The organism is Melioribacter sp., from assembly GCF_049325435.1.
Classification (GTDB): domain Bacteria; phylum Bacteroidota; class Ignavibacteria; order Ignavibacteriales; family Melioribacteraceae; genus Melioribacter; species Melioribacter roseus.
Genome location: NZ_JBMOLD010000007.1, coordinates 1 through 57671 on the forward strand (window position 1 = coordinate 1; position 57671 = coordinate 57671).

Consider the following 57671-nt stretch of genomic DNA (forward strand, 5'->3'; position numbering starts at 1 on the left):
CACTGTTTTCCTGAGGAAACTTAAGAAAACTTATTCAACATGTCAAAGAACTATATGGCTCTAAATCAAAATTGACATAACAATAGGTCAATTTTCTCTGTTGACTTTTAACGGAATAACTTAGCGGGCAATTACTGGTGGAATCAAAATGTCGTTCACGCTATAGTAGACAATAAAATCTATAACTCGTTCAACGAAAACGATCATAAAATGTATCTGTTCGGGCTCGGACTGCGCAGAGAAATGGATACGGTCAAAACAGTCTCGTTTTTCCTCGAAATGGAAATGGGCGTTTCTTATATAACTTATAACAAATACGAGAACGAAATACTCGCTTTCGAAGGTTATCCGGTATACGTCGCCGCCATTAATGGCAGAGAGGTTACGGAATATACTTTTCTGACGGGGTTCGGCGCCGGGATAGTTCAACACATGAAAGGAAATCTGGCTTTAATTGTAGAGTTCAAACTAAATGTGTTCAGATTAAACGGCGAAGCAATTACAAATTACATGATAATGTCCGGATTCAGCTTCGATCTCTAATCATCCTTAAAATACACCCGGAAACAGGCGGCACAATAATATTGCCCGATGCCTCGCCCAATTTTTTAACGCCCGCCTGTTTGTCGTTAGCCAATATTTCCCAATTGCCGGGCGGGAGAGGGAATTCAAGATTTACTTCCTGCTCGGCGTTGAATAATACTGTAAAATGTTCTTCTCCGTATTTGAGCAGGTATGCCAGTCCGAATTCGCTTTTGACGTGGTCGAAAAACGCAATGTCGTTGTAATTTGCTCTTCTGAATGCTTCGTATTTATTGCGTATCTCTATCAAACCTTTGTAATAATCGAGCAGTTCTTTATTTGTTTCGGCTTGAGCATAATTTATGTAATTTGTCTTATTGTCCTTGTTGTAAGAATCGTTGTCCATTGTGCCTTTTCGCGGATCGGGCGCTTTGATATTATAAGGAATCACTTTCGAACGCGCGAATTCCTGACCTTCGTGTATCATTATCATCCCTTGAGATGTAAGAAGGAAGAGAGCCGCAAGTTTGTTCAGTTTTAGCTGGCGGGGGGAAAGCCTGACGAATTCGTCGACGTTTTTGATTATTTTATGGGCGTCAACTTCGCCGGAGGCAATTCTTATAAAATCCCCGAGCGTATAATTGTCGTGCGATTCGATATAATTAACGGAGTGCTCTTTTTTGTTGTAAATTCCGTATTCGTCGCGCCTCAATGTCCCGTTGACATAACTTTTAATTCTTTTGGGAGAATTGTTGCCGTACCATTTGCCGAAAATCCAGCCTTTGCCGTTAAAGGGATTTTCTCCTTTTATTCCGTTTCGAATCTGATCGTTCCAGGCAGCCCAGCCTCTGTCGGAAAACCCTCCGGGATTATAAGCGCCTCCGCCCCACGGCTCGGCTATTAGAATAACGTCAGGGTTGATTTTTCTGGCTTCGTTTGTAAAACGTTCGATTGTTTCCCAATCGATTAACGTCGCAATGTCGAATCTGAAACCGTCGATATGATATTCTGTCATCCAGTAAAGCAGGCTTTCGATAATTAACCTTCTGACCATCGGGCGTTCTGTTTTTAAGTCGTTGCCGCACCAGCTTCTCGATTCGAAATTGCCGTTTTCGTCGAGCCTGAAATAATATTCTTTGTCGATTTGTTTCAGATTGCCGAGTTCGTATTCGGAAAAATGATTGTATACCACGTCGAGAATGACGGCAATGTTTTCTTTATGAAAGGCTTTGACCATTTCCTTGAAATCTTCAATCTGCCTTCCGCTCTTGCCGATCCATCTGTTCCATCGGAAGGAGGGCGAATTTTCGGAATAGTATGCGGCGGGCGCAAAATATGCGGCGGTCATATAACCCCAGTGATTCCTTTCGTAAGGATTGATGTTGTTAATAACGCCGTTTTTGATTGTGCCGTAGGGTAGTTCGCAGTAGCCGTATTCGTGAACGGGCAAAAGTTCTACTGCGTTAACGCCCAACGATTTGATATAATTCAATCCGCCCTTAATGTCCCGCTCGACCATCCCTTTATAAGTGCCGGGACTTTTTGCTCCGGAAGTTTTATCGATCGTCATATCGCGGACGTGGCATTCGTAGATTATCAAGTCTCTCCAATCGCGATGAACGTATTCCGTTCCTTCCCAGTCGAAATCTTTCTGCTTTACTACAATTGAGCGTCGGGGGTTTTGATAAGTAGTAAAAGTCGCTACCGCTTTCGAATAAGGATCGGTGCATATCGGCTTGTTGGGATTTGATATGTCTTCGCCTTCATGATAAACTTTATAACCGTAAAATTTTCCGGTCAGATCTTCGTCGATCAGAATTTCCCAAACGCCGTCGTCGTCGCGTTCCATAAAATATTCGCGGCAGAAAGAATCCTCGGGTTTTTCGAAAACGCAGAGTCTAACCTGAACCGGCGAAGGGGCAAACAATCTGAATATGGTTGCGCCTTCTTTAACTACGGAGCCTAATTCTTTTTCGGAGTAATAGCGGTCTAATTCCCGATATCTGATTTGAAATTCGGATAGCTTTTTTTCTTTTACCTCAGGCTTGTTGTCTATAACAAACATTTAATAATCCTTTCTTAACGGAACGATAACGTGTCGTGATTAATTATCGAATAAAAAATATAATTCTTGAACACGATTAGTTTATTTATAATAAATGATTTTTTATTGCAATATTAAAGGAAAGCGGAAAACAGATCTCCGCTTTTCAATCGTCAAAGATAGAAATCGAAGGTGAGAAAAAGAAGTAAATAATTATCCCACGAAGAACGACAACATAATACCAGCTGCAACAGCCGAGCCGATAACTCCCGCCACATTGGGCGCCATGGCATGCATTAAAAGATGGTTGGTCGGATCGTATTGTAATCCCACCATTTGGGAAACGCGGGCGCTGTCCGGAACTGCGGATACTCCCGCATTGCCAATAAGAGGATTGATTTTATTCTTATCGCTCAAAAATAAATTGAGAAATTTAACGAAAAGAATTCCGCCCGTCGTTGCAATAATAAACGAAACCGCGCCGAGTACGAAGATGCCGACCGATTTAGCGGTCAGAAAAGTAGTTGCCTGGGTTGAAGCTCCGACAGTCAGACCGATTAGAATTGTAACAATATCGATCAATGCTCCTCTCGCCGTTTCAGCCAATCTTTTCGTAACTCCGCTCTCCTTCAATAAATTGCCGAAAAACAACATTCCCAAAAGCGGAATTGCTGAAGGGGTTATTGAACACGTAAGCAGGAGTCCTATAATCGGAAAAAGTACTTTTTCCAATTTCGAAACCTGGCGCGGCGGTTTCATTCTGATTGTGCGTTCTTTCGGCGTGGTAAGAAGTTTCATAATCGGCGGTTGAATTACCGGCACAAGCGCCATATATGAATATGCGGAAATTGCAATTGCGCCTGTTAATTCGGGGGCAAGTTTTGCCGAAAGGAATATTGCCGTTGGACCGTCGGCGCCTCCGATAATGCCTATTGCCGCCGCCTGTTGAGGAAGATATCCCAAGGCCAGCGCAATAGTATAAGCTCCGAAAATTCCAATTTGCGCCGCGGCGCCGAGTATGATTAACTTGGGATTCGACAACAAAGTCGAAAAGTCCGTCATTGCGCCGATACCCAGAAAAATTAACGGAGGATAAATGCCGTGTGTTACCCCGTAATACAAATAACTGAGAACGCTGCCTTCTTCATAAATTCCGACTTTTAGATTTGCCGCTTCTGCAAACGGTATATTGCCGATTAAAATTCCGAATCCGATCGGAACCAGAAGCAAGGGCTCGTATTCTTTCGTGATAGCAAGATAAATGAATATCAAACCAACCGTAATCATTATCAAATGTCCGACAGTTACATTTGCGAACGCCGTATACTGCATGAAAATATCGAAACCGTGACCGATAAATTTGAAAAACTCCATCATAGTTTAGCTCCCTATCTCCACTAAAATATCGCCTTCCAGTACTGAATCACCGGGTTTTACTTTTACGGCAGTAATTTTACCTTCTTTATCTGCGTTTACGTTGTTTTCCATTTTCATCGCTTCGAGAGTAAGAAGTTTATCGCCTATTTTGACAGTGTCGCCTTCTTTAACGTAGACGTACAAAATAACGCCCGGCAAAGGCGATTTAATCAATCCCGCGCCTTTTCTTTCCGCCGGTTTGCTCGTTTTTTTAGTGGCAATGTCGATGTCTGTGCTCGGAGCCGCTACGCTTCGTACGAGTTTGGGCGTTTTGGGCGTCTGTACTTTCTTTTCGAGTTCCACCCTGTAGCGGGTTCCGTTTACTTCCAGTTCGGCGATGTTGTCTTCGAAACTCAAAATTTCGACCTCGTAATTATTGCCGTTAATTGTAAACTTAAAATTTCTCATATTAACCTCTCGAACGTGGATATTGCCGCAAGCCGTAAATTTTTGAGCTCCAAGGCGAATAAACGCGCGCAACGCGGTTAATCGTCAACACCATGTTTTCTTTGTCGTGAAGTTCGTTCAGGTAAAGAAAAATCGCCGTCGAAATAGCGGCGTTTACTTCTCCCGTTAATTCGGCGTTTTCCGATTTAGATTCGCTCTGCGTTTGTTTCTTCTTTATTCGGTTGTTTATTGCTTTGGTCAGGTTATAAAACACGATGTAGAGCAGCAGGAGGGACGAAAAGACGACCGCCATACCGATGAAAGTCAGCCCGATTCCGTATGCGTCGAGTTGACTGAATTTTTCAGCGTTCTGTTCTATTCTGCCGCGCGTTAATGTATCTATTGCCGACTGCTGAAAAGCAAACAAAAACATGATTCACCTATAATGGAATATTCGAATGTTTCTTTGGCGGATTTGTGTCTTTTTTGGTCGATAACGACTGGAGAGCCCTGATTATTCTGAACCGCGTATTCCGGGGCTCGATAACGTCGTCGATATAGCCGTATTTAGCCGCAACGTACGGATTTGCAAATTTATCTTTATATTCTTTTTCTTTTTGAAGAATGAACTGAGACCTTTCGGCGTCGTCTTCGATTTTTGAAATTTCTTTGTTGTGCAAAACTTCGATTGCGCCGCGAGGACCCATGACGGCAATTTCGGCAATCGGCCAGGCGTAATTAATATCGCCTCTCAAATGTTTCGAACCCATCACGTCGTAAGCTCCGCCGTATGCCTTTCTAAGAATGATCGTAATCTTGGGAACGGTGGCTTCGCCGTATGCAAAAAGGAGCTTTGCGCCGTGAAGAATAATTCCGCCGTATTCCTGAGCCGTGCCCGGTAAAAATCCGGGCACATCCACAAGCGTTACAACCGGAATATTAAAAGCGTCGCAAAAGCGGACGAATCGGCCGGCTTTTCTCGAAGCGTTTATGTCGAGTACTCCTGCCAGGTAATTCGGTTGATTGGCTACGATTCCTACAGGCATTCCGTTGAAACGCGCAAAGCCGATTACAATGTTCGGAGCGTAGTATCTCTGGACTTCCAGAAATTCGTTGTTGTCCACAATCGAATGGATTATGTCTTTTACGTCGTACGGTTTATTCGGATTTTCGGGAATAACTTCATTCAGAAAATCGTCCACGCGGTCGATCGGGTCGTCGCATTGAATTACCGGCGGATCTTCCAGATTGTTCTGCGGCAGATAGCTGAGCAGTTTTCTGATTAGCATTATTCCTTCTTCTTCGTTTTCCGCAACGAAATGCGTAACGCCCGATTTGGAGGCATGAATCATCGCTCCGCCGAGTTCTTCTTCGGTTACAACCTCGCCTGTTACGGTTTTAACCACTTTCGGCCCTGTAACGAACATATAGCTGGAGCCTTTCGACATTATTGTGAAATCTGTCAATGCAGGCGAATAGACCGCTCCGCCTGCGCAGGGACCGAATATTGCCGAAATCTGAGGTATTACGCCGGATGCAAGAATGTTTTTCTGGAATATATCGGCATAGCCTGCAAGACTGCGAACGCCTTCCTGAATTCTCGCACCGCCACTGTCGTTAATTCCGATTACGGGCGCTCCCATCTTGAGAGCTTTATCCATTATTTTGCAAATTTTCTGTGCGTATGTTTCCGAGAGCGAGCCGCCGAATACGGTAAAATCCTGCGAAAATACGTAGACCAGTCTGCCGTCGATTGTGCCGTAACCCGTTACAACTCCGTCTGAGAGATACGATTTTTTGTCCAGTCCGAAATCGGTAGTTCTATGAGTTACAAACATGTCGAATTCTTCGAAGCTGCCGTCGTCGAGAAGGAGTTCGATTCTCTCGCGGGCTGTCAGTTTGCCTTTGCTGTGTTGAGCTTCGATACGGGATTTGCCGCCGCCGAGCCGGGCTTCTTCCCGCTTTTCCATCAATTCTTTTATTTTTTCGCTTATCGGCATTCTATTAAACCAATTTATTTATTTTCATTTTCGGGATGTTCGCACAATTCGGTCAAAACGCCCCGTGTGGATTTTGGATGAAGGAAGGCAATCTTCAATCCTTCGGCTCCAAGTTTCGGTTCTTCGTCAATCAGAGTTATTCCTTTTTCGGAGGCTTCTTTCAAAGCTTCAGGCAAATTTTTAACGGCAAATGCAATATGATGGATGCCTTCGCCTTTGGCTTCGATAAATCTGCCGATAGGACCGTACGGCTCCGTCGATTCGAGCAGTTCGATTTTCGTTTGTCCTACCATAAAAAAGGCCGTGCGAGTTTTTTGCGTTCTTATTTCTTCTATCGAATAACATTTCAGACCGAGCACCTCTTCGTAGTATTTAATAGCCTGTTCGAGGTTTTTAACGGCAATGCCGATATGTTCGATATGAGTAATTTCCATTTTTGCCTCCAGTTAGATTATTACTTGTTCTTTGTATTCTCCGAAGACTGATCGGAGCGTGTTGCAAATTTCCCCTATACTCGAATACGCTTTAACAGCATCGATAATATAAGGCATTAAATTGGAATCGGTTTCGGCTGCCGTTTTTAATTCTTTTAATTTTTGTTCTACCAGAACGTTGTCGCGTTCCGACTTGATTTTTCTCAGAAAATCAATCTGTTCTTGCTGAACGCGTTCGTCTATTTTCAGTAACTTGCCTTTATGTTCTTCCCGCTCGGCAAATTTATTTACTCCGATAATAATACGTTCCCCTTTTTCAACTTCCTGCTGGTATTTGTAAGCGGATTTTTGAATCTCAGTTTGGACGTAACCGAGCTCAATTGCGGAAACCATTCCGCCCAAAGAATCGATTTTCTTGATATATTCTTCGGCTTCTTTTTCGATTTGATTTGTTAGAGACTCCACGTAGTACGAGCCGGCAAGCGGATCGATTGTATTTGTAACTCCGCTTTCGTAAGCGATAATCTGCTGAGTTCGCAGCGCAATTTTAACCGATTCTTCGGTTGGAAGAGCGAGGGCTTCGTCCCGCGAATTCGTATGGAGACTCTGAGCGCCGCCGAGCGTTGCCGCTAGGGTTTGAACCGCAACGCGTATGATGTTGTTGTCGACCTGCTGAGCTGTCAAAGCCGAACCGGCGGTTTGAGCGTGAAATCTGAGCATCATCGATTTCGGTTTTACCGCTTTGAAACGGTTTTTCATTATTTTAGCCCAGAGTCGTCTGGCGGCTCTGAACTTAGCCACTTCTTCCAGCAGGTCGTTGTGAGAATTGAAAAAGAATGAAAGTTGACCGGCAAAATCGTCAACATTCAAACCGGAATTGATTGCAGCTTCGACGTATGCAATTCCGTCGGAAAGAGTGAATCCTACTTCCTGAGCTGCAGTCGAGCCCGCCTCCCTTATATGGTAGCCCGATATCGAGATTGTGTTCCACTTCGGGATTTCCGCAGAGCAATATTTGAATATGTCTGTTATGAGACGCATCGAAGGTTTCGGCGGGAAGATATAAGTCCCACGCGCGACGTATTCTTTCAAAATGTCGTTTTGGATTGTTCCGCTCAGTTTGTCTTTGGATACCCCTTGCTTTTCTGCCACAGCAATATACATTGCAAGCAAAACCGACGCGGGCGCATTTATAGTCATCGAAGTCGAGACTTTATCGAGCGGAATTTGATCTAACAGAATTTCCATATCGGCAAGAGTGTCGATTGCAACGCCGACTTTTCCCACTTCGCCGAGCGCCATCGGATCGTCGCTGTCGTATCCTATCTGCGTTGGCAAGTCGAAGGCTACAGATAATCCCATCTGTCCCTGCGACAACAAATAGCGGTATCTTTCGTTAGATTCGCGAGCCGTGCCGAAACCGGCGTATTGGCGCATTGTCCAGAGTCTGCCTCTGTACATTGTAGGCTGGACGCCGCGTGTAAACGGGTATCTGCCCGGATATCCGATTTCTTCGACGTAATTCTCGGGCGAATAGTCGTCAGGAGTATAGAGAGGTTTTATTTTTGTAAAAGAAGGCGTTGTGAATTCAGGCTGCCTTTCCGGGAATCGTTCCACGGTTTTTTTGTAGTAATTTTCTTCCCAGTCTGCATAGGTTTCTTCGATTTTCTTTTTCAGTTCTGCCAGATCCATTTTTTACTCCTTAAAAAGAATAAACTTTGCATCAATAAGCGTGCCGTATTTTTATTGACTGGAACGGGACTCGATAAGCGGTCAAAAAAAGACAATAACGTCACTAATTAGAGATAAACTTCTCATATTTTAGAAAGATAAAGTCAATTAATGGAAAATACCAGATATTTTTTTCATATTTATACTTGACAAAAGTCAGAATAAACTCTATTTTTTGACTCGATTTTTTTACTTGTTCTTAAAAAAATTCCGCGTTAGCTCAATGGTAGAGCATGCGGCTGTTAACCGCAGGGTTGCAGGTTCGAGTCCTGCACGCGGAGCCAAGATAAAATAGAGCCCCTTAATTCAACAGGGGCTTTTTTATTTATGTATACAGTGTATGTATTATATTCCCGTCGATTTAACAAAATCTACATAGGACAAACTGAAAATCTCGAGAGAAGATTATCGGAACATAACAACGGAATTTCAACTTACACGAGAAGATATATGCCCTGGGAAGTAATTTATACAGAAGAATATTCCACTCGTCTGGAAGCTCTAAAACGGGAGAGGCAATTGAAGAGTCAAAAGGGCAGGGAGTTTATATGGAATTACATAAACCGCAGGGTTACAGGTTCGATCCGTTAGCTAACGGACTGCACGCGGAGCCAAGATAAAATAGAGCCCCTTAATTCAACAGGGGCTTTTTTTATTTGATGGTGAGGCTTATTATAATGTCATCCTTCCGGGATTATTTCTTTTGTGTTAAGGCTGTATTACAATAATATTACGCCTTCGGTGTTTTGTTCTCAATTGAATTTTGTATTAAAATTATTTCACGTTCTCAGCGTTTGTTGATTATGTTTTTTTTGATTCGGTATCAATTATATGAAAATACGCCAAACCCGGAGGGTTGGCATTTTTATAGACTGATGATAAAGATTGGGAATATTAAACCCGGGACGGGTGACATAATTAATGCGCAATTCTTATTTCACATCGCGGAGGTTTTTTATCATAATATTCAACGTAATAATTATGTCACTCCATCGGAATTTTTTCTTCTTTGTTAAAGCTGTTTTATAATAATATCGCGCCTTAGAAGTTTGTATGTCCTTGTAATCTTTCCGTTATCAAGTCGGCACATTGGTTAGATTTTGGGATTAACTATTTTATAGCGGTTTCTACGGATTAAAGAATTAATTACGCCGAATTAATGTTATCTTAATATTGATATCTTATATTGCGTTTATAAATTTCAGGTGATCAAATGACTAAAAACATAATACGCTTTCTCATTCTTATTCTTCTCCTGATTTTGCCGCAAACTTACGGCTACGGAAAAGACGAGGCGCCCGTCAAAGTTAAACTTGTAGTTCAAATTGTCGTTGACCAGTTGCGAGCCGACCAGCTCGATAAATATTCGGCAAATTTATCCGAAGGAGGATTCAACTATTTGAAAAAGAATGGACGTTATTTCGGCAATACAAAAATTTCATACGCCCGCAGCGCAACCGGACCGGGACACGCGTCGATTGCAACAGGTTCCGTCCCGGCATATCACGGAATTGTAAACAACGATTGGTACGACAGGATTTCAAAAAAGAAAGTTTACTGCGCCGAATACGGCGGGGTTATATCGCCTCTTAATCTTATCGGCTCTACTCTTTCGGATGAAATTTATATTTCGCAAGCGGGCAATGCAAAAATTTTCGGCGTATCTCAAAAGGACAGGGGAGCGGTTTTCCTTGCCGGGCATTTCGGCAAAGCCTTCTGGATGGATGACGATTCGATAAAATTTATTACGAGCGCATATTATTACGATAAAGCCCCCGATTTTCTAAATAAATTTAACGACGAGATTAAGTTCGATAATTTTTCCGGTTATTCATGGAAACCTCTCTACGATCCGGAGAAATACGTTAATTATGCGGATAAAAGACAGACGGAGAAATTCGGTCTGGCGCGTTTTGAAAAACAGTCCGAACCGTCGGCAATTCTGAATTCTCCGCTTGGTGATTCGCTCACTTTTGAATTGGCTAAGTTTATTATAATGGAAAACCGCCTTGGCAAAGGCGGACATACAGACTACATTTCGATTTCATTTTCGTCAACGGATAAAATAGGACATTACTTCGGCAATTCTTCGATCGAATTTGAAGACCAGATATACAGGCTCGACAAACTGATTGCCGGCTTAATCGACTTCCTCGATAAATACGCGGGAATGAATAACGTACTTATTACCTTGACCGCAGACCACGGAGCAAAAGATTCATTCGTCCCTTCGAACGGAAATAAAAACTCGACACCGGAACGGAGACGCTCCGGAAATTTGAAGTCGTTATGCAACGATTATGTTAAAGATAAGTTGAACGTTGATTTCGACGCCGTAGAAGAAATTATTATGCCGAATATTTATTTGAATGAAGACGCTATTAAAAATAACGGTCTGAAAGTAGAAGACGTTGAAATACTTCTTAAAGAATATCTGAGAAATAAGAACGGAATTTACGACGTATATACATCGTCCGAGATAGAGCGGAATAATCTTCTTTTGAATATGATTTCCTCAAGGGTAATAAACTCGTATTGTCACAAGAGGTCGGGCAATCTGTACATAGTTTTCGAGCCGGAAATTCCCGGCGGCGGCAATTTCTACAACCGTTCCGAGCACGGCACGCCATGGAATTACGACGTTTCGATTCCTCTCTTTTTCTGCGGACCTGGAATCGTCAGCGGCGGATACGACGGCGAAGTTTATATAGAAGATATTGCTGTTACTTTGGCAAACTATCTCGGTCTGAAATTGCCTTCCGCAGCCTCCGGAAAAGTAATTAAATTTGCTCGATAGCTTCCATCGTTTTTTTTCGGATTGTTATGCGGCCGTTTTAATTAGCACCAGGTTGCAAGATCGATTCTTCTTTTATTACCATGACATTATTACGCCATTTGATTTTCGAATTAAAAAAAGGCATAAGCCAGATTGCGAAAATAAGCAGGTCTTTTAAGGGAATGAGTAGATAAGCGTAAAATTTATGATCGTTGTTTGTCCGACGGGCAATAAAGTAATCCAGGAGCGTTTTAATAAATACAGACGATATAAAATAAAATAAAACTCCGTTGAAGAACGGAAGGAGGACTAATCCCAAAGCGACGGGATTTGTTAACGGCTCTAGCAAATAATAGAAAGGAGCTATTCTGAATCTCATTTTTGACCAGCGACTGTGACGATTGATGAATTTTTCCGGCGGAATTTTTTCGTTTATGTTGTCGATTGTAACGGGCGAGGTCATTACGCGGAATCCGGTTTCTTTAACCTTTTTGCCCATCATAAAATCTTCCGCGAGATAGTTGGCAAAAGCTTTGAATCCTCCTACGGCGTTTAACGCCTCTTTGCGAATAAGAATTGCTTTGCCTATTGTAATTTGAATGTCGGCCAGCGCCGAAGCGGCGAAAATGCTCGGGGCTACGAATGCGTTCAGATGGATATTCTCCATCGCCGATACAATGTTGTTTTCGCCGTAACCGCGTATTGTCGCTGTCAGCAAACCGAGTTCTTTATCTTCGAAATGAGGGGTTAAATAGGCAAGAAAATCTTTATCGCATTTCGTATTGCTGTCGCTTATGAGAATCAAATCTCCGTTTGCGTAAGGATGCATGTTAATAAGATTATTAACTTTCGGATTGAGTCCCGAATTACGACCGTCTATTACGAGACGCGAGTTTATGTGATCGTATTTTTTCATCACTCTTTCGATAATTGAAACGGCCGGATCGTCTTCGGAATCGACGCCGAATATTATTTCGTAATCCGGATAATCAAGCTCGAAAAACGAGCTTAAATTATCTTCCAGATTGTCGTCGATTCCTTTGACAGGCTTCAATATAGTTACGGATGGCAGATCTCCTTTTTTTAAAAGTGAAACGGGTCTGCTCTTTTGAGCGCTTTTGATGAAATAGAGTGAAGCCAAACCGTAGAGCAAACCGGGAAGCAATACAAGTAAATATATAACTGAATCCATTTCAGGCTCCTGTCGATTTTTTTTCGTTGATTTTTCCGCGCTTGCGGTCGTGGAAAAATTTTTCGATTAAGCCGGCGTAATAATGCCCGCTCGGTCGGATTGTCCGCTTATAATTGTTCTCGTAATCGACCTCGACCAATCCGAATCTTTTTGATTTGCCGTGGAGCCATTCATAATTGTCCATCAGACTCCAGTAGAAGTAGCCTTTGATTTTATATCCTTTTTCCAGCTGCTTTCTTACGATTTTTACGTGTTTTTTAATAAACTTTTTCCTGACGAGGTCGTTCCCTGTGGCAATCCCGTTTTCTGTAATAATTATTTCTTTATTGTAACGCGAAACCAGTTTTATTATTTTCTTTAAACCTTTCGGATATATTTCCCAGCCCGTATCGGTAGCGGGATCCTTAACATAGAGTAAGAAGGGATTCTTAAGATTCAGTTTGAATTTGGTATGGAGCCGGTAATAATAATTAATGCCCCAGAAATCGATTTTGTTGTTAAGGTTTATCGGCTTGTCGAATTTGAGCAGAGGAGGAAAATTGACAGTAATTCGATTGGTAATAAAAGCGTCGAGAAGCATAAAGTTGAAAAAGTTGTCGATTCTCCGGGCTATACTCTTGTCGGGATAAAACCATTCACGCGCCTCTTTGAAAATAATAAAATGCTTTGCTATTCCGACATAACTTTCGGAATTGTAAGATTTCAGAATTTCGTAGGCTCCGGCGTGCGCCTTCATCATATTAAAGAGCGCTTTCATCGTCAAATTCAGATCGCTTAAAGCGGGAGGAAACTTGGCGTCGGCATAAGCAGCCAGCGACCAAACAACCGGCTCGTTGAACGTTATCCAGTATTTTACCCGGTCTGCCAGGCGGCTGAAAATTAAATCGGAATAATCGAGAAATCTTTTAACAGAATCGCCTGTATGCCATGGAGAAACGTCGTGAAACCAATATGGATGCGCGAAATGGTGGAGCGTTATCATCGGTTCGATGCCTTTTTCTAGCAGACGGTCGACTGTTGCGTCGTATCTGTTAAGCGCTTCCAGAGATACTGTGTTTGGCTCGGGCTGGAGTCGCGACCACTCTATTGAAAATCTGTATGCGTTCTGATTCAATTGTCTTATCATATCGATATCATCTTTCCACATTTTCCAGTGATTGGAACCTTCTTCGTACGGCGGATATCCGAGCTTCTGTTCGTAATCCGTAAAGTCGTTTTTTATATTCCCTTCAATTTGAAAAGAAGATGTCGCGCTTCCCCATAAAAACATCAGAATTCCGTATTGAGTTAATGTCGTAATATGCCGCCTTATTCGGAACGGCTTTTTATCCGCCACAAAATAGCATTCGGTTATTAAGGGATTATTAAGGCAGTATTAAAAAAATATTAAGAAGCTTGACTCGATAAAGATATATCGATATATTTGTATCGATAAAAAAATATCGATAGGTGTCTTATGGTATTGGAAAAAGAAACAATTACAATTCCCGAACCGACGCTCAAAAGGCTGCCGAGGTATATCGACATCCTTAGAAATTTAACGGGAAAGGGGGAAGAGTACGTGTCGAGCAGTTTTATAGCCTCCGCGCTCGACCTCGACCCGATTCAGGTGCGTAAGGATTTGAGTATTACGGGAATTGTCGGAAAGCCCAAACTCGGGTTCGAAGTTAAGGAATTGTTACAGTCGCTATTAAATGCATTGAACTGGAACAACAAAAACGAAGCGTTCCTTGTCGGTGCGGGAAGTCTCGGCAGCGCTCTGCTGGGCTATAAAGGTTTTAAGGAATACGGCCTCGAAATCGTAGCGGCATTCGACAACGACCCGAAGAAAATCGGAAAAAGAATCGACGGAATCAAAATTCTCCCCGTCGGCAAACTGACCGAGATGGCTGAGAGAATGCATATTCATCTGGGAATTATTACCGCTCCCGCAGAAGCAGCTCAGGAAATTGCCGATATGCTGATTGAAGGAGGGGTAATAGGCATCTGGAACTTTGCTCCGGTGCATCTGAAAGTGCCGGCAAACATAATCGTGGAAAACGCTCAATTATCGCAGTCTCTAGCGGTATTGACTCACAAACTCTCGAAAGCATCCATTATATGAGGAGTGTGCCATGTTCGAATTGACCAACACTAACGCGGAAAAATTCAATAAAGTCTGTAAAATACTCGAAGAAAATCAATACGACCCTCACAGACTTATTCCGATTTTACAAGCCGTTCAAAACGAATACAGATATTTGCCCGAAGAAATTCTGCGATTTATAGCCTCTTCTCTGGGAATATCGCCCGCGAAAGTTTACGGCGTGACGACTTTCTATTCGCATTTTACGCTCGAGCCGAAAGGGAAATACGTTATCAAAGTGTGCGACGGTACGGCGTGCCACGTCAAAAAATCGGAATCGATAATTCAAACAATCGAAAAGAAACTGGGACTAACACAATCCCAAAAAACTACCGAAGATATGCTCTTTACGCTCGAAACCGTCTCGTGTCTGGGCGCCTGCGGCTTGGCTCCGGTTGTTGTGGTTAACGAGGAAGTCCATTCCTTGATGACTCCCGAAAAAACAGAACGGTTGATTGAAAATATCAAAAAGGAGGAGACTTATGCGGAAACGGTTTGCTGATCTGGAAGAAATCTCCCTTTCTTATAAAGAATCGGGAAGGTTGATTAAAAGGCGCGTTACAATTTGCGCGGGCACCGGATGCGTTGCAAACGGCTCGCTCGAAGTATATAACGAATTTCTGAAACAACTGGAATCAAGCGGTATTGAGCATCTTATAAAAATCGAACTAAAGAAAGAAAGTTCGGATGCCGTTCTTGTAAGCAGCAGCGGATGCCAAGGCTTCTGCCAGATGGGGCCTCTTGTTACAATAGAGCCCGACGGCATTATGTACGTACAAGTAGGAAAAGACGACGTAAAGAATGTCGTCGAACGGACGTTGATGGGAAACGAGGTTATAGAAGAATTGCTCTATACCGATTTGTCTTCCGGAAAAAAGTGTAAAGGAACGGAAGATATTAATTTTTATAAACGCCAGAAAAGATTTGTCCTCGGCAATTGCGGCAGGATCAATCCGGAAGACATTTACGAATATATTGCCTCAGACGGCTACAAAGCGGCTCGAAGAGCGATACTCGAAATGACCGACGCTCAAATTTGCCAGGAAATTTTAAGATCGGGATTGCGCGGTAGAGGCGGCGGCGGATTTCCAACTGGTAAAAAATGGGAGCTTACGAGACAATCAGTATCGGACATTAAATATGTCATCTGCAACGGAGACGAAGGCGATCCCGGCGCTTTTATGGACAGGAGCATAATGGAGGGGAATCCGCATTCGGTAATTGAAGGGATGATGATTGCGGCAAAAGCAATTGGAGCCTCTAAAGGATATGTTTACGTAAGAATGGAATATCCCCTTGCGGTCAAACGACTCAGGATCGCGGTTCAACAGGCAAGGGAATTAGGTCTGCTCGGACTGAATATTTTCGACAGCGGATTCGATTTCGATATCGAAATTATGGAAGGAGCGGGAGCATTCGTATGCGGCGAAGAAACAGCATTGATGGCTTCTATCGAAGGCAACAGAGGAATGCCCAATCCCAAACCTCCGTTTCCCGCCGAATCCGGTCTATTCGGCAAACCCACGCTGATTAATAACGTCGAGACTTTGAGCAGCGTCCCGAAAATCATTTTGAACGGACCGGATTATTTTTCTTCTATCGGAACCGACAATTCCCCTGGCACAAAAACATTCGCTTTGACGGGGAACGTCGTCAATACCGGACTTATCGAAGTGCCCTTCGGAACAACGCTACGTGAAATCATATTCGAAATAGGCGGCGGAGTTGTGAACGACAACGGGGAAATAGATCCGGACGCTTTTAAGGCAGTCCAGATCGGAGGACCTTCGGGCGGTTGCCTTGTTGAAGAACATCTCGATTTGCCTCTCGATTTCGATTCGCTCGGAAAAGTGGGAGCCATGGTCGGCTCGGGCGGACTGGTAGTAATGAATAAATCGACCTGTATGGTTCAGATGGCTCGCTTTTTTATGCAGTTTACTCAGAATGAATCGTGCGGCAAATGTGTTCTTTGCCGCGAAGGAACAAAACAAATGTTGGCTCTGCTCGACGATATTATGGAAGGACGCGCAACTTATGAAACAATCTCATTGCTCGAAGAGTTGGCAGGGGCGGTTAATAAAGGCTCGTTATGCGGACTCGGAAAAACCGCGCCCAATCCGGTGCTGTCGACCTTGCATTATTTCAGAGACGAATATTATGCTCACGTCGAACAAAAAAGATGTCCTGCTAAACAGTGCAAAGCTCTGTTGACTCCCGTTATCATTCCGGAATTGTGCAAAGGCTGCGGGGTCTGCTTGAGAAAATGTCCCACGGGCGCAATAACCGGCTCAAAGAAAGAACCGCATGTAATCAACGAGGAATTGTGCATTAAATGTATGGCATGCTTAGAAGTCTGCCGTCTCAACGCAGTCACTATCGGAGGTTAATATGGAAAATAACTTTTTGTATGTAAACGGCGAAAAAGTGGAATTTGGTAACGAACGGAATTTACTCGAAGTCATCAGAAAAACAAATATAGAGATTCCAACGTTTTGTTATCATTCGGAACTGAGCATCTACGGCGCTTGCAGAATGTGCGTAGTGGATATCGATGGAAGAGGAATCGTAACTTCGTGCACGACCAAACCTCAGCCGGGGATGAAAGTTAAAACTCATACGAGCGAAGTTCGTAAAATCAGAAAAATTGCGTTGGAGCTGATCCTCGCAAATCACGATCGTAATTGCACTTCCTGCGTAAAAAGCGATACGTGTAAACTTCAAAAATTGTCGAACGACCTCGGAGTGAATGAAATCCGGTTCAAAGAAAGAGAAATTCGGTTCGATCTCGACAAATCGTCAGACGCTCTGATAAGAGATCCTAATAAGTGTATTTTGTGCGGCGATTGCGTCAGAGCGTGCGGCGAAATACAGGGCATTGGAGTAATTGATTTCGTCAAACGAGGCGAGAAAGCCGCCGTAATGCCGGCATTCGGAAAAGAACTGGCAAATGTAGATTGCGTTGATTGCGGTCAATGCGCGCGCGTTTGTCCGACGGCTTCAATTACGCCGAAGTATGAAGTCGACAAAGTATGGAAGGAAATTGAAAATCCCGATAAAGTAGTTGTTGCGCAAATTGCCCCTGCAGTTAGAGTTGCAATAGGAGAATTATTCGGATTCAAGCCGGGTGCGCTTTTAACTGGACAGATTGTAAACGCGCTTAAAATGATCGGTTTCGACAAAGTGTTCGATACTTCATTTGCAGCCGATCTGACTGTAATAGAAGAAGCTAACGAATTTATTCAGCGCAAACAGGAAGATTATAAACTTCCGCTCTTTACTTCGTGCTGCCCGGGCTGGGTAAAGTTCGTCGAATATTATCACCCGGAATTGATAACTAATCTTTCTTCGTGTAAATCTCCTCAGCAGATGTTCGGTTCGGTAGCAAAGGAAATTTTGCCGGAGTTGTTAAACATAAAGAAGGAAAATCTTGCGGTGGTTTCGATTATGCCGTGCACCGCCAAAAAAGCCGAAGCAAAACGACCCGAATTCAATCACGGGGGAATCAAAGAAGTCGATTATGTTTTGACTACGGTTGAACTGGCGGCTATGATTAAAGAAGCCGGAATTAAATTTGAAAATCTTACTCCCGAGCCCCTCGACATGCCGATGGGTTTTAAATCCGGAGCCGGCGTAATATTCGGCAACAGCGGAGGAGTCAGCGAAGCAGTCGCCCGCTATGCGTACGAAAAACTGACAGGTCAAAAACTTTTCGACTTTGAATTTAAGCAGTTGAGAGGCAGCGACGCTTTGCGTACGGCTGAACTGGAATTGAACGGAACAAAAATAAGAATGGCAATTGTAAGCGGCTTGAAAAACGCCTCAGAACTGATTAAGAAATTAAAAAATAAAGAAGCGGAATACGACATTATTGAAGTGATGGCTTGCCCCGGCGGATGTATTGCCGGAGCCGGTCAACCTTATACTACAGAATCCGATAACAAATGCAAAAGAGCTTCAGCTCTCTATGAATCCGACAAAACTCTGCAGTTGCATAAATCACAGGACAATCCGTACGTCTCGGAACTGTATTCAAGTTTATTGGGAGAACCCAACAGTCGAAAGGCTCATAGTTTACTCCATACTAAATATTACAACAGGCGGCGCATTACTCCCGAGAATTTGATTAAACTTGCGGATAACGATTCTAAAAAACTTACCGTTGAGGTGTGCGTAGGAACGAACTGTTACGTTAAAGGCTCTCAAAAAATAATCTCGGAAGTTCTGAATTATATCGAGAAAAAAGGATTGTCGAATGCAGTGGCTGTCAAAGCGACTTTCTGTATGGAAAAATGCAACGAAGGTCCGAATGTTAAACTTGCGGGTGAAACGATGAATACAACAGATTCAGACGAGATAATCAAACTAATCAAAGAAAAGCTCAATCTTACTCAGGAAATAAATTACTGAAAAGGAAATTCGCTTATATTATGTCCGGAAGAATTATTTACACAATCGAAGCCAGATGCCGGGACTGTTACAGATGTTTGCGCAATTGTCCCGTCAATGCCATCAGCGTTATGAACGGTCAGGCGTCGGTCGACGAGTCGTTATGCATATTGTGCGGAAATTGCTTGAAAGAATGTCCGCAGAATGCAAAACAATACAGAAACGATATTGAAAAAGTTAAACGTCTTGTTTCTCAATTTAATACGGCGGTGTCGATAGCGCCGTCGTATCCGGCATTTTTTGAAGAATGGGAATGCAACAGACTCGCTTCCGTACTGAGAAAACTCGGATTTAAATTTATTGCCGAGACTTCCGTTACGGCGACCGACGTGGCCGTTGAGTCGATCGAATATTACAGAGGCAATGATAAATCTCTCCTTTCCTCCGCATGCCCTTCGCTTGTAAATTATATCGAAAAACATCAGCCGCAGTTGACGGATTTTTTGGCTCCGATTCTTTCGCCGATGACGGCCAGCGCCGTTAAAATAAAGAGCGAACTCGGAATGAATTGGAAAGTTGTTTTTATAGGTCCCTGCGTGGCTAAAAAAGAAGAAGCGGAACGACCCGAATCCGAAGGTCTTGTCGACGCCGTACTTACGTTTGAAGAATTATACGATTGGCTGAAAGAAGAATCGATCGATATCAAAAATTACGAGGAAAGCAACTTCGACCAGCGGTCGGGCGGTTACTCGAGACTCTATCCTTTAACCGGCGGAATGATTAAAACCGCATTGGCAAACGCCGACAATCTGAACGAAGAAATTCATTACGTCTGCGGCTGGGAAGAAATTAAGGATTCTTTGACTGAAATTCCGAAAAAGAAAAGCTTCGTCGAACCTTTGATGTGCAGAATGGGATGTATTAACGGTCCGGGTGTAATAGGCGATGCTGCGATATTTGAAAGGAAGAGAAAAGTAATCGATTCTTTTAAGAAAAAATCAAATGCTCTCAATTGCGACGAAAGGCGTCCTTTTACGGGAAAAATTACAAGGTCGTTTAAGCGTGTCAATAAAGTTGCAATTGAAAAACACGACGTAGAAGAAATAATAAAGATACTGAATCAAAAAGGGATAATGACCGAAGAAGACGAATTGAATTGCGGAGCCTGCGGTTTTGACACATGCCGCGAAAATGCGGAAGCCGTATTGAACAAGAAAATAGAACTAGAATCGTGTATTCCTTACATGAGAAGACTGGCTGAACAAAGAACAGATAAAATTATCGAAACATCGCCCAACGGAATAGTAATACTCGACAGCGAACTGAACGTACTTCACATGAACGAAGCGTTCAAAAAGTTTTTTGTGTGCGGCAACGCTTTGCTGGGCAAAAAAATATCTCATTTAATGGACCCGGAGCCGTTCGTGCGTCTCAAGGACGGAGCCAATCCAATTATCGAACTTACAGAAGAGCACAAAAAATACAACCTGATTTGTCATCAGATACTTTATAAACTGCCGGAAGAAGAACAGTACGTCGGTATATTCGTCGATATTACCAGCACAATTTTAAATGAAGAAAAATTAAATACAATGCGGCGCAAAGTTGTCGAGCAGGCCCGCGAACTGCTGGAACACCAGATGATAATGGCGCAAAATCTTACAAGGTTTTTAGGCGAAAGCACGGCAAAAGGGGAAGAGCTTGTAGAACAATTGCTGCAACTATCGCGCGAGGAGAAAAAACAAAATCCCGCAAAAGGAAACGAGTGGATATGGGAGAATTATTCTGCGAAATAATAGTTGAATCGTCGCCCAAAGGGAATAACCGTTTATGCGGAGACGTTACGGAAAAGATGCGCAACAATATCGGCTCTGTTTTTATATTGGCAGACGGACTCGGTTCGGGACTTAAAGCCCATTTGTCTGCGCAATTCTATCTTTCGCATTTTATGGAACTAATCCGTTCGGGATATTCTCTCAGAAAATCTTTCTCGAGTTTGATTCATACAATCGAAAAAGCAAAAAAAGGCAATAATCCCGTTGCATTTTTATCGGCGGTAAGAATATTGACTGACGGACTGGGAGTCGCTCTTTTATACGACATGCCGCCCGTCATAATAATCTCCGGCGGAAAAGCGACAGTGTTAAACGGGATTACTCATTCTTTTTACGACACGATTGTAAATGAAATCAGTTTTTCTTTGAAAAAAGACGAGGGCTTACTGATTTTTAGCGACGGAATTACCATGTCGGGAATCGGCAGGGAAAATCCCGAAGGTTGGCATATTGATAAAATTGCCAGGTACGTTAATGAACTTCTGTGTAACGGAGTGAAAATCGAAGAACTACCCGGGCTAATATTGAAAGAATCGTATCGCCTGTGGAATTACGAACCGAAAGACGATTTAACCGCTGCTTTGATTAAATGCCGCCGGTCTAAAATTGTAAACATGTTAACGGGCGCCCCGGCCGATAAATCCTCCGATGAAAAAGTCGTCAAAAAATTCGTAAACAAAAAAGGACTTAAAATTATTTGCGGAGCTACAACAGCCAAAATAGCCGCACGCGTTCTCGGCAAAGAACTTTATCTCGACGACAACGACGAAAACGACATTACTCCTCCGGGATATTATCTGGACGGTATCGGATTGGTAACCGAAGGAGCGGTTACTCTCAATCAACTTTATAATATCTGGGGCGAAGATATCGGTAAACTGAATATCAACAACCCCGTGACTCAACTGTACGCCTATTTGAGCATTGCGGATAAAATAAATTTATTCTGGGGCAGAGCCAAAAGTCCGGCTGAAGGCGATATTGTGTTCAAACAAAAAGGGATTCTTGATCGCGATAAAATCATTCCTTTGTTAATAGAAAAATTCCGTTCGGAAGACAAAATCGTCTGCGTGGAAGAATATTAAGTTATTTCTTTTTTTAAGTGACTTTTTCAAATTAACTTTTTATCTTCTTTAAGTTCCTTTCTTCGGTATGTTTTTTAATTAGAGGGTACGACATGAAAAAGTATTTAGCCTTCCTCTTTTTCGTGTGCGTTTCGTTGAACTATTCCCAACTGATTCTCGAAGAAAATTTTGACTATCCGGTTGGAGATTCGTTGTCGTGGCATAACTGGACAATATATAACTCGGGTAACGGAGGAATACTGATTGAAGATTATAACCTAACTTTTCCCGGATATCCATCGGTTTCGGGTAAATCTGTTAAAATTGATACGTCGGGATACGATTATTATAGAAGTTTGGGCTATGAATATGATTCCGGTACATTTTATTTCTCTTTCCTGATTAATATTGAAGAAGCTACAGGCGCGCAAAAAAAAGTTATTGCTGGGCTGGCTTCGAGTGACGCGGATTACATGGCGGGGAGAGTTTATTTGTTAAAAGTAGACGATGCTCATTTTAAGTTCGGACTTAGCAAAACTTCCGACGACCCTCTATTTATCGATACGGTTTTTTCTTATAATAAAACTTACCTTGTTGTGATAAAGTATATTTTAAATAGCGGCAGCGGTAACGACAGGGCGAGTCTTTTTATCTTCGAAAATGAAATACCAGTAATCGAGCCGGAACCCGATATAACCATGGATTCCACTTCCACCCAGGAGCCGACCAATATATCCGTTGTCACTCTACGCCAGGACGTTACAACCAACAAAGCGTATATAGACGGAATTCGGGTATCGACCTCGTGGAATCAGGCGCCGCTGCCGGTGGAAATGGCTTTTTTCAGGGCGGCGTATCTTGAAGAGAAGGTAATTCTGAGCTGGCAAACTATTACGGAGGTAAATAACTACGGCTTCGACGTCGAAAGGTTAGACCTCGGCGGTAATGGCGGCTGGCGGAAAATCGGATTTGTGCAGGGACACGGCAATTCTTTTTCGCCAAAATTTTATTATTTTGAGGACAGTCCCGAAAACGGAATCAGATTCCGGTACCGCCTCAAACAAATCGATTTTGACGGTTCTTTTAAATACTACGAATCGGATGAAGTAGAATTGAAAGGCGGCGGAAAAGAGAAAATAGATGTTTACCCGAATCCGTTTAATTCAGCGGCGCGTATAAAATATTTTATACCGGGAAATGAAAACGAGATAAAATTTGTCAAACTGGCGATCTATTCGCTTAACGGCGAACTAGTAGAAATTTTATCCGAAAAGGAGGTTTATCCCGGATATCATACGGTTCATTTGAGCAGCGCGAACTACAGTTCGGGCGTCTATTTTATAGTTCTTTCTGCAGACGATTATTTTGTTGCGGCGAAATGCGCGATTCTAAAATGAATCGTCTTTCCGCCGAATGCATCTAAATCATACCAACAAAAAGGAGGCAGTATGAAAAAGAACGTAGGAGGCGGCGACAAAACTTTCAGAATTATTCTGGGGCTGGTAATCCTGATTCTCGGCATCATTTATGAAAGCTGGTGGGGTCTAATCGGGTTGGTACCTCTCGGAACGGCGCTGATAGGCTGGTGCCCGTTATATTTGCCTTTCGGCATTTCGACGTGTAAAACAAAAGAACCCGAAGCCAAACAGGAATAAACGGTTCTTTTGCGTTTCTTAAAAGGGTTGCTTCCGGGTGTCTGGTAATTAACCATTTACCATACATTCGTGAAGCAATTTTTTTTTTTTCAGCGTCGCAGCATTCGATTTATTTCATTTCTATTTTTATGGGCTTTTTATATATTTGAACAGGGTTTAATCTGGAAAGGAATGGACGAATTCAGTTTAAATATCGACAGCCGTTATGAATGCGTTCTCGACGCTGCCGAAAAACTGCTTACCGTGTTGGAACAAAATAATATTGAAGAGCATATAAAAAACGCTTTTAATATCTGTTTGACCGAAGCGGCAAATAATGTTATTAAACACGGTTACAAAGAAGAGCCCGGCAATGAAATTACGATAAAGCTCCGCAAAGAGGGCGATTATCTGGTGCTCGAAATTATTGACGAAGGATTACCGCGCCCAAATCTCGACATACCCGATTTGGAGTTCGACCCTGAAGATATCGACAATTTGCCTGAAAGCGGAATGGGGCTCTATATAATCAAACAATTAATGGACGACGTAAATTATTTTTCGATTAACGGCAAGAATTATTTTATTTTGAAGAAATCCGTCTCTTAGATTATGATTAAATATACATTCCTTATTGCCCTTCTCTTTTCGATGTTATTACCCGCGCAAAAGGACACATTGAAAAGCGAGGCATTTAAAAATTCCAGGCCCAAAAAAGTCTCATATTTCCAAGCAAAGTATCCTTCTTATTCGCTTTTAGCCGGATATATACTTGTAAACGAAGCCAACCGGGGCGACCCGTTTGCGCAGCACGAGCTCGGAATAAGATATTTGATCGGCAAGGGCTTTGAACCCGATACGGTTAAGGCGATTTACTGGATAAGAAAAGCCGCCGACCAAAATCTTGCCGCCGCAAAATATAATTACGGAATTCTGCTCTATAACGGTATCGGCGTGCCTTGGAACCCGTTCGAGTCGTTTTACAATTTCAAATCTGCAGCCGAACTCGGCATGCCCGAGGCCCAATTTGCGCTCGGAATTATGTATACCGATAATCTGGTTGTGTCGAGAGACTATTCCAAAGCTTACGCTTATATAAGGAAAGCGGCAAAAGCCGAATATGAACCTGCAAAAGAATTGGAAGAAGAATTCCGAAGCAAAGGACTTGCGCCCGCCGTCGACAGTTCAATTGCCGCCGAACAACAAAAAACCGTAGAACCCGCTCCGGTTATTAATACCGACTGGGATGTGGACTATATCTCTTTGGAAAACGACGCAAGAGTTACCGATGAAGAACGGATTTCCAATTTGTTAAAGAAGAATAAATACGAACTCAGAGATTACCTGGGCATTAACGCCCCGGCTGATTCGTTGAAGGATACAACCGCATACGGAATGATAAAATACGCAGCGGAAAACGGAAGTCCCGAAGCTCTCTTGTTAATAGCCGCCAGTTACGAACAGGGACTATGGCACAAGAAAGACCTGATTCAGGCGGGCATTAATTATCTCAACGCGTACCGGTTCGGTTCCTATAAAGCCGGCGAACGTTTGTTCCGGCTGATACAATCGGAGAGTTTACTTGAGTCGTTAAAGAATAAAATCAAAGCCGGCGACAGCCATGCATATTATTTTATGGCGGGCATTAGAGCGCTTGAAATGACGAACATTATTACTCTTAAAGATGCGGTCGACTATCTCAATAAAGCCGCGGGAAAAAACTATGTGCCCGCTTTAATCGAGCTCGGACTATTATACAGTACCGGCGCCGTGGCGCAAAAAGATATCAATAAGGCGCTGGCGTTTTGGAAAACAGCTCAAAAATTGGGCAGCGTCGAAGCCGAAATACGAATAGCATTTACCACGCTTGTCGATTCGGCTTTAACGACATACGAGAATAATTCTTTTGAAATCCTCAAAAAATATTCCGACGAGGGTTCCGTTCTTGCGCAGACCTATCTAGCTTATTGCTACGAAAAGGGAATTTCGGTAAAAGAAGACAAGGCAACGGCGGTCAAATTGTACCGCATGGCTGCTCGAAGGGGAAATGAAACGGCCTATAATGCTCTCAAAAGAATGTACGACGAATTAAGACCTCCGGACGATACTTTTCTTATTTACTCTGAGCGCTGATCCGTTTCAGTACAACAAAAGTCACGTCGTCGTTTTGAGCGGCTTCTCCGCGGTGATAATTAATTAGTCTAACCAGCGATTTTTTTATATCTTCTGCGCTTTTGTTTGCATTTGTTTCGATTGTTTTCTTAACGCGCTTCTCGCCGAGCATAATTTTATACTTATTCATCGTTTCGGTCAATCCGTCGGTATAAAAAACAATCGTATCGCCTTCTCCCGGCTTAAACGTATATAGTTCGAGAGTTTTTTCGAAAACGCCGTAATCGTTGAATCCGATTCCGATACCGCAGGTATTAATCTCTCTGAATTCATTATTGCTGGCGTCGTAATGAAACGGCGGAGGATGACCCGCTCTTACCAGATTAATCGCGCCGTCTTTTTCGATCGATGCTATTGTGATTGTAAGAAAGAATTCTTTCCGGAGTTTCTGGGAAAAATATTTTTTTAATTTGATGAGTATCTCTTTCACGTCGGAATAATTGTCGAGAAGAAAGTATATTATAGCCTGGACGCGAGTCATATAGAGCGCCGCCGCCATTCCTTTTCCGGAAATATCCCCGATTACGATATAAGTTTTGTCGTGAGCTTCGATAATGTCGAAATAGTCGCCGCCTACTTCTCTTGCTGGTTCATAATGCGACGCCGTTTCGTATTGTCCGATCTCCGCTTTATGTTTCGGTATCAGGTCGAACTGAATTTTTTTTGCAATGTCGAGTTCGTTTTTTGCCAGGAGCTTATCGGCAAGCTCGAATGCCAGAAGTAAATTTAGTATGATAAATCCGCTCCAGATATATAGGGTGTTGTATTCGAGATATCCTATTCCGAAAAAGAAAATCGATATAAGGTAAAAAATTCTCCGCGCCGGCGTTAATTTCATTATGAATGCGTTGAAAAGACTGCGTATGAATATCAAACCCCTTACAAATTTATTCCTCGATTTGTCGGGCTTCGGAATATCGCTTTTGAAAAATTCGTATACTTCGTTCGCTTCTCGTTTTATCAGTCTCTCGATTTCCTGATAACTGAGGTCGCTCGTATACAAATCGAAAATTCGTTTTATCGGATTTTGCTGCTGCAATTTATTCCCCGTATTGTTTGTTTTGTTAGACGCATCTGCCGCTTAAATGTAACAAATTATTTTTCGTCTTTCTTAAAATTAATATTTACAGCCCTATAATTATTAATATTCGGAATCCCGGCGGGCTCATACATTCCTAATTCCTTTGGAATTCAAAGGGCACTTTTATATTTTAGGCTAATAAAACGCAAAAAACTATATTATATCCGGATATATTCTTTTGGTATTAAAATTGAAAGCAAATATAATATGAAAACTTACTGGAAAATAATATTATTTCTGTTGATGACATTTGTGATCGTTGCGGGCGTAACGTTTCCGATAGTTCCGCAACCTTCTCATTGGTACGAGTTCCCTAATATTCCGGGGCTTGAAGAGAAGGCAAAGATTATCTTCTTCCATGTTCCCACAGCCTGGTTGTCCGTTATAGCTTTTCTGATGGCAATGATATACGGAATCCGATACCTGAAGAACAAAAATCTGGACGACGACGCAAGATCAAACGCCGCGCTTCAATTGGGAATGTTGTTCACGATTCTTGCGACTGTAACGGGATCGATCTGGGCTAAATTTACGTGGGGAGCTTTTTGGCATTGGGACCCTCGGGAAACCAGCATATTTATATTGCTTTTAATATACGGCTCGCTTCTAGCGCTCCGCTCGGCTATTGAAAACGAGGAAAAACGCGCCCGTCTTTCGGCGGTCTATTCGATAATTGCTTTTTTGACCGTGCCGTTTTTCATCTTTATTATGCCCAGAATAATGGTCGGACTCCACCCGGGTTCAGCCAACGACGACACATCTGGTCCGGTTGTCGATTTTAAAATGAACGCGAATATGCAGCTGGTTTTCTATCTGTCGCTTACGGCTTTTACAATTTTGTACGCCTGGATGTGGAAACTGCGATACAAAATATTAATTATTTCGGAAAACAATAAAATAGAAAGAGGTTAGCGTGGAAAACGGATTATTAAATTTCTTCGAATCGAACTCGATTTATATCGTAATGTTTATAGTGCTCGTTGTATGGTTCGGCATCTTTTTATTTTTGAACAATACCGATAAAAAACTGAAAGTTTTGGAAAAAGAACTAAAGGAGAAGTACAATGAACAATAAATATATATTCGGCGGAACTATAATAGTCGTGTTCCTCGGCTTGATGATTTATCTTTTTACACAAACCAACGTTCAGTACGAAAGCAGCTTTGCCAAAGTAATGGAATCCGGAAAAACCGTTAAAGCCACCGGAAGCTGGGTCAAAGAAAAAGGTTATCAGATGGACAAACAAAATAAGATGTTCAGTTTTTATATCCAGGACGAAAACGGCAACGAAATGAAGGTTGTCTATAAAGGCGCAATGCCGAACAACTTCGAATCGTCCACAAGCGTTGTCGTAACCGGAAAATATTCCGACGGCGTTTTTTATGCTTCCGATATATTAACTAAATGTCCCTCCAAATATCAGGAACAGCCGGTACAACAAGCCGGAGCATAACTTAAAATAATTTTAAAGGATTATTATTATGATAGGGAATGTAGCTCTGACGCTGGCTTTATTGTCGGCTGTCTTTTCCGTAATTATGTACTTCCTTAATTACCGAGGTTATAAAAACACATTGGGTCCGGCGCGGATTAGTTTCCATATCAGCGCAATTATGGTGCTTGCAGCCAGCGCTCTTTTATTGCAGGCGATACTTACCCATCAATATCAATACCGTTACGTTTATAATTACAGCGGCAGCGGAATGCCTTTGGGATTGCTGATGTCCACGTTCTATGCCGGACAGGAAGGCAGTTTTATGCTCTGGACGCTTTTTACGTCCATTGTAGGTTTAATATTGCTCGACTATACTTCCAAAAGAGGCGACCTCGAGCAGAGAGTGATGATGGTTTACGGCCTCTGTATCGTCTTTTTGCTTGTGATGGTTAATCCCTTGTTGAAATCGCCTTTTGTATATATCTGGAGCCAGCCGGATTTCATCGACCTTAAGCATATCAACAGCGCATATTTGACTCTGCCGGCATTGCAAAATTTCCTGTTTAGCGATCCTCAATCCGGGAAACAGTTTGTGCAGATAGGTCCGGATCTGCTCGCTATCTTGAAAGCTAACAATGTCCCTCTCGATAAATTTATAATCGAAGGCAAGGGATTGAATCCGTTGTTGCAGAACTTCTGGATGCAAATCCATCCGCCGATGTTGTTCGTCGGTTTTTCAATGGCTGCCGTACCCTATTCCTTTGCAATGGCGGCATTGATAAAAAACGAATACAACGAATGGGTAAAACAGTCGTTGCCGTGGTTGTTAAGCGGAACAATGGTTCTCGGACTGGGAATTATGATAGGAGGTTATTGGGCGTACGGCGTACTCGGATGGGGCGGCTATTGGGGATGGGACCCCGTTGAAAACTCGTCGCTGGTTCCGTGGTTGATTGCAGTGGCGGCTATTCATACGATGCTGGTCCAAAAGAAGACGCAGGATAAATCGAGTAAAGAGAAACTCAACGCAGGCAGATTTGTTAAGACGAATTTAATTTTGAGCATTTTCGTCTACGTGCTCGTCCTCTATTCCACGTTCTTAACGCGAAGCGGTATTCTCGGCGACGCTTCCGTGCACTCGTTCGTCGATCCCGGAATGACGGTTTATCTTCTGCTTCTCGGGTTCTTGCTGTTTTTTGCGTTGCTCGGGCTCGGACTCGTATTTTTCAGATGGAATTATCTGGTTGAGAATTTTACCTACGAAGAAAATATCCTGTCGCGTGAGCTTGCGCTCTTCACCGGTTCCGTCGCCTTGATTGCTTCTGCCATTATAGTGTTGGTCGGTACTAGCGCTCCCATTTTCGGTCAAACCGTCGAGCTTAAATTCTATAACGAGCTCAATCTTCCGATTGCAATTATTATCGGATTTCTGAACGGATTGAGTATTATTTTAAAATGGAAAACTACCGACCGAAAAGAATTATTAAACGGAATAAAAGCGCCCATAATTATTTCGATATTGTTGACTGCAATAATATTCGTTATCGGCGGCGTAGAGAATTTCATGCTGGTTATTCTTACTTTCTCTTCGATTTTTGCGCTCGTAGTTAACGGGGAAATTACTTTGAAAATTCTGAGAGGCAAAAAAAGCCACGCCGGAGCTTACGTAGCTCATATCGGAATAGCTCTGTTTATGGTTGGAGTAGCCGCAACGGCGGGATATACTAAAAGCGAGCAGGTAGACCTCGTAAAAGGAGAAAAAGTTGAATTGTGGGGCTATCAGTTGAGCTTTGCGGGTTATCAGCCGATTGAAGGAGGGAAGAAATATGCGTTCAATGTCGAAATCAAAGACGGAGACGATATTAGCGTGGCTGCTCCGGTTATGTATATCGCCGAATTCAATAATAGTTTAATGCGCGAGCCCGATATAATTGTAGGCTTTACGAAGGATTTCTATGTCGCTCCCGTTAGTTACGATGAAGAAACGCCCTCCGACGCAGGAAAGACGGTTAATATGAAAAAAGGCGACGTTGTAGAACATCAGGGAATGAAAATAGAATTTACGAATTTCGTATTGCCGGAAGATATGTCGGCCATGATGAGCGGAGGCAAATTCAGAATCGGCGCTAATCTTAAAGCGACATACAACGGCAAAACATATAATCTGGAGCCGTATATGGAAAGCGCCGGAGGACAACAGGAATTTCATCCGGCGGAACTCAAAGAAGCCGGCCTGAAAATCGCTCTGGCAAACTTGAACGCCACAGGAGGCGAAATTACGATCGTTCTGCAGCCGCTTTCATCAGAAAATATCCCCGTTCAAACTCCGAAAGAAGTTTTAACGGTAGACGTCAGCATAAAACCGTTTATCAGCCTTGTATGGCTCGGAGTGATTGTAATGGTTATCGGATTTGTAATTGCGGCTTTCAGACGCTCGAAGGAATCGCTAGCATAAATTATGAAGAATACGGAGTTATACTAATTCTATCGTAGGGAGCTTTATAATAAAAATAGCTCCCTGCGGTTCATTGTCAAGAATTTCAATCGAGCCGTTAAGCGAGTTTACGATTTCATAGACCAAGCTTAACCCAATTCCGGCGCCCTTAATACCGGCTATCTCAGCCGAAGAAGAACGGTAGAACTTCTCGAATATTTTTTTCTTCTCTTCATTTCTCACGCCAATTCCTCTGTCTGCAACTTTTATTACGCATCGCTTTCCTTCTTTTTTTATGCAAAGATTAACATTATCGTAATTAGAGTACTTGAGAGCGTTGTCGATTAAATTAGTAATCAGTATTTTCATATAATCTTCATGGCACCTGATGTAGACATCGTCTTCGATTTCGGCGTCGATCGGCTCCGAATCGTATGAAGCAATAATTTCGTTTGTCAGTTCCGTAAGATTTACTACGGTATTCGCTCCTGGATTGCCTCTTAATTTTGTCATAATGAGCAAAGATTTGACTATTTCTATAATTCTTTCCGTCTGCTCCTTCAGAATCTCGATAGATTTTATATGGTCCTCGCTCAGGTTGCTTTTGTTGAGTAAATATTCCAGTTCCGAGTTTATTATCGTCAGAGGGTTCATGATTTGGTGCGAGGCGTTATCGGTAAACAGAGTGATGTGTTTTATTTGATCGTTTAGTCTCTGAAATAAATTGTTGAGAGTAGAAGTTAATTTCCCGAGTATATCCTCGTCGTGCATGTGTATGCTAATCTTTTTGTTGAGATTCGAGGCGTTGATATTATTCGCCGTCTCAATAATTTTATTAATAGGCGAATAAATCCTTCGGGTAATCAACAGCCCTGCGGTAAATATTATGACTATAAATAACGGCAGAAGATATAAATTTATCGACATGATGTTACGGATTATATCATAATAGGTATCGTTAAACATTCCTAATTTTAACGTGGCAAAATAAGCGCCGTCTTCCCTGAATAAATTTTGATATCCGACTCTTAACCTCCGATCATTGACGTTCTCGTCTTTGAATAGATATTTATCCGAAAAAAAAGGAGCGTCCAATTTCATGCTGCCGATGTATTTTATATTATCGCTGCTCAGGAGTATTTTACCCCTCTTATCGAAAACTTGCAGGAAAAAAGGCTCGTCGGTAATAGAAGCCAGGTCGGACTCTCTTAATTCTTCCGGACGTATAATTTTTAATGTGTCATTTTCTATCGTGAGAGATAGGTAGATGTGTTCTATTTCATGTCGCAACCGTGTATCCATCAAATTGTCGGCTTCGTGTCGCAGTTCGAAGTATACTATTATATTAAAGATTATCAAAAGCAAGAGCAGCGAACCGCCAATTAACAGAGTGGTGCGAAAGAACGTTCCTGATAGAATATTTTTAAATTTATTTACCAAAAAAAATGTAACCTTCTCCATAAATGGTTTTAATATATTTCTTGGGCGAATGCTCTTCAAGTTTATGCCTTAAATTTTTTACTGTTACCTCGACAATGTTCGACAGAGGAGAGCATTCTATATTCCACACATTTTTACAGATCTCTTCTTTATTAATAATCAATCCTTTATGAGTCAGAAAATATCTGAGCAGTTCGAATTCTTTGTCGGAGAGTTTGATAATACCTTTGGGAGATTCTAAAACGTGGTCGATAAGATTAAGAGTGAAATTATCAAAAGATATCGTTGTCGTAGTCGAATAGTAACGTCGTAAAACGGCGTTAATCCTAGCCATTACTTCTTCGAATGAAAACGGTTTGGTTATATAATCGTCTGCGCCGGCGTTCAATGCTTCCACTTTGTTTGAAATATCGTTCAGGGCAGTCAGAAGAATAATCGGAGTTTGGATGCCGGATTTGCGTAATTCCTTGCACACTTCGAGCCCGTTCTTTTTAGGCATGCGCCAGTCAAGCAAAATTATGTCGAAGACGAATTTTTTTACCGCATTGAGAGTTTCTACGCCGTCGTAAGCGAGATAGACGCTGTGATGCTCTGCATTGAAATTTTTTTTAAGGCTTTCCGCCAGGTGTTTTTCGTCTTCGGCTATTAAAATTTCCATATACCACATTCCCAAATTGCCAGATAAAAAATAGTTAATTATGACGGAAGAATACCAAAAAATGAAAAATTTTTTAAAATCTTTAATTTTACTCGGACAAGCGAATCCGCTATTTTACAAACAAGAATAAAATATATCTTTGTCCTAATTAACTAATTTCATATCCTGTTGGAGGATTTATGAAAAATAAATTACAATCTTGTTTGTCTCTTCTGGTAATCGTCTTTATTGCCGCAAATATCAGCGCGCAAACTTATCAGGGAGATACAAAGTGCAGCACATGTCATTCGGACATATATACCGAATACATGAAGACGGGACACCCTTATAAACTTAATCCGATCGTAAACGGTCAGCCGCCGGTATATCCGGAAGGAACGGCGCCGGAAGTATTGCAAGCGCCTCCGGGCTCAAGTCTCAACGATTTTGTATATGTTGTCGGAGGATACGGCTGGAAAGCCCGTTTCGTAAAACCCGACGGTTATGTCTACACGGGTCCCCAGACTCAATATAACTATCAAACAAAAGAATGGGTGGCTTACAACGACGGGAAACAGACAAAATATAATTATGACTGTTTCAAATGCCACACAACCGGAGCCGACCCGAGCGGCTCATGGACTTCTCAACAGACCGATTGGGGAACATTTGCTCAACCCGGCATCAGATGCGAAGGATGTCACGGACCGGCAGGCGACCATATTAGCGACCCCGTAAATGTTAAACCTTTCAGAACCGGAGAGGATTTAACTTTGAACAGGTGCGGCGATTGCCATCAAAGAGGCGGCACTACGAATAATGTGCCCGCTAAAGGCGGATGGGTACAGCACCACGAGCAATTTAATGAATTGAAAGCTTCGCCTCATGGCGACGGTGTCGGCGTCGATTTAACTTGCGGTACATGCCATGATACGCATACGGCTCTTCATTATAAAAATGTTACGACCAATAAGGCTATTAAAACCGAATGTTCAACATGTCATTCTTCTCAGGAATACACAATCAAACTGAACGGAAAAGACAAAACCATTGATTGTATCGACTGCCATATGGCTTATACCGGCAAATCTGCCGTAGGTTTGCAGACCGGCAACGGATGGAAAGGCGATATCCGTTCGCACGTATTAAAAATCAACACAAAAGCCGAAACAAAAGATTCTATGTTTACCGCTGACGGACTAGCTCTCCGTCTGGATAGCGAAGGACACTCGAAAATTACGCTCGATTTCGCTTGCTTGAGCTGTCATACAAACGAAACGGTCGACTGGGCTGCTTCATATGCAGAAGGAATACATAAAAACGGTATTACGGCAGTTGAAAATATTGCGGCTGTCCCGAACGAATTCAATCTGGAACAAAACTATCCCAACCCGTTCAACCCCAGCACTACCATTAATTTCTCGCTGCCGAAAGCTTCGAACGTTAAGCTGTCTATTTACTCTATGACCGGCGAATTGATTGCCGACCTGGTAAATAATATGATGCCGGCAGGCGAACACAGGATTACATTTACAGCTCCGGGCGAACTGGCAAGCGGCGTTTATATCTACAGAATTCAGGCGGATAATTTTATGGCTACGAAGAAGATGGTCTACATGAAGTAGCCTATTAAGCAAGTAAAAAGCCCGGCTGAGTCCGGGCTTTTTTATTTTAAATTTTTCGAAATCCTTTTTCTTCTTATCTTAGCGTAAATCTTTAATAAAAATATCGGTTTGAAAATGGAAAGAACAATTATCAATATGTTCGAAACGAGCGTTTCGAAATACGGTTCCAATGTTTTTCTTAAAGAAAGCAAAAACGGAAAATACGAAGGGCTTACGTACGATGAAGCTAAGAAACTGGTTTATAATTTTGCCGCAGGTTTGATTTCGTTGGGCGTTAACAAGGGCGACAGACTGGCTTTAATATCGGAAGGGAGGAATTACTGGGTAATAAGCGAATTGGGAATATTGTATACGGGCGCCATAAACGTCCCGATATCTGTAAAAATTGACGAATTGAACGATTTGAAATTCAGACTCGACCATTCAGGTACGAGAATTGCCGTTGTTTCCGTTTCGCAGCTCCATAAAATAAGAGGCATTAAGAACGATTTGCCGGAATTGGAAAAGACTATTGTGCTCGATAAAATAGACGACCTGCAAGAAGATGAGTTGTACGTCGAAGATCTTTTAAAGACGGGGGAAGAATTTCTAAATGCCAAAAGAAACGTACTGATCGAAAGGATGCAATCCGTTAAGGAAAACGACTATGCAAATATTTGTTATACTTCCGGTACCACCGCAGACCCGAAAGGAATTGTTCTATCGCACAGAAATTATACGGCAAATGTGGAACAGGCTACGAGTCTTCTGCCGATTCCCGAATGGTACACGACATTGTTGATTTTACCGTGGGATCACGCTTTTGCCCATACGGCGGGAATTTATACTTTGATGTATAACGGAGCTTCGATGGCTGCGGTTGAGACGGGACGCACTCCTCTGGAAACTCTCAAAAATATTCCCAAGAATATCAAAGAGATAAAACCGACGTTTCTGTTGAGCGTGCCGGCATTGGCAAAGAACTTCAGAAAGAATATCGAAAAAGGAATACGCGAAAAGGGAAAACGGATTGAACAACTCTTTAACTCGGCTCTTAAATTGGCTTATAATTACAATGCCGAAGGTTGGAATCGTGGTAATGGAAAACGGAAATTATTAAAACCGTTATACAAACTTTACGATAAGATTCTCTTTTCGAAAATACGCGAAAATTTCGGCGGCAGACTCGAATTTTTTATCGGTGGAGGCGCATTGCTCGATATCGAATTGCAGCGGTTTTTTTATGCAATCGGAATCCCGATGTTTCAGGGATACGGATTAACCGAAGCGGCGCCGATAATTTCCGCCAATGTGCCGGCTAAACATAAACTCGGCTCCTCGGGCAGAATTGTGGATAATCTGGAAGTTAAAATTTGCGATTCAAACGGAAGTGAATTGCCCGCCGGTCAAAAAGGCGAAATAGTGGTGCGCGGCGAGAATGTGATGGTCGGTTACTGGAAAAACGAAAAAGCCACCGCCGAAACGATCAAAGACGGATGGCTTTATTCAGGCGACCTCGGATATCTCGACGAGGACGGCTTTCTCTACGTTTTGGGCAGATTCAAATCGCTTTTGATTGCAAGCGACGGGGAAAAATATTCGCCCGAGGGAATTGAAGAAGCCCTGACCGAAAATTCCAAATTTATCGAACAGGTTATGCTTTACAACAATCAATCGCCCTACACAATTGCGCTGATTGTTCCGAATAAAGAACAGATCAAACGCTTCCTTGACGAAAATAATTTATCCCACAAATCCGAAGAAGGGCAGAATGCAGTCATAAAATTAATAGACGAGGAGATATCGAAATTCAAACAAGGCGGTCAATTTGCAGGCGAATTCCCCGAAAGATGGCTGCCCGCCGCTTTTTCGCTTTTGGGAGAAGCTTTTACGGAGCAAAATCATTTCCTGAACAGTACGCTTAAAATGGTGCGCGGTAAAATAACCGAATTCTACAAACAAAGAATAGACTATCTCTACACTCCCGAAGGAAAAAATATTTACAACCATCAAAACAAAAAAATAGTGGAAAGAATGTTTCAGTAATCCCTTTAAAAAATTATAAATACAATTTATACAAATAAAAATTTTTACTATTGAGCTGTAAATTTTATTCCCTTTTTTACGATAATAAATGTGGATAAAAGAGGGATTATAAAATGAGTTATATTTTACTTATTGACGAAGACCTCAATTTTCGTGGATTACTGAAAAAATTCATCGAAAAGAAGTTTATGACGAAAGTCGTAGAAGTGAACTCGGAAAAAGAAGCGCTCGACAAAATCGACAGAAGAAAACCGAGAATGGTATTTATTAATACGGATGCGGATTTCGGAAGCGGGCTTGATTTTCTGGAAACGTTAAAAACATTTGAAGTGCCGATTATAGCATTAACGGCTAACAATGAGAGGGAGTATATCGAAAAACTGATTTCCTACAGAATAGAAGGCTGCCTTTTGAAGACGGACGTGCTTTCTCAACTGGCAGAACGGCTCGAGCGGATATTCCACAGATACGAACATTTGTATGTTTGATTAATTCCCGAAAGGATTCTTACGATCGTACTCGAAATCGGGGCGGTAGTAATTATAACTCTCCAGTTCCTGTATCCATCCGTTTTTGAGTCCGTATTTTTCCGTCAATTCGATTGCTTTATAATATTCTATTGGTCGCAACGTCCTGCTCAATAAAGGTTCCTTGATTGCTTTGTGCGCCGGATAATATTGCGACATTAATGAAATATGAACTTTATTGTCGAGCTCTTCGGAAATAAATTTGAAAATTCTCTCGGTTTCAGAAAGATCGTTCGGGAGAACGAGATGCCTGATTATCAATCCCCGCGCTACGGTGTTGCCCTCGAATACAAGCTCGGAACCTACCTGGCGGTACATCTCTTTTATGGCTTTGCAGGCAATTTCAAAATAATCTTTAGCATTGGAATAGAGTTTGCCGTATTCGCTGCTGCCGTATTTAAAGTCGGGTAAATAAATATCGACAACGCCTTCGTACAATTTTAGCGTTTCTACTGAGTCGTAACCGTTTGAATTGTAAATTATCGGAAGTCGCAATCCCTTTTGCGCCGCAATGTAGATCGATTTAAGAATCGAGCCTGCGAAATGGGTCGGGGAAACCAGACCGATATTATGGCAGCCGCGTTCCTGCAATTCGAGCATTATCTCCGCAAGCTTTTCGTACGACGTTTCGTTGAATTTTTCGGCTTCCCAGTTTTGGCTTATTTGGTAATTCTGGCAGTAGATGCATCTCAAATTGCAATTGCCGAAGAAAATGTTGCCTGCTCCAGAGGTACCCGAGAGAACCGGCTCTTCTCCGAAATGAGGCGTGTAAGAAGATACAATCGGTAAATGACCGCTGAGGCAAAAACCGTATTCGTAATTCGTCCGGTCGACGCCGCATTCTTTCGGGCAGACAGTACATTTCCGCATTTTTTCATAAGCTGATTCGGCACGTGTCTTAAGTTCGCCCGATTCCAGCAGTTTTATGTACGACGGTATAAAAGCCATTGTTAAATTTATTTTACTTTGGTACGATAATATATAAAATTATAAAAATCGGAGGTATTATGCCGTTGTTCAGATGGACGGATTCTTATTCCGTAAACATTAAAAGCATCGACGAGCAGCATAAAAAATTGCTGGATATTATCAACGAACTTCACGAAGCCATGAAAGCCGGCAAGGGTAAAGAAGCTTTGAATAAAATATTCAACGAACTTGTGGACTACACTCGCACTCATTTTTCTTTCGAAGAAAAACTGATGGAAAAATACGGTTACAGCGAAAGCGCTTTGCATAAACAGACGCATCAAAATTTAATAAAACAACTGAACGAACTGAAAGAAAATTACGAAAAAGGAAATACCAATCTGAGTATAAACGTAATGAATTTTCTGCAGGATTGGCTTATCGGGCATATACAGGGAAGCGATAAAAAATACACCGCTCATTTGAACGCCAAAGGAGTTTATTGATAAAAAACCCGCCGGAATTAAATCCGGCGGTCAATTCATAAGATTTCTTTTAAAGATTCTTCGGCGGCTTTGATTGTGGCGTCGATTTCATCGTCGGAATGCGCTGTCGATACGAAGAGCGCCTCGAACTGCGCCGGCGGCAAATAAACGCCGCGTTTTAGCATCGAATGGAAAAATTTGCCGAACAGTTCGGTATCGGATTTGATTGCGGTTTTGAAATCGAATACCGGTTCTTCCGTAAAGAAGAGCGTCATCATCGATCCGACCCGGTTTAATTGGAAATTTTTTCCCGCTTCTTTAACGGCGTTTTTAATACCGTCTTCCAGGCGAGCGGACTTGGATTCTAACTCATTGTATATTTCCGGATTGTTCTTAATATACGAGAGCGCGGCATATCCGGCATTCATCGCCAGCGGATTTCCGCTCAGAGTTCCCGCCTGATAAACCGGTCCTACCGGCGAAACCATTTCCATAATTTCCCTTTTGCCGCCATAGGCGCCGACAGGCAGTCCTCCGCCGATAATTTTTCCGAATGTGGTCATATCGGGTTTAACGCCGAGGATTTCCTGAGCGCCGCCTGCTGCTACGCGGAACCCGGTCATTACCTCGTCGAAAATAAGTACGATTTTTTCTTCGGAACACAAATCCCGTAATTCTTTAATGAAGTCGTCGTCTGCTCTTACCGTTCCCATGTTTCCCACAATCGGTTCAAGAATTAAAGCCGCAATTTCGCCTTTGTTTTGGGAGATTATTTTTTTGACCGATTCGATATTGTTAAACTCGGCAAGAAGAGTATCGGCTGCCGTCCCTTTGGTAACTCCGGGACTTGTCGGAACGCCGAATGTCAATGCGCCGCTGCCTGCTTTTATAAGAAAGAAGTCGCCGTGCCCGTGATAGCATCCTTCGAACTTTATTATTTTTTCTTTACCCGTAAAACCGCGGGCTACTCTTATTGCGCTCATTGTCGCTTCGGTGCCGCTGTTTACCATACGAACCATTTCGACCGACGGAACCAGATCGCAAATCAATTCCGCCATTTTAACTTCTATCTCCGTCGGCGCTCCGAAGCTTGTGCCGTCTTCGAGTGCTTTTAAAAGCGCTTCTTTAATAAAAGGAGGATTGTGCCCGAAAAGATGCGGTCCCCAGCTTCCGATATAATCGATCAATACATTCCCGTCGGCGTCGTACATTCTGGAGCCTTCGCCCCGGGTTATAAAAAGCGGAGTTCCTCCGACGGATTTGAACGCTCTGACCGGCGAATTTACTCCTCCGGGAATTAATTTTTGCGCTCTTTCGAACAATTCTTGGCTTTTTTCGTTTTTCATAAATTTCCTTTTTCAGTTAAATTCTCAATTGCTTATGTAAAAATACCAAAATTCGGCTCAACGGGAAAATATGCCCGACTTTTCGTCGCTAAATATTACCTTGCGGAACACGAACGAACGAGGGCTTTTTTGCTAATAATTTGTTAATTTATGGCTCACAAATAAAATTAATAGAGTATGTTATCTACAATTTCGTTTTTCAATATATTGCTGCCGTTCTTATATATAATTGTGCTTTCTGTTTACGCCTTCGACTTTTTTTCGGAAAAAAGTAAGTTCACGCATTCAAAGAGAATATTCCTCTTTGTCACGTTAATTGCTCACATTCTCTATATCATTTTCAGAACGGTGGAATTCGATCACACTCCGATAACGAGTAAATTCGAAATATTTTCGCTATTAGCCTGTTCGATAGCGTTTTCGTATTTTCTGCTGGAACTTCTTACGGACATAAGGGGAACGGGAACTTTCATACTCTTTTTTTCCGTTATTTTTCAGATTATCTCTTCGCTCTTTATTGAGCACAATTATCAGGTGCCGGAAGTGCTCAGGAATCGTATGCTCGGAATTCATGTTATAAGCGCATTGCTGGGTTATTCCGGTTTTACAATATCGGCGGTCTACGGTATTTTGTTTCTTATACTTTACAAAAATCTCAAGACAAATAAATTCGGACTGATTTTCAACAGATTGCCGAGTCTCGAAATTCTTGAAAAACTAAGCTTTTATTCCGTCTTGATCGGGTTTATTCTATTGACCGTAGCAATGATTATCGGAATAATTTGGCTGCCGAGCGCTTTTCCCGATTTCAGTTACGGAGACCCGAAATTGGTAGGAACGTTTTTCGTATGGATTATATATTGTCTGGGAATAGCAAGCAAATTGATCGGTAAATGGTACGGCAGAAAAGTTATAATATTTTCGCTTACCGGATTTGTCCTTACGATGGTCTCGTTGATTTTAACGAGCACTCTGCAAAACACTTTTCATTCATTTTATTAAAATAGATTTGCATAAATGAACTTTGTCGGAATTACAATAAATCATAAAACCGCGCCGATTGAAACACTCGAATCGCTCCACCTTAACCGCGATGAGATTATCGAATTTATATCGCGCTTGAAAGAGAATTTTAAAGAAGGCGTGATTATATCGACTTGCAACAGAACGGAAATTTATTCGCTTTTGCCGAATTACAATTTGGATTCGAATAAGATAATCGCAAGTTTGCTGGAATTCAAAAAGGTGGAAAATCTTAAGAACGAACATTTCAGGAAATTTTTTTCGTGCGGAGCGGTTAAACATCTCTTCTCGGTGGCTGCGGGAATCGACTCGCTGGTTATCGGCGACAGCCAGATATTGGGACAGGTGAAAGAAGCTTATGAAATTTCGGAAGATATTAATTTCTCAGGTTCCGTAATCAAACGGGTATTCGAAGCGGCTTTGAAAGTCGGCAAAAGGGCAATCAAAGAGACCGCTATCGGCGAAGGCGCGGTAACTGTCAGTTATGCGGCTGTGCAGGTTGTAGAAAAAATCTATTCGAATCTCGATAAAAAATCGGCGCTGATAATCGGGGCGGGCGAAACGGGCGAATTGGCTGCGGTTCACTTGAGAGATAAAGGCGTCGGAAAAATAAGCATATCCAACCGCACGCTCGAACGCGCAGAAAAACTCGCCGAAAAAGTAAACGGCGGAATTATTCCTTTTACGTCTCTCAAAGAACATTTACACAACTATGATATTATTATAAGCGCAACGAGCGCGGAAAATCTTATTGTTCATTACGAAGATTTAGCCGCAGCCGTTAAAAAAAGGAAAGGGCAGCCGATTGTTATTATGGATATCGCCGTTCCGAGGGATATCGATCCGAAGGTAAAAGAAATCGACAGCGTTTTCTATCACGATATGGAATCGTTAAAAGTCATTGTCGACCAGAATATTCAAAAAAGAAAAAATGAGATTCCGAAAATCGAATCGATTATAATGGAAGAAATGCAGAACTTCTTTGCGTGGTACAACACTTTAGAAATTGTGCCCGTCATTAAATCGCTGAGGAATTTCTTCGATTCGATACGCGAAGACGAACTCGAAAAAATAAAGCATAAAGTAACGCCGGAGGACTTCAACAAAATCGAAGATATGACGCGCAGGTTAATTGGCAGACTGCTGCACAATCCCACAATCAAACTAAGACAACTTGCCGAACAAGGAGTTAATCCGGACGACATTGCGAATCATTCGTTTTTAATCAAAGAATTATTCGCTCTTGAAAATAAAACAAATGGCGCCGAAGAAAATAATAAGGAAGAAAATTGAATAAGAAACGCAAACTTAAAATTGGCAGCCGTGGGAGCGAACTGGCTCTCTGGCAGGCAAATTTTGTAAAAAAACAGCTCGAAAAAGCCGATAAAAATCTCGACGTTGAAATTAAGATTATTCGCACCAAAGGCGACAAAATCTTAAACAAATCGCTGTCGAAAATCGGCGACAAGGGCTTATTCACCAAAGAGCTCGAAAACGAGCTGTTCAAAGGCTCGATCGACATCGCCGTTCACAGTTTAAAGGACTTGCAAACGGAATTGCCGAAGGGTTTAATTCTTGCCGCCGTAACGAAACGACATCCGGTTGAAGACGTTCTGATTGCGCGCAAGAAAAAAACAACGATCGATTCATTACGCGAAGGAGCCGTTGTGGCTACGGGTTCGCTAAGAAGGAAAGCCCAATTGCTCCACTTGCGTCCCGACATTAAAGTTGTCGATTTGAGAGGAAACGTGCCGACGCGCATAAATAAATTTCTGGAGTCGGACTGGGATGCGATTATTCTTGCCAGAGCGGGCGTCGAAAGGCTCAATCTCAAAAAATATATTTCTTCATATATTTCGGTCGACGAAATATTGCCGGCTGTCGGACAGGGCGCTCTCGGTATTGAAGTTAAAGAAGACAATAACGACGCAATTGAAATTCTGAAATCGATTCACGATTTTGACACCTACGTGGAAACAGCCGCTGAAAGATCGTTGCTGAAGGCGTTGGAAGGAGGCTGCCAGGTGCCCATCGGAGCTTATGCCAAAAAGGAATCGAACGGTTTGTATCTCGACGCGGTTGTGGCAAGTCTCGACGGCACGATTACTTTCAGAAAAAAAGCGAGAGGCTCGTCCGCAAATCCCGAAGCTCTTGGAAAAACGCTGGCCAAGGATTTGTTGCGCGCAGGAGCCCGTAAAATTTTATCCGACATTAAATCGAACGGATAAATTGCTGCTCGAAAACAAGAAAATATTGATTACGAAAGAAGAAGGAATTTACAGATCGTTGCAGCCGCTTGCGGATGAAGGAGCCGATCTGATTTTTTTCCCGGCTATTAAAATTGTTCCGGCGTATAACGAAATTGAAATTGCCGAACTTGCCACTGAAATCAGAAGTTTCGATTATCTGATCTTTACGTCGCAAAATGCGGTTGAGGTTTTTCATAATATTGCCGAAAAGTACGGGCTCGACCTTTCCAAAACCAAAATTGCCGTTACGGGTAAAGCCACGGCTGAAGTTTGCAACGAGAAAGGTTATTATATCCACATTATTCCCGGAAAGTTCAGCGCTTCGGGATTACTCGAACGATTCGAAAATATCGGCGTGGAAAATACAAAAATACTGATACCGTGTTCTTCAATAGCGCGGGACGAATTGCAAAAGGGACTAACTAAGCTCGGAGCCGCCGTTTCGTTGATTAAAATTTACGACACTGTTCAAAACGACGTCGATGCTCTTGCGGATAAAATCGATTCGATTAAAGAAGATAAGCCGGAATTATTTGTGTTTACCAGTCCGTCAAACTACAGGAATTTTATCGCAATTATGGATATTGACGATCCCGTTGAATACTTTAAGGAAAATTATATCTGCGCGATCGGCTCTACAACGGAAAAAGAGATAAGAAAATCGGGCGTTAATGTAAATATCGTACCGGCCGAATTTTCGCTCGATGGAATTTCGAATGCAATCATAACGTTTTATAAATCTACAGGTAATATGGCATAAGGAGGAAAATTGAACTTACAAAACGACTTGTTTCTGAAAGCTTGCAAAAAAGAGAATACTGAAAGAACTCCGGTTTGGATAATGAGACAGGCGGGCAGGTATTTGCCGGAATACAGAAAAGTAAGGGAAAAATACGACTTCCTAACAATGTGCAAAACGCCCGAACTGGCGGCGGAAGTTACTCTTCAACCGGTCGATATTATCGGCGTTGACGCCGCAATTATTTTTTCCGACATACTTGTTATTCCCGAAGCAATGGGCATGAAACTCGAGATGGTCGAAAGTAAAGGTCCGAAACTTTACGAACCGGTCAGAAGTTCGGACGATATTAACCGGCTAAAGAAGATCGATCCTTACAAAGATTTGAAATATGTTCTCGACGCCGTTTCGCTTACAAAAAGAGAATTGAACGGACGGACGCCGTTAATCGGATTTTCGGGATCGCCCTGGACTTTAATGACATACATGGTTGAAGGCGGAGGTTCAAAAAACTTTTCGGAAGTCAAGAAGTTTATTTATAATCAACCGGAAGCTGCGCACCGGCTGTTGGGAATGATTTCCGATGCGGTCGCCGAATATTTATCGGCTAAGTTGGAATCGGGAGCCGACGCTCTTCAGATTTTCGATACCTGGGGCGGTATTTTGTCCCCTCACGATTTCGAGGAATTTTCTCTCAGATATATTAAGGAAACTATCGCAAAAATAAATCGCAAAGACCAGCCGGTTATTGTATTTGCAAAAGGAGTTCATTATTCGATTGATAAACTGGCTGACAGCGGAGCGGATGTACTGGGTCTCGATTGGACGATGAATCTTGGAGAGGTCAGGAAGCAAGTCGGGGATAAAGTCGCTTTGCAGGGAAACCTCGACCCGACGGTCCTATATGCCGGGAAAGATAAAATCTTCGAAGAAACTGTAAGAACGCTTAATTCCTACGGTAAAGGTCCGGGTCATATTTTTAATTTAGGTCACGGAATACTTCCCGATATCGACCCTGAAAACGTGAAGTTTCTCGTTGCTACAGTCAAAGAAGAAAGCAAAAAGAATTTTATATAAAAAAGCAGGTTAGAAATGTTCGACATAAATCTCGATTTGATAAAGAAATACGACAGACCCGGTCCAAGATATACAAGTTATCCGACGGCGCCGCATTTTAATGAATCGTTTAAAGCGGAAAATTTTATCGACGAAGTAATAAGAACTAACAATCAGGATAATCCGCCGTATCTTTCGCTCTATTATCATATACCTTTTTGCGATACGCTTTGTTATTTCTGCGGTTGCAATATGATAGTAACGAGGAACCGCGACAGAATAAAACAATATATCAATTACGTCAAAAACGAAATCGATTTGTTAAGGTCATATTTAAAGCCGGACAGGAAAGTCATACAATTGCATTGGGGAGGCGGCACGCCCACGCATCTGAATCCCGACGAGATCGAAGACCTTATCGGTTACATCAATTCAAATTTCGAAATGCTGCCCGAAGCCGAAAAAGGATGCGAAATCGACCCGCGCGGATTGACCAAAGAACATCTGGCGGCGTTAAGAAACGGCGGATTCAATCGAATCAGTATGGGCGTACAGGATTTCAACGACAAAGTTCAAAAAGCCGTCAACAGAATTCAACCGGAAGACATGACGCGCCAGGTGGTCGGCTGGGTGCGCGAACTCGGATTTCACAGTATTAATCTCGACTTGATTTACGGTCTTCCTTTTCAAACTCTCGAAACTTTCGAAAGCACGGTCGATAAAATTATCGATATCTCGCCCGACAGAATTGCCGTCTTTAATTATGCGCACGTCCCGTGGCTGAAAAAACATATGGGATTGATTAAACCGGAGGATTTGCCAAAACCGGAAATCAAACTGCAGATTCTCAAAATGACAATCGAAAAATTGACGTCTGCCGGCTATGTCTTTATTGGAATGGATCACTTTGCCAAACCGAACGACGAATTGGCTGTGGCTTTGAGAGAAAAGAAACTCTACAGGAATTTCCAGGGCTACAGCACTCATTCGGGCGCGGATTTGTACGCTATGGGAATTACTTCCATTAGTCAGATCGGAAGAATTTATGCGCAAAATTACAAGAAGGAAAAAGAGTACTTCGAGGCTTTGGACAACGAAACCTTCCCGACCGAGAGAGGATATTATCTTAGCGACGACGATTTATTGCGGCGCGAAGTCATCACCAGGATTATGTGCGACTTCGAGCTCGATTTTGAGTCAATCGAAAATAAATTCAATATTGAATTTGAAAACTATTTTAAAAATGCTCTCGAAGGGTTGAAAAAATTTGCCGAGGATAACCTTGTTGTAATTGATAATCGGAAAATTACGGTTACTCCAATGGGTAGATTATTAATTAGAAATATCGCCATGAATTTCGATAGATATCTCGAAAAAGAAAATACAAAATATTCACGAACCATATAATTGATTTGCGTGTTTAGATATTCATAATAGCAGAAAGAAGAGAAAATGGGAAAAAATGCGGTTGTACTTTTTAATTTGGGAGGTCCGGATTCACTTGAAAGCGTAGAGCCGTTTCTTTTTAATTTATTCCAGGACCCTGATATATTCAAAATTCCAATTGGTCAAAAGTTATTTGCAAAAGTTATTTCCAGCAGAAGAGCTCCAAAAGTTATAGAAGAATATAAATTGATTGGTGGGAAATCGCCAATTAACGAATGGACCGAAAAACAAAGAAGTATGCTGGAAGAAAAATTGAATCAAACGGATTCTAAGTACGACGTTTTTGTGGCAATGAGATACTGGAAACCTTTTACGGATGAAGTTGCGCATAAAGTAGAATCCGGCAATTACGATCATATTCTTTTACTTCCTCTATATCCTCATTATTCAATAACCACAACAGGTTCGTCTTTTAATGAGTGGAAAAGAAAATATCGCGGACCAGAAGACAAGCTGATTTATATCGACCATTATCACACTAACGATAAATATATTGCTGCATTAAATCAAAGGATCGATGAAACAATAGAACGTTTTCCCGAAAATGTTCGCGATAAAATAGTTCTTGTTTTCAGTGCCCACGGAACTCCGGTAAATCTCCTTAAAAGAGGAGACCCTTACAGTCATCAAATCAAAGAGACGATGGAAGCCGTAATGAAAGCGCGCAATTATTCGCATCCGTATCATCTCTGTTTCCAGAGCAAAGTAGGTCCGCAGAAATGGCTTGAACCGGCTACTGACGATATGATCGAAAAACTGGCTGAGGAAGGTCATAAACACTTGCTCGTCATTCCGATTAGTTTCGTTTCTGACCACATCGAAACTTCTTTCGAACTCGATATCGAATACCGCCACGTTGCAGATGAATGCGGAATAGAAAACTATTTTGTGATGACCGGACTCAACGATTCTCCTTTGTTTGTCGAGGCGCTTTACGATCTTGTAGTTAAAAATTTACCTCCGGAATAATTTGTTTTATAATAAATCGGAGCTGTCATGAAGTTCTTTTTGTTTTTGTTTGTTATAGCTTTTTCATCAATAATACCGCAAGAAAAAATTATGGAAAATCCCTTATTGAAAAAATGGAATACTCCTTTTGAAACTCCGCCGTTTGACGAAATTAAAGACGAGCATTTTCTGCCTGCTGTGAAGTATGCGGTCGAACAACAGAAAAAAGAAATCGAGGAGATAGCCAACAACAGCGAAGAGCCGACTTTCGAAAACACTATCGTGGCGATGGAAAAAAGCGGCGGTTTGCTCGACCGCGTGTCCCGATTGTTCGACGCCTTGAACGAAGCAAATACAAATGAAAAATTGCAGCAGGCGGCGCGGGAAATCACTCCTTTGCTAACGCGGCATGAAGACGATATTTATCTTAACGATAAGTTGTTTAAGCGCGTAAAAGCCATCTACGATAAAAAGGAATCGCTCGGACTTAATGCCGAACAAATGCGTCTTCTCGAATTTTATTACAAGGATTTCGTGCGGAGCGGAGCCGATTTACCGCCGGACAAAAAAGAAGAACTGCGGAAAATCAACGAGGAGATATCGTCTCTCGCCCTTAAATTCAGCGAAAATTTATTGAAGGAAACAAACGCAGTCGCGCTTGTAATCGACAATAAAGAAGATCTGGTCGGTTTGCCCGAAAGCGTTATTCAACTGGCTGCAGAGACCGCTTCGGAAAAAGGATACGAAGGCAAGTGGGTCTTTACGCTTCAAAAACCGAGCTGGATTCCGTTCCTTCAATATTCGCCTAAAAGAGAATTGCGTGAAAAGCTTTTTAAAGCGTACATAAACAGGGGCAACAATAACAACGAATACGACAATAAAGACATTATTGCCCGCATTGTTTCTCTCCGAGTAAAAAGAGCCAATCTGCTTGGTTATAAAACGCACGCGGATTATGTTCTCGAAGTGAATATGGCGAAAACGCCCGACAGAGTTTATAAGTTTTTGCATGAGTTATGGACTCCCGCATTGAAACGCGCAAAATCGGAAGTCGAGCAAATGCAAAAGATTATCGACTCCGAAGGCGGCAATTTCAAGCTGCAGGCTTGGGACTGGTGGTACTATGCCGAAAAATTAAAAAGGGAAAAATACGACCTCGACGAAGAGATGCTGCGACCTTATTTCAAAATGGAAAACGTATTGAAAGGAGCATACGAAGTCGCTTCGAGATTGTACGGAATCAAATTCGTGGAAAGAAACGACATTCAGGTTTATGATCCGGACGTAAAAGTTTTTGAAGTGTTGGATGAAAAGGGCAATCACATCGGAATCTTTTATACCGATTATTATCCGCGCGACGGCAAAAGAAGCGGCGCATGGTCGAGCAGTTTCCGTGTGCAGTCGAATATCGACGGCAATTTTATAACCCCGCTCGTTTATAACGTAGGCAATTTTTCCATGCCGACAGCCGATAAACCTGCATTAATGAGCGTGGACGAAGTAAATACGCTTTTCCACGAACTCGGACACGCGCTTCATTCGTTATTGTCGAATACGACTTATTACCGAACGAAATGGGTTCCGCGCGATTTTGTGGAATTGCCTTCGCAAATTATGGAAAACTGGGCTCTGGAACCGGAAGTTCTGAAACTCTATGCAAGGCATTACAAAACGGGCGAACCGATTCCCGACGAATTGATTGAAAAGATAGAAAATTCCAAACTGTTTAATCAGGGATTCGAAACCGTAGAATATCTTGCCGCGGCTTTTCTCGATATGGACTGGCATACTTTGACCGATACTACATTGCAAAACGTTGAAGAATTCGAAAAGAAATGCTTCGATAAACTCGGAAAGATTTCGGAAATCGAATCGCGTTATCAAACTACCAATTTCGCGCATATTGTCGGCGGATACTCTGCCGGTTATTACAGCTATATCTGGTCGGCGGTTCTGGATGCGGACGCGTTCGAAGCTTTCAAAGAAAAAGGCGACTTGTTCGACAAAGAAACTGCTGCGGCGTTCAAAAAGCTTCTGTCGAAAGGAGGCACTGAAGACCCGATGCAGCTCTATATCGATTTCAGAGGAAGAGAACCGAAAGTCGACGCGCTATTGAAAAGAAGAGGTCTCGATTGATTCTTCTATTCTCGGACTCTGTATATTTGTGCATGTTCAATAAACGGAAACTTTAAATGTCGAAGAAAATAGTCGTTCTCGGCGCCGGTATATCGGGACTTTCAACCGCGTATTGGCTTGTTAAAAAAGGTTTCGACGTTACTATCCTCGAGATAAAAAACGAGCCGGGCGGTTCCATGATTTCAAAAAAGATCGATGGCTTCCTGATTGATTACGGGCCGAACAGCGGACTCGAAACTACTCCGTTGATAAGAAAACTCGTTGAGGAAGTAAATCTTTCGGATAAAATGATTTATGCCAACGCTGCTGCTTCCAAAAGATATATTTTAAAAAACGGCGAATTAATACCTCTGCCGATGAGTCCGGGCTCGTTTATAAGAACGAAATTGTTTTCCCCCGGCGCTAAATTCAGACTGATGGCAGAGCCGTTTATTTCGAAATCGGACGACGGATATTATCAAAGTATCGCTCAGTTTGTAAGAAGACGACTCGGCGGCGAATTCCTCGATTACGCAATCGATCCGTTCGTGAGCGGAGTGTTTGCAGGCGACCCGGAAAAGCTCAGCGTTAAATCAGCTTTTCCTAAATTGTACCGGCTCGAAGAAGTCTACGGCGGATTAATAAAAGGTATGATTAAAGGAGCCAGGGAAAGGAAACAACGCAGCGAGGAATCGAAACAGAGCGCAAAAATGTTTTCTTTTATTGAAGGAATGCAATCGCTGCCCAACTCAATTGCGGCAAATTTGAAAGATAAAATCGTCTTTAATGCACAAGTATTGAATGTATTGGGTACTAACGATCATCAATGGAAGGTTATATTTGAATTGGATGGTAAGCAGGAGAGTCTAATAGCAGATTCAATTATTTCTACATTGCCGGCATATGTTGCTTCAAAAGTTTTTTGTGAGCTCGACGATAAGCTGGCTGAGCATCTAAATTCAATTTATTATCCGCCGGTAATGGTGCTATATCTGGGTTATAAAAAATCGGATATACAAAGGAAACTCGACGGTTTTGGATTCCTGATACCGTCAAAAGAAAAAAAGCATTTCCTCGGCGCAATATGGAGTTCGTCGATCTTTCCGAATAGATGCCCCGACGATAAAGCAGCCTTTACGTTGTTTATCGGTGGTGCTCGTTCGCCTCAGATTTTTAATATGGAAAAATCCAAGCTAATAAAAATTGTGCTTTCGGAGTTTCATGAGATAATGAAAATTGAAGGTGAGCCGATAATTATTGAATCTATAATGTGGGAAAAAGCAATTCCTCAGTATAATCTCGGTTACATCGAGCATGAAAGTTATATTGAACAATTTGAAAAAAAGAATAAAGGTATCGTTTTGAGCGGTAATTATCGGGGCGGAATCTCAGTAGGAGATTGTATTAAAAATTCCGAGTTAAGAATCCGGGACTTATAAATAAATAAGAAATTCCGCCCGATGATATACAACAAATTATTTTATCATAATCAAAAGCAGTTTAGATCTGTCTATCGCTTTTAATCCATGTGGAATATTTGGTGGCATTATAATTAGTTCTCCAGTTTTAACATTATTAACCTTTCCGCCTATTGTTATTTCCATTTCGCCTTCGACGACGTAAGCAACAGCCTCGTAAGGTGAAGTATGCTCTGTTAAAGATTCTTCTTTATCGAAAGCAAAAAGTGTTATGTTTCCGCTCGTTTTTTTAAGAATCTGTTTACTGACAATTGAGCCATTTTGATAAGCAATTGAATCGGCTAGTGACACTTTATTAATTTCATCGTTCATTATATTACTCACTAATTGTTTTATTTATTTTTTAAGAACTTAATAGACAATTGGAAAAAAAAATAGACGAGGATAATTGCACCAATTGCAAAAATTGAATCGCCAAATGCTCTCAGCCATCTTAATGTTTGCATTGTGCTGGTTTGCAAAAATTCAGCGCTCCTTGCGTACCAGTAACCGTGTTCAACTGAAGCCCAGGTTTGCATTAAACCGACAGGGAGTAAACTAAAGGTAACCATGGCAAATAATCCAAAATTTATCAGCCAGAAAGACCATTTAATTGGTTTTTCATTCCATTCGATATCCGGTCTAATTCCGCGTAGTGAAAATAGCATTAATCCAATTCCGAGCATTCCATAAACTCCAAACAATGCAGCGTGTCCGTGAACAGGAGTAGTATTTAGTCCTTGCATATAATAAAGGGCAATTGGGGGATTAATCATAAACCCGAAAAGTCCTGCTCCCAGCATATTCCAAAAAGCAACCGAGACAAAAAAGTAGATTGCCCATTTATATTTTTTCACCCATTCAGTCGATCTTGAAAGTTTAATATTTTCCCACGCTTCATAACCAACAAACATAAGTGGTACAACCTCAAGAGCGCTGAATACGGAGCCTAATGCCAGCACAATCATTGGAGTTCCGGAAAAATAGAGATGATGAAGTGTGCCAATAATTCCGCCAGAAAGAAAAATTGTTGCTGAAAGTACGGTGGCCTGTCCTGCAGTTTTAATAGATATCAGGTTTAATCTGGCAAATAAAAATGCAATTACAACTGTAGCAAAAACCTCAAAAAATCCTTCGACCCAAAGATGAACTACCCACCAGCGCCAATATTCGGCAATTGCGAGATTTGTATGCTTTCCGTACATCAATGCAGCTCCGTAAAATAAAGCAATAGCAATTGTAGAAATTAAAAATAGAGTAAGAATAGGTTTTTGTTCGTTATTTTTTTTGAGAGCAGGTTTGATTCCACGCCACATCAGGAATAACCACAAAAATAATCCAATTAAAAGTGAAATCTGAAAAAATCTGCCAAGATCAATATATTCATAACCACTATGTCCGAAGTAAAACCAGAAATTTTCAGGCAATAAATGTTTTATACTAAGCCATTCACCTGCCATTGAACCAAGAACAACTACCAGTAAAGCGATAAAAAGAATATTAACGCCTAATTTTTGTCCCTTGGGTTCAACACCACTAACAGCAGGAGCGATGTAAAGACCAGAGGCGAGCCAGGCGGTTGCAATCCAGAAAATCCCTAGCTGAATATGCCAGGTTCGTGTAATTACATATGGAAAAATCTCGGCTATAGGTATTCCATAAAAAGCTCCGCCTTCTACTCCATAATGTGCAGTAACCACTCCTAAAATTATTTGCAGAAGAAAAAGCAATGAAACAATCCAGAAATATTTAATAACAGCTTTTTGAGAAGGTGTTACTGTAGCTCCCAATAGTGGATCTTCTTTTGGAAAATCTTTGTGTTCTACCGTGCCTTTGTTTGCGGCGTAATACCACGCCATTCCACCAATGCCAAGCAACAACAGTATGATACTTACTCCAGTCCAAACAATTGTATCGGGAGTAGGAATATTCTGAATTAATTCTTCGTGAGGCCAATTATTTGTGTAGGTAAAATTTTCATTAGGTCTGTTAGTAGATGCAGCCCATGCGCTCCAGAAAAAGAATGCATTAAGCTTTCTTAGTTTTTCAGGATCACTTAAAGTGTTTTTGGGAATTGCATAATCATCATTCCCATTTGTAAAGACGTTATTAAAGTGCTTAATGTTTTCTTTAATCGCATCATATCTTTCGTTAGCTATTTGAATTTCACCTGTTTGATCATTATACGTGTTTGTTCTATACATCTCTATTAATTTTGCCTTAAGAGATGATTGTTGCTCTGCCGTTAGCTTGCTGAATTCTGTCCCATAATTTTGTGCCGACCAAATATTAAGGACAGTTACCAACTCACGATGGAGCCAATCAGCAGTCCAATCAGGTGCAACATAACTTCCGTGTCCCCAAACCGAACCAGATTCCATTCCACCCATTGCCTGCCATACATTTTGCCCCTCCTGAATATCAGACTTCGTAAAGACTATTTCTCCGTTTTTCGTTACAATTCTTTCCGGTATGGGAGGTTTTTGCTGGTAAATTTTTATACCGATTATACTAAGTACAGTAAAGGATACAATAATCACACTTAAAAAGCTGATCCAATATTTTTTCATAATATCCTCATTTTGTTAAAAATGATTTTGATTGTGCGTGTTATGTTGATTCTCGTTTTTGTCTGTATTAAATAGCTTTTCAACATAATGGATAAAATGAACATAAGCCTCAACAAATTCTCTCCCGGCTTTTATATCATTTACTTTATAATTTTTCTTTAGTTGAACATCATTAAAATACTTTATTACATCCGAATGTTTGGATTTATCTGCATGTTGAAGAATTTCTTCAACTGAACCTTTTTCAATTGCGATGTCTGCAGCTTCAATTCCTTCTTCTGGTCTATAACCTGCGGGTTTTAATCCGGTATAACCAACACCTTCACCCATTCTATGAAGCCTGACAACAGTTTCATAGAAATACATATCAGCTAATTCCAGAGCTTCATTATTAAGTGTTCTGACACGCAATACTTTATCGAAGAGATTTTGGATTTCCGACTCATATTCAGCTTTAATCCAGATTAATACATAATTAATATTACCTGTTTCGAGAGCTTTTTGAGCAGCTTTAACAACTGGACCCTCCATCGAATCACAATGAGCAAAAGTGGAATCTGACAGGATAAAAGTAAACAACGCTAAAAATGATATCATTGCAATTTTTGATTTGAGTATCATAGCAGTATCCTCCTTAATTAATAATTTGATTTTATTTACAAGTACTCTCCAAACAATAGTGCAGTTGGATAGGTAACTTCCTCTTCTATTTTTGCTTGTAGTTTCAATTGTTGAGCTAAATCAACGATATCATTTTTATTTTTTCCCTTTGTTACTTCAACCAATCTATTAAGAGCTATAACAATAGTCTTAGTTCTACGCCACCAATTTGCTTGCATTGGCGAGGTGATTGTAGGTCTCAGCGTGTTTAAATTTTAAGGATAAAGGGATATTAATCTTCATCATATTCTCCTTTTTTTATAGCAGGTTTAAACTATTTCCATTACAAATTAAATTCATTGACTTAGGTCAGAATAGTTTAGTTTGTATAAAGTATTCAATTCACTTACTCTTAAAATGCGGAAAAATCTAAGCTCAATAAATCCTATGACTCATTTATTTAATGTGCGGCTTGCAGGATATTAAAAAGATTATCAGATATTTCTCAAATGTATATCAAAGGATTTTAAATATATCGTTTAAGTATTCTTACTTTATCTTTCAAATTGCTTGATACGGAACCGATTTTCAGTAAATATCAAAACGCATGGTCAACAAACATTTGAATATACATTCCTTCTTTGCCAAAAGAATTATCCAATCTTAATATTAAATTATTCATAAATATTCGAATACCGGCACCGGCACACCATTTCATATCGGAATGCAATGTTGATAATTTCCAATCAGAGGCAACTCTGCCGATTTCTCCAAACAAAGCAAATTGCAGCCAATGAATATTAAGATTTCTTGTTAACCACCACTCGTTGAAAGGATTCCAGGAAATTATTTGTCTATATTCTGCACCATAATAAATTGCAGCGCGATCGTTGAATCTGCCTTCGTAATATGCCCGTAAATGATATCTTCCGCCGAGATAAGCTCCGGTATATGGCGGTGGTCGATGAAATTTTTAATATTGTTTCCATTTTGATCTATTCCGACAATATCATAACTATTCCAAGTAAGTGTGTTAACAGTCCAGAAATCAATAGCTAATACTTTTGGCAGAGAATTTTTATCTGAAAAAATTTCGTGAAGCGGTAAGTACCATCTTAGATCTGCTTCGACAACACTCCAGGGTGCCATAGTATCAAACCATCCAAAATCTCTTCGAAATGCAAATTTCTGGAAGCTCCCTCGTGTAGGATTTACATAATAATCTGTATTCTCTCTTGTAAGCGCAAATTCAATTCCATTTGTAGCAAAAGCCACACGTTTTCTGTAAAAAGGTTTTATATCGATAAATGTCCTTCCACTTAGAAAAGGATTCCAATGAGTCCCGCCCGTTTCTCCCGAGACTAATATTCCGTTTTTAAATTTCGGAGCGAAATAGACTTTATCCTTTCCGTGACCAATTGGAAGCAAAAATCTCACTTTCATTTCGTACCATTGATCGGAACCGCTGACTTCCGCATAATCATTTTCATCGGAATCATTGCTTCCCGCACGTTCTTTTGAAGTTGCTGGGGGAGGTGAACCGGGCGGGTCTTTGTAAACCTTAAGCACGCCAAAGTAACCGCCTAAAATATCCGGCGCAATATATACTCGCGGATAAAACGGTAAATAAAATTCTCTGAATTGAATGAATCCATACTTGGTTCCATTAGTGCTAATTAATCCACCCATATAAAGGGACATATTTTTTTGTGATAATCCCTGAACTCCAACAAACCCGCCGACAGCCCAACCAAATATTTCGCTGTAAAGTGCGAAGGGCAGTGCTGAAATTGTAATGTCATTATTTTTTTGAACGAGAGAATCAATTATAACTTCTTCAATTAAGTCATTATTCAGGAAAGCAAATTCATTTGATTTGCTAATCTCTGATTGACTTTTAACATCGGCATAAAAAAGTGAACTAAATAATAAGAGCAAGAGAGCATTTATTTTTAGTCTATTATTAGCAGTTTGTTTTATCATCATTTTTATTAATTATTTAATCTAAATATTCTAGTTCGTCTATTAAATGATTTGTTCCATTCGTATCCAGGTGTGTAATTGGAGATTCATTCATTAATCTTCGCAATGTATTTTTTAATTTCATCATTTGAATGAAAAGGTCATGTTCAGGTACAACATCTGGCGAATGCATGGGACTCTTAAAGAATAAAGACATCCACTCCTGAATACCTTTCATTCCGCTTCTTTTTGCAAGATCAGCAAATAAAATTAAATCGAGTACAATTGGAGCTGCTAAAATAGAATCACGACACAAGAAATTAATTTTTAATTGCATCGGATATCCCAGCCAACCGAAAATATCAATATTATCCCAGCCCTCCTTATTATCACCACGCGGCGGGTAATAATTAATTCTGACTTTGTGATAATAATTTTCGTATAAATCCGGATATAAATCCGGTTGAAGAATTGAATCAATTACGGATAGTTTGCTTTCTTCTTTTGTTTTAAAGGAACCGGGATCATCCAACACTTCTCCATCTCTATTGCCAAGTATATTTGTTGAAAACCAACCACTTAAACCGAGCAATCTTGTTTTAAGCATAGGAGCTATTACAGTCTTAACCAAAGTTTGACCAGTCTTAAAATCTTTACCTGCAACCGGGACCTCCATTTCATTAGCAAATTCTACTATTGCCGGAGCGTCAACGCTTAAGCTTGGTGAACCATTTATATATGGAGCTCCTTCCGCAATTGCCGCATAAGCATAAAGCATGCTGGGCGAAACATCAGGATGATTATTTTTCATCCCTTCAATAAATGCTTCTTTAGTTTTGTGAACCTCGCTTACCGGTATGAAAGTTTCTGTGCTTGCTGCCCAGATAACAACAACACGTTTAAGTGAATGTAATTCTTTAAAAGTTTTTATATCATCTCTTATTTTCATCATCAGATCGTATTTTGTTTTTCCTTCTTTTACATAAGTGCCTGTTAATCGCTTAACATAATTTTGGTCGAAAACACCTTTCATTGGTTTTAAAGATTTTAATTCTTCTGCAGCATTATTCAAATCTTTTTCATTTAATACTTTTGCATATTCGGCAGCTTCAAAACAGGTTTCATCTCTTATATCCCAGCCACCAAAAATCAGATCATCAATAGCAGCTAGTGGAACAAAATCTTTTATCAATGGGAAATTATTATCGGATCTTTTTCCGATTCTAATTGTACCCATTTGTGTAAGCGAGCCGATTGGCTTTGCCAATCCTTTTCTAATGGCATAGATGCCGGCTAAAAATGTTGTTGATATTGCACCATTTAACCCGACAATTAAAACACCAAGTTTACCATCGGGATTTTCAATCATTTTTGATTCCATTTTTCTCTCTCCTTCTTTAGAATAATGAATATTTATATGACTTTATTTATCGTTTTTAAAATTTCAGGTAACTCCTTAAATGATTTTATAATAAAATCTGCTTTATCATTTTCGTTTTGTTCGTTCCATCCTCTGTTATTTATCCAAATTGTTTTGCAACCAATTAACTTTGCCGGAACAATATCATTGTTGTAAGAATCGCCAATCATAACAGCATTATTGGGATTTACGCCTAATTCATTCAAAGCGAACTGAAAAATTTTTGGATCTGGTTTTCTGAATCCGATTACTGCAGAATCAACAATGAAAGCGAAGTACTTTTTGATTGAAAGTTCTTTTAGAACTATCTCAATATTTCCATAATAATTAGAAATAAGTGCAAGCAAATATTCATTTGAAAGCTGATTTAATATCTCTTTAGTGATTTTCACATTTTCAATTACAGAACTATAACACCAATCT

The 57671-nt window shown here is 41.3% G+C and carries 51 protein-coding genes and 1 tRNA gene (1 of these 52 running past the window's edge); 31 read left to right on the forward strand and 21 right to left on the reverse strand.

Annotated elements, in window-relative coordinates:
- The first annotated feature begins 210 nt into the window (after positions 1-210).
- Entirely contained in the window at positions 211-543 is a 333-nt protein-coding gene (locus ACOYVE_RS04785; RefSeq protein ID WP_014855329.1) for a hypothetical protein, read from the forward strand.
- On the opposite strand, the gene ACOYVE_RS04790 is transcribed toward ACOYVE_RS04785, so the two are convergent.
- The 7 genes from ACOYVE_RS04790 to ACOYVE_RS04820 form a co-directional block, all read right to left on the reverse strand.
- Entirely contained in the window at positions 527-2587 is a 2061-nt protein-coding gene (locus ACOYVE_RS04790; RefSeq protein WP_014855328.1) for an alpha-amylase family glycosyl hydrolase, read from the reverse strand. The two genes, ACOYVE_RS04785 and ACOYVE_RS04790, sit on opposite strands and share 17 nt — an antisense overlap.
- 192 nt (positions 2588-2779) lie before the next feature.
- Positions 2780-3943 carry a sodium ion-translocating decarboxylase subunit beta gene (locus ACOYVE_RS04795; RefSeq protein WP_014855327.1) on the reverse strand — a complete coding sequence of 388 codons (1164 nt, stop codon included), beginning with the start codon at positions 3941-3943 and terminating at the stop codon, positions 2780-2782.
- A 3-nt stretch (positions 3944-3946) separates the two neighbouring features.
- Entirely contained in the window at positions 3947-4390 is a 444-nt protein-coding gene (locus ACOYVE_RS04800) for an acetyl-CoA carboxylase biotin carboxyl carrier protein (protein WP_014855326.1), read from the reverse strand.
- A 1-nt stretch (position 4391) separates the two neighbouring features.
- Positions 4392-4802 (reverse strand): OadG family protein, encoded by a 411-nt coding sequence (locus ACOYVE_RS04805; RefSeq protein ID WP_014855325.1) that lies wholly within the window; start codon positions 4800-4802, stop codon positions 4392-4394.
- 7 nt (positions 4803-4809) lie between these two features.
- The gene (locus ACOYVE_RS04810; protein ID WP_014855324.1) at positions 4810-6369 is read right to left on the reverse strand and encodes an acyl-CoA carboxylase subunit beta; all 1560 of its coding nucleotides are present in this window, start codon (positions 6367-6369) and stop codon (positions 4810-4812) included.
- 14 nt (positions 6370-6383) lie between these two features.
- Complete coding sequence (mce, locus tag ACOYVE_RS04815; RefSeq protein ID WP_014855323.1) at positions 6384-6803, reverse strand: methylmalonyl-CoA epimerase; 420 nt, start codon at positions 6801-6803, stop codon at positions 6384-6386.
- 12 nt (positions 6804-6815) lie between these two features.
- A complete protein-coding gene (locus ACOYVE_RS04820; RefSeq protein WP_422881032.1) occupies positions 6816-8495 on the reverse strand; it encodes an acyl-CoA mutase large subunit family protein in 1680 nt (559 codons plus the stop codon).
- 248 nt (positions 8496-8743) lie between these two features.
- On the opposite strand from ACOYVE_RS04820, the gene ACOYVE_RS04825 reads away from it, so the two are divergent.
- The 3 genes from ACOYVE_RS04825 to ACOYVE_RS04835 all read left to right on the forward strand — a co-directional run bounded on the left by ACOYVE_RS04825 (position 8744) and on the right by ACOYVE_RS04835 (position 11331).
- Positions 8744-8818, forward strand: a tRNA-Asn gene (locus tag ACOYVE_RS04825).
- A gap of 43 nt (positions 8819-8861) precedes the next feature.
- The gene (locus tag ACOYVE_RS04830; RefSeq protein ID WP_422881033.1) at positions 8862-9125 is read left to right on the forward strand and encodes a GIY-YIG nuclease family protein; all 264 of its coding nucleotides are present in this window, start codon (positions 8862-8864) and stop codon (positions 9123-9125) included.
- 622 nt (positions 9126-9747) lie between these two features.
- Complete coding sequence (locus ACOYVE_RS04835) at positions 9748-11331, forward strand: alkaline phosphatase family protein (RefSeq protein ID WP_422881035.1); 1584 nt, start codon at positions 9748-9750, stop codon at positions 11329-11331.
- 37 nt (positions 11332-11368) lie between these two features.
- On the opposite strand, the gene ACOYVE_RS04840 is transcribed toward ACOYVE_RS04835, so the two are convergent.
- Both ACOYVE_RS04840 and ACOYVE_RS04845 read right to left on the reverse strand, forming a co-directional pair.
- A complete protein-coding gene (locus ACOYVE_RS04840) occupies positions 11369-12502 on the reverse strand; it encodes a glycosyltransferase (protein ID WP_014855319.1) in 1134 nt (377 codons plus the stop codon).
- Between the two features lies 1 nt (position 12503).
- Positions 12504-13838, reverse strand: coding sequence for a glycoside hydrolase family 1 protein (locus ACOYVE_RS04845; RefSeq protein ID WP_422881036.1), 1335 nt, complete (start codon positions 13836-13838; stop codon positions 12504-12506).
- A gap of 120 nt (positions 13839-13958) precedes the next feature.
- Here ACOYVE_RS04845 and ACOYVE_RS04850 point away from each other — a divergent pair, with 120 nt between their 5' ends.
- From ACOYVE_RS04850 to ACOYVE_RS04895, 10 genes are all read left to right on the forward strand, one after another.
- Positions 13959-14606, forward strand: a complete 648-nt coding sequence (locus ACOYVE_RS04850) for a redox-sensing transcriptional repressor Rex (RefSeq protein ID WP_014855317.1) — start codon at positions 13959-13961, stop codon at positions 14604-14606.
- A 10-nt stretch (positions 14607-14616) separates the two neighbouring features.
- Positions 14617-15129: an NADH-quinone oxidoreductase subunit NuoE gene (gene nuoE / locus ACOYVE_RS04855; RefSeq protein WP_014855316.1), complete on the forward strand. Its 513-nt coding sequence runs from the start codon at positions 14617-14619 to the stop codon at positions 15127-15129.
- Positions 15110-17014, forward strand: coding sequence for an NADH-ubiquinone oxidoreductase-F iron-sulfur binding region domain-containing protein (locus tag ACOYVE_RS04860; protein ID WP_422881039.1), 1905 nt, complete (start codon positions 15110-15112; stop codon positions 17012-17014). Before nuoE ends, ACOYVE_RS04860 begins: the two co-directional genes overlap by 20 nt.
- Position 17015: 1 nt before the next feature.
- Positions 17016-19034: a [FeFe] hydrogenase, group A gene (locus tag ACOYVE_RS04865; protein ID WP_014855314.1), complete on the forward strand. Its 2019-nt coding sequence runs from the start codon at positions 17016-17018 to the stop codon at positions 19032-19034.
- A gap of 20 nt (positions 19035-19054) precedes the next feature.
- Entirely contained in the window at positions 19055-20809 is a 1755-nt protein-coding gene (locus tag ACOYVE_RS04870) for a [Fe-Fe] hydrogenase large subunit C-terminal domain-containing protein (protein ID WP_422881041.1), read from the forward strand.
- Complete coding sequence (locus ACOYVE_RS04875; protein WP_014855312.1) at positions 20785-21933, forward strand: SpoIIE family protein phosphatase; 1149 nt, start codon at positions 20785-20787, stop codon at positions 21931-21933. The genes ACOYVE_RS04870 and ACOYVE_RS04875 overlap by 25 nt, the downstream gene beginning before the upstream one ends.
- 92 nt (positions 21934-22025) lie before the next feature.
- Positions 22026-23309 carry a T9SS type A sorting domain-containing protein gene (locus tag ACOYVE_RS04880; RefSeq protein ID WP_422881043.1) on the forward strand — a complete coding sequence of 428 codons (1284 nt, stop codon included), beginning with the start codon at positions 22026-22028 and terminating at the stop codon, positions 23307-23309.
- A 51-nt stretch (positions 23310-23360) separates the two neighbouring features.
- The gene (locus tag ACOYVE_RS04885; protein ID WP_014855310.1) at positions 23361-23567 is read left to right on the forward strand and encodes a YgaP family membrane protein; all 207 of its coding nucleotides are present in this window, start codon (positions 23361-23363) and stop codon (positions 23565-23567) included.
- 171 nt (positions 23568-23738) lie between these two features.
- Positions 23739-24155, forward strand: a complete 417-nt coding sequence (locus ACOYVE_RS04890; protein WP_014855309.1) for an ATP-binding protein — start codon at positions 23739-23741, stop codon at positions 24153-24155.
- Between the two features lie 3 nt (positions 24156-24158).
- A complete protein-coding gene (locus ACOYVE_RS04895) occupies positions 24159-25679 on the forward strand; it encodes a tetratricopeptide repeat protein (protein WP_014855308.1) in 1521 nt (506 codons plus the stop codon).
- Here ACOYVE_RS04895 and ACOYVE_RS04900 read toward each other — a convergent pair.
- Positions 25660-26757 (reverse strand): PP2C family protein-serine/threonine phosphatase, encoded by a 1098-nt coding sequence (locus ACOYVE_RS04900; RefSeq protein ID WP_014855307.1) that lies wholly within the window; start codon positions 26755-26757, stop codon positions 25660-25662. The genes ACOYVE_RS04895 and ACOYVE_RS04900 overlap by 20 nt on opposite strands.
- Positions 26758-26988: 231 nt before the next feature.
- Between ACOYVE_RS04900 and ACOYVE_RS04905 the strand changes: the two genes are divergently transcribed.
- From ACOYVE_RS04905 to ACOYVE_RS04920, 4 genes are read left to right on the forward strand one after another with little or no spacing between them, the layout of a single operon-like run.
- Positions 26989-27711 (forward strand): cytochrome c biogenesis protein, encoded by a 723-nt coding sequence (locus ACOYVE_RS04905; protein ID WP_422881139.1) that lies wholly within the window; start codon positions 26989-26991, stop codon positions 27709-27711.
- 1 nt (position 27712) lies between these two features.
- Complete coding sequence (locus ACOYVE_RS04910) at positions 27713-27874, forward strand: CcmD family protein (RefSeq protein WP_014855305.1); 162 nt, start codon at positions 27713-27715, stop codon at positions 27872-27874.
- A complete protein-coding gene (locus tag ACOYVE_RS04915) occupies positions 27864-28253 on the forward strand; it encodes a cytochrome c maturation protein CcmE (RefSeq protein ID WP_014855304.1) in 390 nt (129 codons plus the stop codon). The genes ACOYVE_RS04910 and ACOYVE_RS04915 overlap by 11 nt, the downstream gene beginning before the upstream one ends.
- 28 nt (positions 28254-28281) lie before the next feature.
- Positions 28282-30690 carry a cytochrome c-type biogenesis CcmF C-terminal domain-containing protein gene (locus ACOYVE_RS04920; protein ID WP_422881046.1) on the forward strand — a complete coding sequence of 803 codons (2409 nt, stop codon included), beginning with the start codon at positions 28282-28284 and terminating at the stop codon, positions 30688-30690.
- A gap of 18 nt (positions 30691-30708) precedes the next feature.
- On the opposite strand, the gene ACOYVE_RS04925 is transcribed toward ACOYVE_RS04920, so the two are convergent.
- Together ACOYVE_RS04925 and ACOYVE_RS04930 are read right to left on the reverse strand one after the other, a co-directional pair.
- Positions 30709-32109 carry an ATP-binding protein gene (locus ACOYVE_RS04925; RefSeq protein ID WP_422881048.1) on the reverse strand — a complete coding sequence of 467 codons (1401 nt, stop codon included), beginning with the start codon at positions 32107-32109 and terminating at the stop codon, positions 30709-30711.
- On the reverse strand, positions 32099-32767 hold the full coding sequence (locus ACOYVE_RS04930; protein WP_014855301.1) for a response regulator transcription factor: 669 nt from the start codon (positions 32765-32767) through the stop codon (positions 32099-32101). The genes ACOYVE_RS04925 and ACOYVE_RS04930 overlap by 11 nt, the downstream gene beginning before the upstream one ends.
- 179 nt (positions 32768-32946) lie before the next feature.
- Between ACOYVE_RS04930 and ACOYVE_RS04935 the strand changes: the two genes are divergently transcribed.
- From ACOYVE_RS04935 to ACOYVE_RS04945, 3 genes are all read left to right on the forward strand, one after another.
- Positions 32947-34371 (forward strand): multiheme c-type cytochrome, encoded by a 1425-nt coding sequence (locus tag ACOYVE_RS04935; protein ID WP_422881050.1) that lies wholly within the window; start codon positions 32947-32949, stop codon positions 34369-34371.
- Between the two features lie 114 nt (positions 34372-34485).
- Positions 34486-36396, forward strand: coding sequence for an AMP-dependent synthetase/ligase (locus tag ACOYVE_RS04940; protein WP_422881052.1), 1911 nt, complete (start codon positions 34486-34488; stop codon positions 36394-36396).
- Between the two features lie 113 nt (positions 36397-36509).
- The gene (locus tag ACOYVE_RS04945) at positions 36510-36884 is read left to right on the forward strand and encodes a response regulator (RefSeq protein WP_422881054.1); all 375 of its coding nucleotides are present in this window, start codon (positions 36510-36512) and stop codon (positions 36882-36884) included.
- Here ACOYVE_RS04945 and ACOYVE_RS04950 read toward each other — a convergent pair whose 3' ends face one another.
- Complete coding sequence (locus ACOYVE_RS04950; protein WP_422881056.1) at positions 36885-37871, reverse strand: radical SAM protein; 987 nt, start codon at positions 37869-37871, stop codon at positions 36885-36887.
- Positions 37872-37930: 59 nt separating this feature from the next.
- On the opposite strand from ACOYVE_RS04950, the gene ACOYVE_RS04955 reads away from it, so the two are divergent.
- On the forward strand, positions 37931-38338 hold the full coding sequence (locus tag ACOYVE_RS04955; RefSeq protein WP_014855296.1) for a bacteriohemerythrin: 408 nt from the start codon (positions 37931-37933) through the stop codon (positions 38336-38338).
- A gap of 35 nt (positions 38339-38373) precedes the next feature.
- On the opposite strand, the gene hemL is transcribed toward ACOYVE_RS04955, so the two are convergent.
- The gene (gene hemL / locus ACOYVE_RS04960; protein WP_014855295.1) at positions 38374-39663 is read right to left on the reverse strand and encodes a glutamate-1-semialdehyde 2,1-aminomutase; all 1290 of its coding nucleotides are present in this window, start codon (positions 39661-39663) and stop codon (positions 38374-38376) included.
- A 177-nt stretch (positions 39664-39840) separates the two neighbouring features.
- Here hemL and ACOYVE_RS04965 point away from each other — a divergent pair, with 177 nt between their 5' ends.
- The 9 genes from ACOYVE_RS04965 to hemG are packed head-to-tail and all read left to right on the forward strand — an operon-like array spanning position 39841 to position 50678.
- Positions 39841-40665 (forward strand): cytochrome C assembly family protein, encoded by an 825-nt coding sequence (locus tag ACOYVE_RS04965; RefSeq protein WP_422881059.1) that lies wholly within the window; start codon positions 39841-39843, stop codon positions 40663-40665.
- A 15-nt stretch (positions 40666-40680) separates the two neighbouring features.
- Positions 40681-41979 carry a glutamyl-tRNA reductase gene (hemA, locus tag ACOYVE_RS04970; protein ID WP_422881061.1) on the forward strand — a complete coding sequence of 433 codons (1299 nt, stop codon included), beginning with the start codon at positions 40681-40683 and terminating at the stop codon, positions 41977-41979.
- Positions 41976-42914 carry a hydroxymethylbilane synthase gene (gene hemC / locus ACOYVE_RS04975; protein ID WP_422881063.1) on the forward strand — a complete coding sequence of 313 codons (939 nt, stop codon included), beginning with the start codon at positions 41976-41978 and terminating at the stop codon, positions 42912-42914. The genes hemA and hemC overlap by 4 nt, the downstream gene beginning before the upstream one ends.
- Before the next feature lies 1 nt (position 42915).
- Positions 42916-43695: a uroporphyrinogen-III synthase gene (locus ACOYVE_RS04980; protein WP_422881065.1), complete on the forward strand. Its 780-nt coding sequence runs from the start codon at positions 42916-42918 to the stop codon at positions 43693-43695.
- A 9-nt stretch (positions 43696-43704) separates the two neighbouring features.
- Positions 43705-44751, forward strand: coding sequence for a uroporphyrinogen decarboxylase (gene hemE, locus ACOYVE_RS04985; RefSeq protein WP_422881067.1), 1047 nt, complete (start codon positions 43705-43707; stop codon positions 44749-44751).
- Between the two features lie 15 nt (positions 44752-44766).
- Complete coding sequence (gene hemN, locus ACOYVE_RS04990; RefSeq protein ID WP_422881069.1) at positions 44767-46137, forward strand: oxygen-independent coproporphyrinogen III oxidase; 1371 nt, start codon at positions 44767-44769, stop codon at positions 46135-46137.
- A gap of 45 nt (positions 46138-46182) precedes the next feature.
- The gene (hemH, locus tag ACOYVE_RS04995) at positions 46183-47145 is read left to right on the forward strand and encodes a ferrochelatase (protein WP_422881070.1); all 963 of its coding nucleotides are present in this window, start codon (positions 46183-46185) and stop codon (positions 47143-47145) included.
- Positions 47146-47172: 27 nt separating this feature from the next.
- A complete protein-coding gene (locus ACOYVE_RS05000) occupies positions 47173-49260 on the forward strand; it encodes a M3 family metallopeptidase (protein WP_422881072.1) in 2088 nt (695 codons plus the stop codon).
- Between the two features lie 56 nt (positions 49261-49316).
- Positions 49317-50678 (forward strand): protoporphyrinogen oxidase, encoded by a 1362-nt coding sequence (gene hemG / locus ACOYVE_RS05005; protein WP_422881073.1) that lies wholly within the window; start codon positions 49317-49319, stop codon positions 50676-50678.
- Between the two features lie 36 nt (positions 50679-50714).
- Here hemG and ACOYVE_RS05010 read toward each other — a convergent pair whose 3' ends face one another.
- From ACOYVE_RS05010 to ACOYVE_RS05040, 7 genes are all read right to left on the reverse strand, one after another.
- Positions 50715-51029 carry a cupin domain-containing protein gene (locus ACOYVE_RS05010; protein ID WP_422881074.1) on the reverse strand — a complete coding sequence of 105 codons (315 nt, stop codon included), beginning with the start codon at positions 51027-51029 and terminating at the stop codon, positions 50715-50717.
- Between the two features lie 20 nt (positions 51030-51049).
- Positions 51050-53266 (reverse strand): nitric-oxide reductase large subunit, encoded by a 2217-nt coding sequence (locus ACOYVE_RS05015; RefSeq protein WP_422881076.1) that lies wholly within the window; start codon positions 53264-53266, stop codon positions 51050-51052.
- A gap of 15 nt (positions 53267-53281) precedes the next feature.
- A complete protein-coding gene (locus ACOYVE_RS05020; RefSeq protein ID WP_422881077.1) occupies positions 53282-53887 on the reverse strand; it encodes a DUF6448 family protein in 606 nt (201 codons plus the stop codon).
- 35 nt (positions 53888-53922) lie between these two features.
- The gene (locus tag ACOYVE_RS05025; protein ID WP_422881079.1) at positions 53923-54105 is read right to left on the reverse strand and encodes a hypothetical protein; all 183 of its coding nucleotides are present in this window, start codon (positions 54103-54105) and stop codon (positions 53923-53925) included.
- A 607-nt stretch (positions 54106-54712) separates the two neighbouring features.
- The gene (locus ACOYVE_RS05030; protein WP_422881081.1) at positions 54713-55852 is read right to left on the reverse strand and encodes a hypothetical protein; all 1140 of its coding nucleotides are present in this window, start codon (positions 55850-55852) and stop codon (positions 54713-54715) included.
- 13 nt (positions 55853-55865) lie between these two features.
- Complete coding sequence (locus ACOYVE_RS05035; protein ID WP_422881083.1) at positions 55866-57209, reverse strand: inositol-3-phosphate synthase; 1344 nt, start codon at positions 57207-57209, stop codon at positions 55866-55868.
- 32 nt (positions 57210-57241) lie between these two features.
- Positions 57242-57671 carry the 3' portion of an HAD family hydrolase gene (locus tag ACOYVE_RS05040; protein WP_422881084.1) on the reverse strand. The gene runs 281 nt beyond the window's last position, so 430 of the gene's 711 nt are visible here — the last part of the coding sequence; its start codon lies off the right edge, out of view; its stop codon occupies positions 57242-57244.

What these genes read in the sequence shown, in the direction of transcription:
- ACOYVE_RS04940 (WP_422881052.1), top strand. Translation starts at nt 34,486, where the DNA reads ATGGAAAGAACAATTATCAATATGTTCGAAACGAGCGTTTCGAAATAC.
- ACOYVE_RS04850 (WP_014855317.1), top strand. Translation starts at nt 13,959, where the DNA reads ATGGTATTGGAAAAAGAAACAATTACAATTCCCGAACCGACGCTCAAA.
- ACOYVE_RS04790 (WP_014855328.1), bottom strand. Translation starts at nt 2,587, where the DNA reads ATGTTTGTTATAGACAACAAGCCTGAGGTAAAAGAAAAAAAGCTATCC.
- hemG (WP_422881073.1), top strand. Translation starts at nt 49,317, where the DNA reads ATGTCGAAGAAAATAGTCGTTCTCGGCGCCGGTATATCGGGACTTTCA.
- ACOYVE_RS04865 (WP_014855314.1), top strand. Translation starts at nt 17,016, where the DNA reads ATGGAAAATAACTTTTTGTATGTAAACGGCGAAAAAGTGGAATTTGGT.
- ACOYVE_RS04785 (WP_014855329.1), top strand. Translation starts at nt 211, where the DNA reads ATGTATCTGTTCGGGCTCGGACTGCGCAGAGAAATGGATACGGTCAAA.
- ACOYVE_RS04880 (WP_422881043.1), top strand. Translation starts at nt 22,026, where the DNA reads ATGAAAAAGTATTTAGCCTTCCTCTTTTTCGTGTGCGTTTCGTTGAAC.
- ACOYVE_RS04810 (WP_014855324.1), bottom strand. Translation starts at nt 6,369, where the DNA reads ATGCCGATAAGCGAAAAAATAAAAGAATTGATGGAAAAGCGGGAAGAA.
- ACOYVE_RS05020 (WP_422881077.1), bottom strand. Translation starts at nt 53,887, where the DNA reads ATGATACTCAAATCAAAAATTGCAATGATATCATTTTTAGCGTTGTTT.
- hemA (WP_422881061.1), top strand. Translation starts at nt 40,681, where the DNA reads ATGAACTTTGTCGGAATTACAATAAATCATAAAACCGCGCCGATTGAA.
- ACOYVE_RS04830 (WP_422881033.1), top strand. Translation starts at nt 8,862, where the DNA reads ATGTATACAGTGTATGTATTATATTCCCGTCGATTTAACAAAATCTAC.
- ACOYVE_RS04835 (WP_422881035.1), top strand. Translation starts at nt 9,748, where the DNA reads ATGACTAAAAACATAATACGCTTTCTCATTCTTATTCTTCTCCTGATT.
- ACOYVE_RS04950 (WP_422881056.1), bottom strand. Translation starts at nt 37,871, where the DNA reads ATGGCTTTTATACCGTCGTACATAAAACTGCTGGAATCGGGCGAACTT.
- ACOYVE_RS04870 (WP_422881041.1), top strand. Translation starts at nt 19,055, where the DNA reads ATGTCCGGAAGAATTATTTACACAATCGAAGCCAGATGCCGGGACTGT.
- ACOYVE_RS04955 (WP_014855296.1), top strand. Translation starts at nt 37,931, where the DNA reads ATGCCGTTGTTCAGATGGACGGATTCTTATTCCGTAAACATTAAAAGC.
- ACOYVE_RS04890 (WP_014855309.1), top strand. Translation starts at nt 23,739, where the DNA reads ATGGACGAATTCAGTTTAAATATCGACAGCCGTTATGAATGCGTTCTC.
- ACOYVE_RS04965 (WP_422881059.1), top strand. Translation starts at nt 39,841, where the DNA reads ATGTTATCTACAATTTCGTTTTTCAATATATTGCTGCCGTTCTTATAT.
- ACOYVE_RS04915 (WP_014855304.1), top strand. Translation starts at nt 27,864, where the DNA reads ATGAACAATAAATATATATTCGGCGGAACTATAATAGTCGTGTTCCTC.
- ACOYVE_RS04885 (WP_014855310.1), top strand. Translation starts at nt 23,361, where the DNA reads ATGAAAAAGAACGTAGGAGGCGGCGACAAAACTTTCAGAATTATTCTG.
- ACOYVE_RS05000 (WP_422881072.1), top strand. Translation starts at nt 47,173, where the DNA reads ATGAAGTTCTTTTTGTTTTTGTTTGTTATAGCTTTTTCATCAATAATA.
- ACOYVE_RS04895 (WP_014855308.1), top strand. Translation starts at nt 24,159, where the DNA reads ATGATTAAATATACATTCCTTATTGCCCTTCTCTTTTCGATGTTATTA.
- ACOYVE_RS04805 (WP_014855325.1), bottom strand. Translation starts at nt 4,802, where the DNA reads ATGTTTTTGTTTGCTTTTCAGCAGTCGGCAATAGATACATTAACGCGC.
- ACOYVE_RS04920 (WP_422881046.1), top strand. Translation starts at nt 28,282, where the DNA reads ATGATAGGGAATGTAGCTCTGACGCTGGCTTTATTGTCGGCTGTCTTT.
- ACOYVE_RS05035 (WP_422881083.1), bottom strand. Translation starts at nt 57,209, where the DNA reads ATGGAATCAAAAATGATTGAAAATCCCGATGGTAAACTTGGTGTTTTA.
- ACOYVE_RS04930 (WP_014855301.1), bottom strand. Translation starts at nt 32,767, where the DNA reads ATGGAAATTTTAATAGCCGAAGACGAAAAACACCTGGCGGAAAGCCTT.
- nuoE (WP_014855316.1), top strand. Translation starts at nt 14,617, where the DNA reads ATGTTCGAATTGACCAACACTAACGCGGAAAAATTCAATAAAGTCTGT.
- ACOYVE_RS05025 (WP_422881079.1), bottom strand. Translation starts at nt 54,105, where the DNA reads ATGCAAGCAAATTGGTGGCGTAGAACTAAGACTATTGTTATAGCTCTT.
- ACOYVE_RS04840 (WP_014855319.1), bottom strand. Translation starts at nt 12,502, where the DNA reads ATGGATTCAGTTATATATTTACTTGTATTGCTTCCCGGTTTGCTCTAC.
- mce (WP_014855323.1), bottom strand. Translation starts at nt 6,803, where the DNA reads ATGGAAATTACTCATATCGAACATATCGGCATTGCCGTTAAAAACCTC.
- hemL (WP_014855295.1), bottom strand. Translation starts at nt 39,663, where the DNA reads ATGAAAAACGAAAAAAGCCAAGAATTGTTCGAAAGAGCGCAAAAATTA.
- ACOYVE_RS04800 (WP_014855326.1), bottom strand. Translation starts at nt 4,390, where the DNA reads ATGAGAAATTTTAAGTTTACAATTAACGGCAATAATTACGAGGTCGAA.
- ACOYVE_RS04820 (WP_422881032.1), bottom strand. Translation starts at nt 8,495, where the DNA reads ATGGATCTGGCAGAACTGAAAAAGAAAATCGAAGAAACCTATGCAGAC.
- ACOYVE_RS04945 (WP_422881054.1), top strand. Translation starts at nt 36,510, where the DNA reads ATGAGTTATATTTTACTTATTGACGAAGACCTCAATTTTCGTGGATTA.
- hemH (WP_422881070.1), top strand. Translation starts at nt 46,183, where the DNA reads ATGGGAAAAAATGCGGTTGTACTTTTTAATTTGGGAGGTCCGGATTCA.
- ACOYVE_RS04795 (WP_014855327.1), bottom strand. Translation starts at nt 3,943, where the DNA reads ATGATGGAGTTTTTCAAATTTATCGGTCACGGTTTCGATATTTTCATG.
- ACOYVE_RS04860 (WP_422881039.1), top strand. Translation starts at nt 15,110, where the DNA reads ATGCGGAAACGGTTTGCTGATCTGGAAGAAATCTCCCTTTCTTATAAA.
- ACOYVE_RS04935 (WP_422881050.1), top strand. Translation starts at nt 32,947, where the DNA reads ATGAAAAATAAATTACAATCTTGTTTGTCTCTTCTGGTAATCGTCTTT.
- ACOYVE_RS05015 (WP_422881076.1), bottom strand. Translation starts at nt 53,266, where the DNA reads ATGAAAAAATATTGGATCAGCTTTTTAAGTGTGATTATTGTATCCTTT.
- ACOYVE_RS04875 (WP_014855312.1), top strand. Translation starts at nt 20,785, where the DNA reads ATGGGAGAATTATTCTGCGAAATAATAGTTGAATCGTCGCCCAAAGGG.
- ACOYVE_RS05010 (WP_422881074.1), bottom strand. Translation starts at nt 51,029, where the DNA reads ATGAACGATGAAATTAATAAAGTGTCACTAGCCGATTCAATTGCTTAT.
- ACOYVE_RS05030 (WP_422881081.1), bottom strand. Translation starts at nt 55,852, where the DNA reads ATGATGATAAAACAAACTGCTAATAATAGACTAAAAATAAATGCTCTC.
- hemN (WP_422881069.1), top strand. Translation starts at nt 44,767, where the DNA reads ATGTTCGACATAAATCTCGATTTGATAAAGAAATACGACAGACCCGGT.